This window comes from Pseudomonas sp. MF09150 (assembly GCF_059862355.1).
In genome coordinates this window covers 57,672-112,496 of the sequence record NZ_JCBCUS010000007.1, presented here as the reverse complement: position 1 = coordinate 112,496, position 54,825 = coordinate 57,672, and the positions used below count along the sequence as shown (strand labels likewise).

54 protein-coding genes and 1 pseudogene (2 of these 55 running past the window's edge) are annotated in these 54,825 nt (G+C 62.3%); 24 read left to right on the top strand and 31 right to left on the bottom strand.

Features of this window, described 5'->3' with window-relative positions:
* Window positions 1-82, bottom strand: partial view of a LysR substrate-binding domain-containing protein gene (locus AC19YX_RS24145; protein ID WP_500607316.1) — the beginning only. It extends 773 nt beyond the left edge of the window; 82 of the gene's 855 nt are visible here — the first part of the coding sequence; its start codon is at window positions 80-82; the stop codon falls past the left edge of the window.
* Between the two features lie 97 nt (window positions 83-179).
* On the opposite strand from AC19YX_RS24145, the gene AC19YX_RS24140 reads away from it, so the two are divergent.
* A complete protein-coding gene (locus AC19YX_RS24140) occupies window positions 180-401 on the top strand; it encodes a DUF1127 domain-containing protein (protein ID WP_078470935.1) in 222 nt (73 codons plus the stop codon).
* 57 nt (window positions 402-458) lie between these two features.
* The gene (locus AC19YX_RS24135) at window positions 459-1,670 is read left to right on the top strand and encodes a winged helix-turn-helix domain-containing protein (RefSeq protein ID WP_500607205.1); all 1,212 of its coding nucleotides are present in this window, start codon (window positions 459-461) and stop codon (window positions 1,668-1,670) included.
* A gap of 52 nt (window positions 1,671-1,722) precedes the next feature.
* On the opposite strand, the gene AC19YX_RS24130 is transcribed toward AC19YX_RS24135, so the two are convergent.
* Window positions 1,723-3,069 (bottom strand): class II 3-deoxy-7-phosphoheptulonate synthase, encoded by a 1,347-nt coding sequence (locus tag AC19YX_RS24130; RefSeq protein ID WP_078470662.1) that lies wholly within the window; start codon window positions 3,067-3,069, stop codon window positions 1,723-1,725.
* 160 nt (window positions 3,070-3,229) lie between these two features.
* On the opposite strand from AC19YX_RS24130, the gene AC19YX_RS24125 reads away from it, so the two are divergent.
* Window positions 3,230-3,985: a spermidine synthase gene (locus AC19YX_RS24125; protein WP_078470661.1), complete on the top strand. Its 756-nt coding sequence runs from the start codon at window positions 3,230-3,232 to the stop codon at window positions 3,983-3,985.
* Between the two features lie 74 nt (window positions 3,986-4,059).
* Here AC19YX_RS24125 and AC19YX_RS24120 read toward each other — a convergent pair whose 3' ends face one another.
* Window positions 4,060-4,851 (bottom strand): crotonase/enoyl-CoA hydratase family protein, encoded by a 792-nt coding sequence (locus tag AC19YX_RS24120; RefSeq protein WP_421548377.1) that lies wholly within the window; start codon window positions 4,849-4,851, stop codon window positions 4,060-4,062.
* 419 nt (window positions 4,852-5,270) lie between these two features.
* Here AC19YX_RS24120 and AC19YX_RS24115 point away from each other — a divergent pair, with 419 nt between their 5' ends.
* Window positions 5,271-6,944 carry a DEAD/DEAH box helicase gene (locus AC19YX_RS24115; protein WP_020299699.1) on the top strand — a complete coding sequence of 558 codons (1,674 nt, stop codon included), beginning with the start codon at window positions 5,271-5,273 and terminating at the stop codon, window positions 6,942-6,944.
* Between the two features lie 104 nt (window positions 6,945-7,048).
* On the opposite strand, the gene AC19YX_RS24110 is transcribed toward AC19YX_RS24115, so the two are convergent.
* Window positions 7,049-7,816 (bottom strand): DODA-type extradiol aromatic ring-opening family dioxygenase, encoded by a 768-nt coding sequence (locus AC19YX_RS24110; RefSeq protein ID WP_078470659.1) that lies wholly within the window; start codon window positions 7,814-7,816, stop codon window positions 7,049-7,051.
* Between the two features lie 104 nt (window positions 7,817-7,920).
* On the opposite strand from AC19YX_RS24110, the gene AC19YX_RS24105 reads away from it, so the two are divergent.
* A complete protein-coding gene (locus AC19YX_RS24105) occupies window positions 7,921-8,580 on the top strand; it encodes a thiopurine S-methyltransferase (protein ID WP_500607204.1) in 660 nt (219 codons plus the stop codon).
* A gap of 69 nt (window positions 8,581-8,649) precedes the next feature.
* Here the strand turns inward: AC19YX_RS24105 and htpX are convergent, their stop codons facing one another.
* Both htpX and AC19YX_RS24095 read right to left on the bottom strand, forming a co-directional pair.
* Window positions 8,650-9,537: a protease HtpX gene (gene htpX, locus AC19YX_RS24100; protein WP_020299702.1), complete on the bottom strand. Its 888-nt coding sequence runs from the start codon at window positions 9,535-9,537 to the stop codon at window positions 8,650-8,652.
* Window positions 9,538-9,840: 303 nt separating this feature from the next.
* Window positions 9,841-11,052 carry a pyridoxal phosphate-dependent aminotransferase gene (locus AC19YX_RS24095; RefSeq protein WP_020299703.1) on the bottom strand — a complete coding sequence of 404 codons (1,212 nt, stop codon included), beginning with the start codon at window positions 11,050-11,052 and terminating at the stop codon, window positions 9,841-9,843.
* A 224-nt stretch (window positions 11,053-11,276) separates the two neighbouring features.
* Here AC19YX_RS24095 and msrB point away from each other — a divergent pair, with 224 nt between their 5' ends.
* The 3 genes from msrB to AC19YX_RS24080 all read left to right on the top strand — a co-directional run bounded on the left by msrB (window position 11,277) and on the right by AC19YX_RS24080 (window position 12,724).
* Window positions 11,277-11,669: a peptide-methionine (R)-S-oxide reductase MsrB gene (gene msrB / locus AC19YX_RS24090; RefSeq protein WP_020299704.1), complete on the top strand. Its 393-nt coding sequence runs from the start codon at window positions 11,277-11,279 to the stop codon at window positions 11,667-11,669.
* 111 nt (window positions 11,670-11,780) lie between these two features.
* A complete protein-coding gene (locus AC19YX_RS24085) occupies window positions 11,781-12,266 on the top strand; it encodes a glutathione peroxidase (RefSeq protein WP_201131889.1) in 486 nt (161 codons plus the stop codon).
* A complete protein-coding gene (locus tag AC19YX_RS24080; RefSeq protein WP_201131888.1) occupies window positions 12,263-12,724 on the top strand; it encodes a MarR family winged helix-turn-helix transcriptional regulator in 462 nt (153 codons plus the stop codon). The genes AC19YX_RS24085 and AC19YX_RS24080 overlap by 4 nt, the downstream gene beginning before the upstream one ends.
* On the opposite strand, the gene AC19YX_RS24075 is transcribed toward AC19YX_RS24080, so the two are convergent.
* Window positions 12,708-15,029, bottom strand: a complete 2,322-nt coding sequence (locus AC19YX_RS24075) for a hybrid sensor histidine kinase/response regulator (protein ID WP_500607203.1) — start codon at window positions 15,027-15,029, stop codon at window positions 12,708-12,710. The genes AC19YX_RS24080 and AC19YX_RS24075 overlap by 17 nt on opposite strands.
* A gap of 167 nt (window positions 15,030-15,196) precedes the next feature.
* On the opposite strand from AC19YX_RS24075, the gene AC19YX_RS24070 reads away from it, so the two are divergent.
* On the top strand, window positions 15,197-16,087 hold the full coding sequence (locus AC19YX_RS24070) for a DUF815 domain-containing protein (protein WP_201131886.1): 891 nt from the start codon (window positions 15,197-15,199) through the stop codon (window positions 16,085-16,087).
* Window positions 16,084-16,566 carry a GAF domain-containing protein gene (locus AC19YX_RS24065; protein ID WP_500607202.1) on the top strand — a complete coding sequence of 161 codons (483 nt, stop codon included), beginning with the start codon at window positions 16,084-16,086 and terminating at the stop codon, window positions 16,564-16,566. Before AC19YX_RS24070 ends, AC19YX_RS24065 begins: the two co-directional genes overlap by 4 nt.
* Window positions 16,567-16,572: 6 nt before the next feature.
* Here the strand turns inward: AC19YX_RS24065 and AC19YX_RS24060 are convergent, their stop codons facing one another.
* The 7 genes and pseudogenes from AC19YX_RS24060 to AC19YX_RS24030 form a co-directional block, all read right to left on the bottom strand.
* Window positions 16,573-19,521 (bottom strand): HD domain-containing phosphohydrolase, encoded by a 2,949-nt coding sequence (locus AC19YX_RS24060; RefSeq protein WP_500607201.1) that lies wholly within the window; start codon window positions 19,519-19,521, stop codon window positions 16,573-16,575.
* A 197-nt stretch (window positions 19,522-19,718) separates the two neighbouring features.
* Window positions 19,719-20,344, bottom strand: a pseudogene (locus AC19YX_RS24055) (response regulator).
* A 305-nt stretch (window positions 20,345-20,649) separates the two neighbouring features.
* The gene (locus AC19YX_RS24050) at window positions 20,650-21,981 is read right to left on the bottom strand and encodes a deoxyguanosinetriphosphate triphosphohydrolase (RefSeq protein WP_201131883.1); all 1,332 of its coding nucleotides are present in this window, start codon (window positions 21,979-21,981) and stop codon (window positions 20,650-20,652) included.
* Between the two features lie 75 nt (window positions 21,982-22,056).
* A complete protein-coding gene (locus AC19YX_RS24045; RefSeq protein ID WP_201131882.1) occupies window positions 22,057-23,220 on the bottom strand; it encodes an EAL domain-containing protein in 1,164 nt (387 codons plus the stop codon).
* Window positions 23,221-23,349: 129 nt separating this feature from the next.
* On the bottom strand, window positions 23,350-23,691 hold the full coding sequence (locus AC19YX_RS24040) for a hypothetical protein (protein WP_078470645.1): 342 nt from the start codon (window positions 23,689-23,691) through the stop codon (window positions 23,350-23,352).
* Window positions 23,688-24,077: a phage holin family protein gene (locus AC19YX_RS24035; protein WP_020299715.1), complete on the bottom strand. Its 390-nt coding sequence runs from the start codon at window positions 24,075-24,077 to the stop codon at window positions 23,688-23,690. The genes AC19YX_RS24040 and AC19YX_RS24035 overlap by 4 nt, the downstream gene beginning before the upstream one ends.
* A 1-nt stretch (window position 24,078) precedes the next feature.
* A complete protein-coding gene (locus AC19YX_RS24030) occupies window positions 24,079-24,393 on the bottom strand; it encodes an ElaB/YgaM/YqjD family protein (protein WP_020299716.1) in 315 nt (104 codons plus the stop codon).
* Window positions 24,394-24,726: 333 nt separating this feature from the next.
* Here AC19YX_RS24030 and AC19YX_RS24025 point away from each other — a divergent pair, with 333 nt between their 5' ends.
* On the top strand, window positions 24,727-25,935 hold the full coding sequence (locus tag AC19YX_RS24025; RefSeq protein WP_201131881.1) for an ammonium transporter: 1,209 nt from the start codon (window positions 24,727-24,729) through the stop codon (window positions 25,933-25,935).
* Between the two features lie 23 nt (window positions 25,936-25,958).
* On the opposite strand, the gene AC19YX_RS24020 is transcribed toward AC19YX_RS24025, so the two are convergent.
* Entirely contained in the window at window positions 25,959-27,917 is a 1,959-nt protein-coding gene (locus AC19YX_RS24020) for a monovalent cation:proton antiporter-2 (CPA2) family protein (RefSeq protein ID WP_500607200.1), read from the bottom strand.
* 256 nt (window positions 27,918-28,173) lie between these two features.
* Here AC19YX_RS24020 and AC19YX_RS24015 point away from each other — a divergent pair, with 256 nt between their 5' ends.
* The 4 genes from AC19YX_RS24015 to AC19YX_RS24000 all read left to right on the top strand — a co-directional run bounded on the left by AC19YX_RS24015 (window position 28,174) and on the right by AC19YX_RS24000 (window position 30,306).
* Entirely contained in the window at window positions 28,174-28,410 is a 237-nt protein-coding gene (locus tag AC19YX_RS24015; RefSeq protein WP_421548369.1) for a glutaredoxin family protein, read from the top strand.
* Between the two features lie 106 nt (window positions 28,411-28,516).
* Window positions 28,517-28,957: a S24 family peptidase gene (locus AC19YX_RS24010; protein ID WP_078470642.1), complete on the top strand. Its 441-nt coding sequence runs from the start codon at window positions 28,517-28,519 to the stop codon at window positions 28,955-28,957.
* A 56-nt stretch (window positions 28,958-29,013) separates the two neighbouring features.
* A complete protein-coding gene (locus tag AC19YX_RS24005; RefSeq protein ID WP_043230518.1) occupies window positions 29,014-29,334 on the top strand; it encodes a hypothetical protein in 321 nt (106 codons plus the stop codon).
* 81 nt (window positions 29,335-29,415) lie between these two features.
* Window positions 29,416-30,306 (top strand): pseudouridine synthase, encoded by an 891-nt coding sequence (locus AC19YX_RS24000; protein WP_201131880.1) that lies wholly within the window; start codon window positions 29,416-29,418, stop codon window positions 30,304-30,306.
* An 88-nt stretch (window positions 30,307-30,394) separates the two neighbouring features.
* Here the strand turns inward: AC19YX_RS24000 and AC19YX_RS23995 are convergent, their stop codons facing one another.
* Window positions 30,395-30,616, bottom strand: coding sequence for a YgdI/YgdR family lipoprotein (locus AC19YX_RS23995; RefSeq protein WP_043230450.1), 222 nt, complete (start codon window positions 30,614-30,616; stop codon window positions 30,395-30,397).
* Between the two features lie 75 nt (window positions 30,617-30,691).
* Window positions 30,692-31,294 (bottom strand): molybdenum cofactor guanylyltransferase MobA, encoded by a 603-nt coding sequence (mobA, locus tag AC19YX_RS23990; protein WP_500607199.1) that lies wholly within the window; start codon window positions 31,292-31,294, stop codon window positions 30,692-30,694.
* Window positions 31,295-31,373: 79 nt separating this feature from the next.
* Here mobA and moaB point away from each other — a divergent pair, with 79 nt between their 5' ends.
* A complete protein-coding gene (gene moaB / locus AC19YX_RS23985) occupies window positions 31,374-31,913 on the top strand; it encodes a molybdenum cofactor biosynthesis protein B (RefSeq protein WP_020299725.1) in 540 nt (179 codons plus the stop codon).
* Complete coding sequence (locus AC19YX_RS23980) at window positions 31,897-33,123, top strand: molybdopterin molybdotransferase MoeA (protein WP_421548366.1); 1,227 nt, start codon at window positions 31,897-31,899, stop codon at window positions 33,121-33,123. Before moaB ends, AC19YX_RS23980 begins: the two co-directional genes overlap by 17 nt.
* A 60-nt stretch (window positions 33,124-33,183) precedes the next feature.
* Here the strand turns inward: AC19YX_RS23980 and AC19YX_RS23975 are convergent, their stop codons facing one another.
* Complete coding sequence (locus AC19YX_RS23975) at window positions 33,184-33,447, bottom strand: hypothetical protein (protein ID WP_078470638.1); 264 nt, start codon at window positions 33,445-33,447, stop codon at window positions 33,184-33,186.
* A 158-nt stretch (window positions 33,448-33,605) separates the two neighbouring features.
* On the bottom strand, window positions 33,606-35,063 hold the full coding sequence (locus AC19YX_RS23970) for a mannose-1-phosphate guanylyltransferase/mannose-6-phosphate isomerase (RefSeq protein WP_500607198.1): 1,458 nt from the start codon (window positions 35,061-35,063) through the stop codon (window positions 33,606-33,608).
* 256 nt (window positions 35,064-35,319) lie between these two features.
* Here AC19YX_RS23970 and yegS point away from each other — a divergent pair, with 256 nt between their 5' ends.
* A complete protein-coding gene (yegS, locus tag AC19YX_RS23965; RefSeq protein ID WP_500607197.1) occupies window positions 35,320-36,225 on the top strand; it encodes a lipid kinase YegS in 906 nt (301 codons plus the stop codon).
* Here yegS and AC19YX_RS23960 read toward each other — a convergent pair.
* From AC19YX_RS23960 to AC19YX_RS23950, 3 genes are all read right to left on the bottom strand, one after another.
* Window positions 36,222-36,881 (bottom strand): response regulator, encoded by a 660-nt coding sequence (locus AC19YX_RS23960; protein WP_078470635.1) that lies wholly within the window; start codon window positions 36,879-36,881, stop codon window positions 36,222-36,224. The two genes, yegS and AC19YX_RS23960, sit on opposite strands and share 4 nt — an antisense overlap.
* Window positions 36,878-37,771: a sensor histidine kinase gene (locus AC19YX_RS23955; RefSeq protein ID WP_078470634.1), complete on the bottom strand. Its 894-nt coding sequence runs from the start codon at window positions 37,769-37,771 to the stop codon at window positions 36,878-36,880. The genes AC19YX_RS23960 and AC19YX_RS23955 overlap by 4 nt, the downstream gene beginning before the upstream one ends.
* A gap of 506 nt (window positions 37,772-38,277) precedes the next feature.
* Window positions 38,278-38,748 (bottom strand): hypothetical protein, encoded by a 471-nt coding sequence (locus AC19YX_RS23950; protein WP_500607196.1) that lies wholly within the window; start codon window positions 38,746-38,748, stop codon window positions 38,278-38,280.
* Between the two features lie 545 nt (window positions 38,749-39,293).
* Between AC19YX_RS23950 and AC19YX_RS23945 the strand changes: the two genes are divergently transcribed.
* Both AC19YX_RS23945 and AC19YX_RS23940 read left to right on the top strand, forming a co-directional pair.
* The gene (locus AC19YX_RS23945) at window positions 39,294-40,229 is read left to right on the top strand and encodes a chemotaxis protein CheV (protein ID WP_020299733.1); all 936 of its coding nucleotides are present in this window, start codon (window positions 39,294-39,296) and stop codon (window positions 40,227-40,229) included.
* 101 nt (window positions 40,230-40,330) lie between these two features.
* Window positions 40,331-41,134, top strand: a complete 804-nt coding sequence (locus AC19YX_RS23940; protein WP_421548363.1) for an MOSC domain-containing protein — start codon at window positions 40,331-40,333, stop codon at window positions 41,132-41,134.
* 74 nt (window positions 41,135-41,208) lie between these two features.
* Here the strand turns inward: AC19YX_RS23940 and ppnP are convergent, their stop codons facing one another.
* The 8 genes from ppnP to AC19YX_RS23900 form a co-directional block, all read right to left on the bottom strand.
* Window positions 41,209-41,493, bottom strand: a complete 285-nt coding sequence (gene ppnP, locus AC19YX_RS23935) for a pyrimidine/purine nucleoside phosphorylase (RefSeq protein WP_020299735.1) — start codon at window positions 41,491-41,493, stop codon at window positions 41,209-41,211.
* 82 nt (window positions 41,494-41,575) lie between these two features.
* Entirely contained in the window at window positions 41,576-42,118 is a 543-nt protein-coding gene (locus tag AC19YX_RS23930) for a 3'-5' exonuclease (protein WP_078470631.1), read from the bottom strand.
* 70 nt (window positions 42,119-42,188) lie between these two features.
* Entirely contained in the window at window positions 42,189-44,150 is a 1,962-nt protein-coding gene (locus AC19YX_RS23925) for an acetyl/propionyl/methylcrotonyl-CoA carboxylase subunit alpha (protein WP_500607195.1), read from the bottom strand.
* A 68-nt stretch (window positions 44,151-44,218) separates the two neighbouring features.
* Complete coding sequence (locus AC19YX_RS23920; RefSeq protein ID WP_201131872.1) at window positions 44,219-45,016, bottom strand: enoyl-CoA hydratase/isomerase family protein; 798 nt, start codon at window positions 45,014-45,016, stop codon at window positions 44,219-44,221.
* Window positions 45,013-46,170, bottom strand: a complete 1,158-nt coding sequence (gene atuD, locus AC19YX_RS23915) for a citronellyl-CoA dehydrogenase (RefSeq protein WP_078470628.1) — start codon at window positions 46,168-46,170, stop codon at window positions 45,013-45,015. Before atuD ends, AC19YX_RS23920 begins: the two co-directional genes overlap by 4 nt.
* A gap of 119 nt (window positions 46,171-46,289) precedes the next feature.
* A complete protein-coding gene (gene atuC, locus AC19YX_RS23910; RefSeq protein ID WP_078470627.1) occupies window positions 46,290-47,906 on the bottom strand; it encodes a geranyl-CoA carboxylase subunit beta in 1,617 nt (538 codons plus the stop codon).
* A gap of 3 nt (window positions 47,907-47,909) precedes the next feature.
* Window positions 47,910-48,782 carry an SDR family oxidoreductase gene (locus AC19YX_RS23905; protein WP_500607194.1) on the bottom strand — a complete coding sequence of 291 codons (873 nt, stop codon included), beginning with the start codon at window positions 48,780-48,782 and terminating at the stop codon, window positions 47,910-47,912.
* Between the two features lie 15 nt (window positions 48,783-48,797).
* On the bottom strand, window positions 48,798-50,588 hold the full coding sequence (locus AC19YX_RS23900; RefSeq protein WP_500607193.1) for an acyclic terpene utilization AtuA family protein: 1,791 nt from the start codon (window positions 50,586-50,588) through the stop codon (window positions 48,798-48,800).
* Between the two features lie 186 nt (window positions 50,589-50,774).
* On the opposite strand from AC19YX_RS23900, the gene AC19YX_RS23895 reads away from it, so the two are divergent.
* From AC19YX_RS23895 to AC19YX_RS23885, 3 genes are all read left to right on the top strand, one after another.
* A complete protein-coding gene (locus AC19YX_RS23895; protein WP_020299743.1) occupies window positions 50,775-51,398 on the top strand; it encodes a TetR/AcrR family transcriptional regulator in 624 nt (207 codons plus the stop codon).
* 98 nt (window positions 51,399-51,496) lie between these two features.
* Window positions 51,497-52,291: a substrate-binding periplasmic protein gene (locus AC19YX_RS23890; protein ID WP_500607192.1), complete on the top strand. Its 795-nt coding sequence runs from the start codon at window positions 51,497-51,499 to the stop codon at window positions 52,289-52,291.
* Window positions 52,292-52,389: 98 nt separating this feature from the next.
* Window positions 52,390-53,403 (top strand): GNAT family N-acetyltransferase, encoded by a 1,014-nt coding sequence (locus tag AC19YX_RS23885; RefSeq protein WP_500607191.1) that lies wholly within the window; start codon window positions 52,390-52,392, stop codon window positions 53,401-53,403.
* A gap of 96 nt (window positions 53,404-53,499) precedes the next feature.
* Here AC19YX_RS23885 and AC19YX_RS23880 read toward each other — a convergent pair whose 3' ends face one another.
* Complete coding sequence (locus AC19YX_RS23880; RefSeq protein ID WP_020299746.1) at window positions 53,500-54,048, bottom strand: RNA polymerase factor sigma-70; 549 nt, start codon at window positions 54,046-54,048, stop codon at window positions 53,500-53,502.
* 374 nt (window positions 54,049-54,422) lie between these two features.
* Between AC19YX_RS23880 and AC19YX_RS23875 the strand changes: the two genes are divergently transcribed.
* On the top strand, window positions 54,423-54,825 hold the 5' portion of the coding sequence (locus AC19YX_RS23875; protein WP_500607190.1) for a non-ribosomal peptide synthetase. 12,620 nt of this gene lie beyond the right edge of the window; only the first 403 of its 13,023 coding nucleotides appear in the window; it begins with the start codon at window positions 54,423-54,425; its stop codon lies off the right edge, out of view.

Genomic DNA, 54,825 nt, shown 5'->3' with positions numbered 1-54,825 from the left:
CGGCCCGGGTAAAGCCGCCCTGATCGGCAATGGCGACGAAGGTACGCAGGACTTCGGTGTCGATGCTGGGGTAGTTGGACAATTCATCAATCTCCGAGATGTATTGCATAAGAAACATTCGTTGGATTGATCTTAGCTGCGCGGCGAGACTTTAGTCATCCCCACTGGAGGGCAAGATGATGAAAGGTCAAAAAGGTTATGTGCTGGCGCAGAAGTTTTCGTTTCACGGTCTTTCCTGGCGGACGGTGCTGCAAACAGTCGCCCGCTGGCATCAGCGCAACCGTGAGCGGGTCGAGTTGGCGAGCATGAGCGACGAAGCGCTCAAGGACATTGGCTTGAGCCGCGCAGACGTCGAGCGTGAAATCAGCAGGCCCTTCTGGGATGACCCGATGTCCAAATAAACGGCTACACAAGCGGCTGGCGGCTGAGGTAGTTTGCGGGCAGACAAGGAGATGCCCATGCCCGCCCAACTGTCGTTTTCCATCAAGCAGGCCCGACGCCTGGCCTTGGCTGCTCAAGGCTTTGGCGTACGGCCCTCGACCGCTGCGATCAGTTCGGCCCAGGTCAATCGGATGATCGGGCGCCTGGGCCTGCTGCAGATTGATTCGGTCAACGCCCTGGTGCGCTCGCACTACCTGCCGTTGTTCTCGCGCCTGGGCAATTACTCCCCGCAACTGCTCGATCAAGCGGCCTGGAGCCAGGGCCGCCAACGTCGGTTGTTCGAATACTGGGGGCATGAGGCCTCGCTGCTGCCGTTGGCCATGTACCCCTTGCTGCGCTGGCGGATGCAGCGCGCCAGCCAGGGGCAAGGTATCTATGGGCAATTGGCGCGTTTTGGCCAGGAGCAACAGGCGACCATTCGCCGGGTGCTGGCCTGTGTCGAGGAGCAGGGCGCGCTGGGGGCGGGCAGCCTGTCGACCCGGCAGGAGCGCGCCGGCCCCTGGTGGGACTGGAGTGCCGAGAAGCACGCGCTGGAGTGGCTGTTCGCTGCCGGCGAAGTGACGGTGGCCGGGCGTCGTGGTTTCGAGCGGCTGTACGACCTGCCGGAGCGGGTACTGCCCGCCGCCATCCTGCAGCAGCCCTTGCTCGACGAGGCAGAGGCCCAGCGCGGCTTGCTGTTGCATGCGATTGGCGCACTTGGAGTCGCCACGGAAAAAGACCTGCGTGATTACTTCCGGCTGAGCCCCGCGGACAGTCCGGTGCGCCTGGCCCAGTTGCTTGAGGCCGGTGAGGTGCAACGCTGCGAGGTCGAGGGCTGGCGGCAAGCGGCCTATTGCCTGCCCGCGCCTAAAGTGCCGCGCAAGGTCGAGGCCAGCGCCTTGCTCTCGCCCTTTGATTCACTGGTCTGGGAGCGCAGCCGGACCGAGCGCCTGTTTGATTTTCGCTACCGGCTGGAGATCTACACCCCGCAACACAAACGGATTTATGGCTACTACGTGCTGCCGTTCCTGCATGACGAGCGGATCGCCGCGCGGGTCGACCTGCGGGCTGAGCGGGCATTGGGGCGCCTGGCAGTGCATGCCGTGCATGAAGAACCGCAGGGGCTGGATGAACAGGGGATGATGGCGCTGGCAGCCAATTTACGCCAAATGGCGCAGTGGCTGGGGCTGGAGCAGGTCCAGCTCAATTGCCCAAGGGCCAGTGCCCAGCGATTGCGGGGTTTTCTCTAGGGCTGCGGGGCACGCTCGCGGGCTTATCTCGCCACGAGCGCGCCCGGCTTGCTCAGCGCTTGACCTGTTTCAAGGTCTCGGCAATCAGGAACGCCAGCTCCAGGGATTGATCGGCGTTCATCCGCGGGTCGCAGTGGGTGTGATAGCGGTCCGACAGGCCATCCTCGGTGATAGGACGCGCGCCACCGATGCATTCAGTGACGTTTTGCCCGGTCATCTCGATGTGGATGCCGCCGGCGTAGCTGCCTTCGGCTTCGTGTACTTGGAAGAACTGCTTCACCTCGTTGAGGATCTGCGCGAAGTCGCGGGTCTTGTAACCGCTGCTGGCCTTGATGGTATTGCCGTGCATCGGGTCGGAGCTCCACAGCACCTGCTTGCCTTCGCCTTCCACCGCGCGGATCAGTTGGGGCAGGTGATCGCCGACCTTGTTCGCGCCCATGCGCACGATCAGGTTGAGGCGTCCGGGATCGTTATCCGGGTTGAGGATATCGATCAGGCGAATCAACTCGTCGGTGTTCATACTTGGGCCGACCTTGACCCCGATCGGGTTGTTCACCCCGCGCAGGAATTCGACGTGGGCGCCGTCCAGCTGGCGGGTGCGGTCGCCGATCCACAGCATGTGCGCCGAGCAGTCGTAATAGTCGTTGGTCAGGCTGTCGCGCCGCACAAAGGCTTCTTCGTAGTTCAGCAGCAGGGCCTCATGGGCGGTGAAGAAGCTGGTCTCGCGCAGTTGTGGCGAGCTGTCCATACCGCAGGCGCGCATAAAGGCCAGGGTTTCATCGATCCGGTCGGCCAGGTGACTGTACTTCTCGGCCAGGGCCGAGTTGGCGATGAAGTCCAGGTTCCACTTGTGCACCTGGTGCAAGTCGGCAAAGCCGCCTTGGGCGAACGCGCGCAGCAGGTTCAGGGTCGCGGTGGACTGGTGGTAGGACTGCAGCAGGCGGTCCGGGTCCGGGACGCGGCTTTTCATGTCGAAACCGATGCCGTTGACGATATCGCCCCGGTAGGCCGGCAGGGTCACGCCGTTGATGGTTTCGTCGTTGGCCGAGCGCGGCTTGGCGAACTGACCGGCCATGCGCCCGACTTTGACCACCGGGCAGCCGGCGGCGAAGGTCATGACGATCGCCATCTGCAGCAGCACCTTGAAGGTGTCGCGGATCTTCGCGGCAGAGAACTCGGCGAAGCTCTCGGCGCAATCGCCGCCTTGCAGGAGGAATGCGCGACCCTGGGTCACCTCGGCAAACTGGCGTCGCAACTCCCGGGCTTCACCGGCAAACACCAGCGGCGGATAGCTGGCCAGGGATTGCTCGACCTGCAGCAAATGGGCTGCATCGGGGTAGTGGGGTTGTTGCTGGATCGGCAAGGCACGCCAGCTGTCGGGACTCCAGGGTTGGCTCATCACGCACTCAAGTGTTCTTCGGTGGGAGGCGCATGTTATCAGCAATTAGTGCGTGACCTGTTCCCGTCGCTTGGCCGACAATCGCGCCTTTCCCGCTCGGCGCCGAGTGGTTGGTTGATTGCAATGGCGAGCTTGAGCCCCATTGCGCCTAGGAGATGAGATGACTGAGGAGCGCGTCGAGCACCTGCTCGCCGAAGTGCACGATGAGTTCGGCATGATCCGGGTGCTGGAAGTGGCCGATTACCGCTTTCTCGAGTTTGGCGACGCCATCGAGCAGAGCTGCGTGTTCACTGCCGATCCGAGCTGGCTCGAGTACGACTACACCCGCGCCATGTTGATCGGTGCCTTGTGCCATGAGCACCCGGAAAGCGCGCTGTTTCTCGGCCTCGGCGCCGGGACCCTGACTCAGGCCTGCCTGAAGTTTCTGCCCCTGGAAGACGTCGAAGCCATCGAACTGCGTCCCGATGTGCCACGCCTGGCCATCGAATACCTGGGGCTGGACGATGATCCACGGCTGTACATTCGCGTCGGCGATGCCCTGGAACTGCTGGAGACTGCCGAACCCGCAGACCTGATCTTCGTCGACCTTTATACCGATGTCGGCCCGGGTGTCGGGCACCTGGCCTGGGGTTTCCTGGAAAACTGCCAGAAGCGCCTCAACCCGGGTGGCTGGCTGGTGATCAACCAGTGGGCCACCGATGATGGCAAGCCCCTGGGCGCGGCGCTGTTGCGTGGGCTTTATCATCGGCATTACTGGGAGTTGCCGGTGAAGGAGGGCAACGTGATTCTGATCGTGCCCGCAGACCTCGACCAGGAACTGGACAGCGGCGCCCTGTCTGCCCGCGCCGAAGCCCTGGCCCCGCGCCTGGGCTACTCATTGCAATCGCTGATCAAGGCCATCCGCCCAGCGACCTGATGGCCCGCCGTCGCAGTAGGCCGGTATGTGCGCCGGCGGGTTAGGGCCAGTGCAGCCTTGTTCCTCGGCAGCGGCTACAGACCCTTGAATACCCCTGGGCGCTTTTCGATCATTGCCCGCACGCCCTCCTTGGCGTCCTCGCTGTTCAGGAGTTTCTTCACCAGCGGCGGCAAACCCAGGGCTGCTGCGGTTTCACCTTCCAGGCGCGCCTGGCGGGCAGACATCAAGGTGGCCTGGACCCCCAGCGGCGCCTGCCGGGCAATCCGCTCGGCCAGCAGCATCGCGCGCGGCAGCAAATCCTCACTGGCCATCACCTCTTGCACCAGGCCCAGGCGCAAGGCGTCGTGGGCATCGAATTCGTCGCCGGTCAGCAACCAGCGCATGGCGTTGCCCCAGCCGGCGATCTGATGCAGACGCAGGGTGGCGCCGCCAAAAGGAAAAATCCCCCGCTGCACTTCCAGTTGGGCAAACCGGGTATTGCTGGCGCACAGGTTGATATCGGCCGCCAGCATCAATTCGATTCCGATGGTCAGGCAGTAGCCCTGCGCCGCGACAATCACCGGTTTGCTGACCCGGGGGCCGGCAAACACACCCCAGGGGTCACAACCGCCGGCCGGGGCCTGCCAGCCTTCAGCCAGTGCCGCGCCGACATTGGCCAGGTCCAGCCCGGCGGTAAAGTGCTCGCCATGGGCAAAGACCACCGCTACCCGGGCCTCGCTGCTCGCCTCGAATTCGCCATAAGCCAGGCTCAACTGGTTGAGCAGCTCGAGATCAAAGGCGTTGCGCTTGGCGACTCGGTCCAGGCCGATCAGAAACAGATGACCACGCTGTTCACGGCTGACGCGACTGCTGCTGGGCTGATTCATGGGCATATCCTAGGGGGGGGAAGGGGCGTCTCGGACCGACGGTACCAGCCTGAAAGATGAACCGTTTAAGCTCCATGGCCAGCGGGGCCGGGCCTTTGCAAAATAGACCGTTGGCGGATGATCCGCAAAGCCCATGGCGCACAGGCATACAGCGGGGTTTTCCGATAAAAAAATCTCCCTTTTTTGAGTAATTCCGGTATAGTGCGCGCCGGCCTTTAACCGGGCCACGTTTAGGTATTGCAATTCCCCGAAGTCAGCTTCGGCTGCTTGTCCGCTGCGCGGACTATCCTTGACGATTCTTTCATTCAATCGTTTTCGCAAATCCCCGCCGACAAAGCTGCCAGGGCGACTCTTGAGTCTTACACGGCATGCGCAGCTTTGGAGCATGGGTCTTTGCGGATGCACTTAGAGGCAGACCCATGACCCAGGAAACCGGCGGCTTCGCCGCTTTTAATCTTAATCCGAATATTCTTGCAGCCGTCATCGCGACTGGCTACGAGGAGCCTTCGGCTATCCAGCATCAATCGATCCCGATCATCATGGCCGGTCACGACATGATTGGTCAGGCGCAAACCGGTACGGGTAAAACCGCTGCGTTCGCCCTGCCGATCCTGCACCGCATCGATCCTGCTAAGCGCGAACCGCAAGCCCTGATCCTGGCTCCAACCCGTGAGTTGGCGCTGCAAGTTGCAACCGCTTTCGAAACCTACGCCAAGCAAATGCCGGGCGTTACCGTTGTGGCCGTTTACGGCGGCGCGCCTATGGGCCCACAACTGAAAGCAATCCGTAATGGCGCACAGATCGTTGTCGCCACTCCGGGCCGTCTGTGCGACCACCTGCGTCGTGACGAAAAAGTCCTGGCTACCGTGAACCACCTGGTTCTCGACGAAGCTGACGAAATGCTCAAACTGGGCTTCATGGACGACCTGGAAGTTATCTTCAAGGCCTTGCCAGCAACCCGTCAGACCGTACTGTTCTCGGCCACCCTGCCACAGTCGATCCGTGCCATTGCCGAACGCCACCTGCGCGATCCGCAACACGTGAAGATCCAGACCAAGACTCAGACCGTTACCGCGATCGAACAGGCTCACCTGTTGGTTCACGCTGACCAGAAGACCTCGGCTGTATTGAGCCTGCTGGAAGTGGAAGACTTCGACGCCCTGATCATGTTCGTGCGCACCAAGCAAGCGACCCTGGATCTGGCCAGTGCCCTGGAAGCCAAAGGCTACAAAGCCGCTGCGCTGAACGGTGACATTGCCCAGAACCAGCGTGAGCGCGTGATCGACTCCCTCAAGGATGGCCGTCTGGACATCGTTGTGGCGACCGACGTTGCTGCTCGCGGCCTGGACGTACCGCGCATCACCCACGTATTCAACGTGGACATGCCGTACGACCCGGAATCCTACGTGCACCGTATCGGCCGTACCGGCCGTGCCGGTCGCGAAGGTCGTGCGCTGCTGCTGGTGACTCCACGTGAGCGCCGCATGCTGCAAGTGATCGAGCGTGTAACCGGTCAGAAGGTTGCTGAAGTTCGCCTGCCGGACGCCCAAGCGGTGCTCGACGCGCGTATCAAGAAGCTGACCAACAGCCTGTCGCCGCTGGTGGCCGATGCTGAATCGACCCACGGTGATCTGCTGGATCGCCTGACCGCCGATATCGGCTGCACGCCACGTGCCCTGGCTGCTGCTCTGCTGCGCAAAGCTACCAACGGTCAGGCTCTGACCCTGGCAGCCATCGAGAAAGAGCGTCCACTGGTGCCGAACAACGCACCGCGTGGCGATCGTCCTGAGCGCACTGGCGACCGTCCAGACCGTGGTGACCGCGAGCGTCGTGCTCCGATCCCGCTGGCTGAAGGCCGTGCACGCTGCCGTACCGCGCTGGGCGCGCGTGATGGTATCGCTGCCAAGAACCTGCTGGGCGCCATCCTCAACGAAGGCGGCCTGGCTCGTGAAGCGATCGGTCGCATCCAGGTGCGTGACAGCTTCTCCCTGGTGGAGCTGCCGGAAGATGGTCTGGAGAAGTTGCTGACCAAGCTGAAGGACACTCGCGTTGCCGGTAAGCAGCTGAAGCTGCGTCGCTATCGCGAAGATTGATCCGCTCTCGGGCTGATTGATCGAACATAAAAAATCCCCGACTGGTTCGGGGATTTTTTTTGCCTGGCGTTTATCGCCTGGCGGCAGGCAGGCCAGTGAGGCGCCTAGGCAAAGCGATAGATATCCATACCCAATGCACCCAGGGTGAAGCCTTGGTGGACGATGCTGAATTCGCCGCCGGCACCACGGGCGAAATACAGCGGCAGCAGGTGTTCATCACTGGGGTGGCTGCGCACCGCATTCGGCGCCTGGCGCCGGTAATCATGCAAGGCGGCCTCATCGTTTGCTGCCAGCTTGTCGATCATCCAGTCACGAAAGGCCTTGGCCCAGGGCTCGATGCTTTCCGGCCCGGCGTGCCAGTCGAGCTCACCCAGGTTGTGGGTGATGCTGCCGGAGCCGATCAGCAACACTCCCTGCTCGCGCAGGCTGGCCAATGCATGCCCGACATGGGTCTGCAGATCAGGGCCGAGGCGGCTTGGTAGCGAGACCTGGACCACAGGAATGTCCGCTGCGGGGTACATCAGCGACAACGGTACCCATACGCCGTGGTCGAGGGGGCGCTTGCTGTCGAGCTGTGCGGGCAAGCCATCGGCCTTGAGCAGCTCTACCACCTGGGCCGCCAGGGCCGGATCACCCGGGGCCGGGTACTGCACGGCGAACAGGGCGGCGGGGAAGCCACCGAAGTCGTGCCAGGTCTCCGGATGCGGGTTGGCGCTGACCCGCAGGTCTTGGCTTTCCCAGTGCGCGGAAACCATCACGATTGCCTTGGGTTTTGGCAGTTGCGCAGCCAGTCGCGCCAATGCCGGACCGCTGGCCCCGGGCTCCAGGGCGAGCATGGGTGAACCATGAGAGATAAACAGGCTGGGGAGCATGGAGGGGATCCTGGGGGGTTAAGATAGGGCCATCTTCAATCAGATCATCAATCTAAATCTAATATAAGTTTTAGTGCTTTTTGATCGAATTTTCAGGGTGATTCATGGAGCCGGAATTTTGGCAAAAACGCTGGGAGCGCGATCAGATCGGCTTTCACCTATCAGAGGTCAATCCCTATCTCCAGCAGTTCTGGCCGCACTTGGGGCTCACCCCAGGGGCGCGGGTGCTGGTGCCGTTGTGTGGCAAAAGCCTGGACCTCAAGTGGCTCGCCGGCCTGGGGCACGAGGTGCTGGGCATCGAGTTGTCGGAAAAAGCCATCCAGGACTTCTTCAGTGAACAGCAACTGACGCCCACCGTTACTCGGCACGGGCGTTTCAAGGTCTATCAGAGGGGCGCGATCCAGCTCTGGTGCGGCGATATCTTCGCCCTGGCTGCCGAGGACGTCGCCGATTGCACGGCTTTGTATGACCGGGCGGCGTTGATCGCCTTGCCGCCAGAGATGCGCGGCCAGTACGCAGCGCTGTTGAATCGCGTACTGCCCCAGGGCGCGCGTGGCTTGCTGATCACCATGGATTACGATCAGGCGCTCATCGAAGGACCGCCCTTTGCCGTGCTCGACGAAGAGGTCAGGCACTTGCTGGGCACGCGTTGGCAGCTTGAGGTCGAAGTGGAGCGGGACATCCTGGGCGAGAGCTGGAAGTTTCTAAAGGGTGGGGTCACGCGCCTGGACGAACGGGTCTACCGGTTGCTGGACAAGGCCTGAGCCTGGTTTCATCGCGACCATGCAAAAGGGCGACTCGCGTCGCCCTTTTGGGTGTTACTGGTGTCGCTATCAGCCGCGACGACGCAGTGCTTCAATACGCTCTTCCAGCGGTGGGTGGCTCATGAACATCCGAGCCAGGCCTTGCTTGAGACCACCGTTGATGCCGAAGGCGTTCAAGGTGTCGGGCATGTGCACTGGCAAGCCTTGTTCCGAGCGCAGGCGCTGCAGGGCGCCAATCATCGCGCTGGTACCGGCCAGGCGGGCGCCGGCTTCGTCGGCACGGAACTCGCGTTTGCGCGAGAACCACATGACGATGGAGCTGGCGAGGATGCCCAGGACCAGCTCGGCGAAGATGGTCGCGATGTAATAGGCAATACCCTGGCCTTCTTCGTTCTTGAAAATCACCTTATCGACAAAGTTGCCGATGATACGGGCGAAGAACATCACGAAGGTGTTCACCACGCCCTGGATCAACGCCAGGGTGACCATGTCACCGTTGGCGACGTGCCCGATTTCATGGGCCAGCACGGCTTTAACTTCATCCGGCGAAAAACGTTCCAGCAAGCCCTGGCTGACCGCGACCAGCGCGTCGTTCTTGTTCCAGCCGGTGGCAAAGGCGTTGGCCTCGTAAGCCGGGAAAATGCCGACCTCGGGCATCTTGATCCCGGCTTCACGGGACAGTTGTTCAACGGTCTGCAGCAGCCATTGCTCGTGACGAGTGCGTGGCTGGCTGATGATTTGGGTGCTGGTGCTCATCTTCGCCATCCACTTGGAGATGAACAGCGAGAACAGCGAACCGGCGAAACCAAAGACGGCACAGAAGATCAGCAGCTGAGTAAGGTCGAGATCAACCTTGTTGGCCGCCATGATCCCGTTGAAGCCGAAAAGGCTCAGGGTAATGCTGGCAATCAGCACGACCGCCAGGTTAGTGGCCAAAAACAGCAGAATGCGCATCATGGTTGTTAAAATCTCCTCATGCTTAAGATGTAGCGTACTGCGGGGTATATAAGGTGCGGCACCGGGCTATTCAACCGGGTGACTATTTCAAACTGTGTCTTACAGACTGATCCTAGACGCGTGCATGAAATTTCTGCGGCGAATCAGATAAATCCCGAAGTGTGTTTTTTGCTACAAGCCCTTGCACCAGCGGTGTGTCGGGAGGGTGTCAGCTTATAGAAGGGAGGCGGGGCAGGGGAGCGAAGATGTGTTGCTGAATTAATCGCAGTGCGACCGGCGGACCGATCGCACTGCAACGGGTACTTACTGACGGTAAGACTTGAGGAAGCTGCCGATCCGGCCAATTGCCTGCTCCAGGTCATCCACCCGTGGCAGGGTGACGACGCGGAAGTGGTCGGGCCATGGCCAGTTGAAGGCCGTGCCTTGAACTACCAGCAGTTTCTCCGAGAGCAGCAGGTCGAGGACGAACTTCTCATCGTTATGAATCGGGCAGACTTTCGGGTCAATCCGCGGGAAGGCGTACAACGCGCCCATGGGCTTGACGCAGCTTACGCCGGGAATGTCATTGAGCAGTTCCCAGGTGCGATTGCGTTGTTCCAGCAGGCGGCCCTGGGGCAGGACCAAGTCGTTGATGCTTTGATAGCCGCCCAGTGCAGTCTGGATGGCGTGCTGGCTCGGCACGTTGGCACATAGGCGCATGTTGGCCAGCATATCGATGCCCTCGATGTAGCTCTGGGCATGGTGCTTGGGACCGGAAATGGCCACCCAGCCGGAGCGGAAGCCCGCGACCCGATACGACTTGGACAGGCCGTTGAAGGTCAGGCACAACAGGTCCGGAGCCAGGGACGCGGTGCAGATATGCACGGCGTCGTCGTACAGAATCTTGTCGTAGATCTCGTCGGAGAACACCACCAGGTTGTGCTGGCGGGCCAGTTCGAGCATGCCCAGCAGCACTTCCTTGGGGTATACGGCGCCCGTCGGGTTGTTGGGGTTGATAATTACCAGGGCTTTGGTGTTCGGAGTGATCTTGGCCTTGATGTCGGCCAGGTCCGGCCACCAGTTGGCCTGCTCGTCACACAGGTAATGCACCGGATTGCCGCCTGCCAGGCTGACCGCAGCGGTCCACAGCGGGTAGTCCGGGGCCGGGACCAGCACTTCGTCGCCATTGTTGAGCAGGGCCTGCATGGCCATCACGATCAATTCGGAAACACCGTTGCCCAGGTAGATGTCTTCGATGCCGACGCCTTCCACCTGCTTTTGCTGGTAGTACTGCATGACCGCCTTGCGCGCACTGAACAGGCCTTTGGAGTCGCTGTAGCCCTGTGCGGTCGGCAGGTTGCGGATCACGTCCTGAAGGATTTCATCCGGCGCTTCGAAACCAAAGGGTGCCGGGTTGCCGATGTTCAGCTTGAGGATGCGATGGCCTTCCTCTTCCAGACGTTTGGCGTGCTTGAGCACTGGGCCGCGAATGTCGTAGCAGACGTTGGCGAGCTTGTTCGATTTGCTGACCTGCATGGCGATGTGTTCCCGAAAATGAACGATCCAGATGGCGGATGAACTACCGTACTGGGAATCCTGCGTTTTCACACAGGCCTGTAGCCTACGCTTGCAGCGGCAAAATCCGTTTGAATGCGCTTGGCGCGGCTGCCAGACTGGCGTCTAACGAGGCGCAATCATACGTGCCGCCTGATCCGTGGAAAAGATACAGATCGGGCTTTTTCAGTTGCAGAGGAGGGATGATGGAAAAGCTGGAAAAAACCCTTGAAGAATGGCGCGCCATGCTCGATCCCGAGCAATACAACGTATGCCGGCTCAAAGGCACCGAACGACCGTTCTCGGGCAAGTACAACGGCACCAAGACCGACGGGGTCTATCACTGTATCTGCTGCAACGAGCCCTTGTTCGACTCGCGGGCCAAATTCGATTCCGGCTGCGGCTGGCCGAGCTTCTACGAACCGATCGGTGAAAGCGCCATGGTCGAGATTCGCGATGTCAGCCACGGCATGATCCGCACTGAAGTGGTGTGCGCCAAATGTGATGCGCACCTGGGGCATGTATTCCCCGATGGGCCGCCACCGACCGGCCTGCGTTATTGCATCAATTCGGTGTGCCTGGACCTGGTGCCGCGCTAAGACCTGCCGACAAGAAGCGATTTTTCGAAATCGCTTTCCATTGAATTAGGTTGTACGCAATTTAATTGAGCGCTATTTTTAGCGGCCTTTACTGTTCCTGGAGCCTGCACCATGAGTGACACCCTGTTGAACATCCCGTGCACCACCATCAAGGGCGAGCAAACAACCCTGGCCGACTTCCACGGCAAGGCCGTACTGGTGGTCAACACCGCCAGCAAGTGCGGTTTTACGCCCCAGTACAAAGGGCTGGAGGAGCTGTGGCAGACCTACAAGGATCAAGGTCTGGTGGTGCTGGGGTTCCCGTGCAATCAGTTCGGCAAGCAGGAACCGGGAAACGAGGGGGCGATTTCCGAGTTTTGCGAACTGAACTTCGGTGTCAGCTTCCCGCTTTTCAAGAAGGTCGATGTCAATGGCGCACAGGCCCATCCACTGTTCGTTCAGTTGAAAAAGCGTGCGCCGGGCTTGCTGGGCTCCCAGGGCATCAAGTGGAACTTCACCAAATTCCTGATCGGCAAGGACGGGCAGGTGGTCAAGCGTTTCGCGCCGACCACCAAGCCTCAGGACCTGACAAGCGAGATTGAAGCCCTGCTCAAATGAACGACCTGTCCGCCGATTCGCTGAGCCTCGACCGTCAGCTGTGTTTCAAACTCTACGCCGCCTCGCGGGCTGTGGTGCGTGGCTACAAGCCGATGCTCGACCAGTTGGGCCTGACTTACCCGCAGTACCTGGTGATGCTGGTGCTGTGGGAGTGGCAGGCAACGCCGCCCGAATTACCCACCGTCAAGGCGCTGGGTGAGCGCCTGGCGCTGGACTCCGGAACCCTGACGCCATTGCTCAAGCGACTGCAACAGTTGCAACTGGTGCAGCGCCAGCGCTCGGTCCTGGATGAGCGTGAGGTGCATCTAAGCCTGAGCCCTGCGGGCCTGGCCCTGCGCGAGCAAGTGCCGCCGCTCAAGGCGGCCTTGCTCTGCGACAGCGGCGTCGACCTCAATGGTTTGGACGAGTTGCGCAATGGTCTGGACCGTTTGCTGGCCCAGGTCAAAGCATTGTCGTAGTCGGCACCCAGAGGTCCAGCAGGGCGGCCAGTTCTTCGCGTCGGAACGGCTTGGCCAGGTAATCGCTCATGCCTGCCAGGCGGCAACGTTCGCGCTCTTCGGGCATGGCGTTGGCGGTCAGGGCAATGATCGGCAGGTCCGGCCAGCGGCCGCTGCGACGTATCTGCCGGCTGGCCTCGTAACCGTCCATGACCGGCATGTTGCAGTCCATCAGCACCAGATCGAAGTCCTCGTGCTCCAGCAGGTTGAGGGCTTCGGCACCGTGGGCCGCGACGCTCACGGCGCAGCCGAGTTTGCTGAGCATGCCCTTGGCCACCAGTTGGTTCACCGGGTTGTCCTCCACGAGCAGGATCCGTGCTCGACGTAAAGGCGTGTAGGTCTCCAGCTGAGCGTCGTCGATGATCACGGTGTGCCCCAGCAGTGCCCGACGCAGTGTCTGGTACAGGGCATTGCGCGCCAATGGCCGGGCCTGTTGCTGCAGCGGCGCCAGGGCCGCAGCCTCCTCACTGGGGAGAAAACTGCCATAGGCGGTGACCAGCAGGATCGGCGCAGAGAGGGTCGGGCGCAGGCCGAACAGGCATTCCGGGCAGTCGGTGATCAACAGATCGGGCTCGAGCCCGAGCAGCGAATCGCTCAGGTTGCAGCGTCGATAATTCAGGCCCCAGGCCGGCAGGAGTTTGCCCAGCAGTTCAGCGAGGCCGCTGCCAGGCTCGGTAATCGCCAGGATAGTGCCAAACAACGGCGCCGGAGCCACGGCCGGGGAATGGCAGGGTAACGGCAGGTCGGCGCAGAACTGGCTGCCAAAACCCACCTCGGAGCTGATGCTCAGCCGTCCCTGCATGGCCTCGCACAGGTTGTGGGTCAGGGCCAGCCCAAGGCCGGTGCCGCCGTACTGGCGCGTGATGCCGGCGCCAGCCTGGGTATAGGGTTGAAAAATCCGCAGTTGAGCTTCCGGTGCGATGCCGATGCCGGTGTCGCAGACTTCGATCCGCACCCCGTCATCGTGGGTGCACAGGCGCACATCCACCCGGCCGAATCGGGTGAATTTCAGCGCGTTCGACAGCAGGTTGCTGACGATCTGCCGCACCCGAGTCGGGTCACCCAGCACCAGGGCCGGGAAATCGGGTTCGATCAGGCAGGTCAATTCGACGCTGGACGCGGTGTTCTGCGACAGCAGATTGGCGGTGTCTTCGACCAGCACGCCGAGGTCGAACGGGATGCGTTCCAGTTCCAGTTGCCCGGCGTCGAACTTTGACATGTCGAGAATATCGTTGAGCAACTCCACCAGCACCTTGCCGGAATCGTGGGCGATCGACAGTTGCTGGCGTTGTTCGGCGTTCAGCTGGCTGTCCAGGGATAAGGCGATCATGCCCAGCAAACCATTGAGCGGGGTGCGGATTTCGTGGCTCATGTTGGCCAGGAAGGCGGCCCGCGCCTGAGCCATATCCAGAGCGGTGCTGCGGGCGGTTTCCAGTTCTTCGTTGGATTGGCTCAGGCGCTGGTTGATCGCCTTGAGCTCAGTGGTGCGTGCGGAGACGATGTTTTCCAGTTGGCCAAGATAGTCGGTCAGGCGGTTTTCTGCGTTGCGCCGTTGCTGGATCTCGGTGGACATGTTTTCAAACTGCTGGTTGGCGACCTTGACCAGCACCCCGATTTCATCGTTTTCGTGGCCCGGCGGGAAATCCAGCTTGGGCTGGTCGGCGCTGCGCGGGTCGCGGCCACTGAGTTCGCGGATCACCCTGACCAGCGGCTTGGTCAGCATCACGTAAAACAGGCCAAGGAGAATCCCGGTCAGGATCAGGCTGCGGGCGAAGCCGTTGATCAGGGTCACTTCGGCCCGGCGCAGGAAGCGGCTGCCGAAGGCGAAGGTATCGACCTCCAGGTGCAAGGTGCCCAAGGATTCTTCGGGTAGATGGCTGAGAAAGAGCCGGTCTTCGAACTGGCGATTGGCGCCGAACAGGAAGTCGCTGATGGCCCGGTAGCGGCTTTTCAGCGGTGGACGCTCGACATTGGCCAGCAGGGTGTTGTTGTTATCGATCAGTTGCGCGCCAATGATGGCCGGTGAGCGTAGCAAACCCAGGGTCAGTTCCTGGGCCAGTTCGGCGTCGATGTTGTAGGCGATACGCGAGGCCGGGTTATGGCTGATTTCCAGGAGCGAGCGTATTTCCTGATTGATGGAGGCGTCTTCACTGGCATAATCGATGCCGATTTGCAGCAGACTGAGCGCCGTCCCGAGGATGAAGCCGACCAGCACTGTAAGCCTGGCTTGTTTGTAAGACAGGCGGTGGGTGAATTTAATATCCATGGGATGCTGAGCCACTTTCCGTTTCCCTTCGCTGGGCAAGCATAGCTGATCGTCAGTTATTGCCGGCAGGGGCCTGGCGCTGATCCTGCTTGGGTAGACCACGGGCATCGCACTCCTGTTTCGTCTGGATGCCCGACCATTATTGTGAACCTGTCTGAGGAGAAGTCGTGGATTCTCGATTGAATGCTTTTCTTGAACGCGCCGATGCGGTCCTGGCTCGGCTTGAGCCGTTGCTGCCGGCCCCGCGACAAGTCATCGACTGGACGCACTGCCTGGCCGCGCGCTGGCAACGGGAGGGACGCAATGGCTTCCTGTTGCCCCTGGAGGTCAGCCTCGACATGCGCTTGTCCGATCTGATCGGCGTCGACCGGCAACGTGAGCAATTGGCACGCAATACCCAGCAGTTTCTCGATGGCATGCCGGCCAACCACGCTTTGCTCTGGGGCTCGCGCGGTACCGGCAAGTCGTCGTTGGTGCGCGCCTTGCTGGCTGAACACGCCAAGGGCGGTTTGCGCCTGATCGAAATCGAGCGCGATCACCTCGCGGACCTGCCGCGAGTGGTGGAGCAGTTGGTCAAGCTGCCCCAGCGTTTCGTGCTGTTCTGCGATGACCTGTCGTTCGAGGCCGGTGAAGGCGATTACCGGGTGCTCAAGAGCGTACTCGACGGCTCGCTGGAACAGGCGCCGGACAACGTGCTGCTCTACGCGACCTCCAACCGGCGGCACCTGGTGCCCGAGAAAGAGAGCGACAACGAGAACTGGAAGCGCGTCGATGGCGAACTTCACCCTAGTGAAGCGGTGGAAGACAAGATCGCCCTGTCGGATCGCTTTGGCCTGTGGCTGTCGTTCTACCCTTTCACCCAGGAACACTTCCTCAATGTGGTGGAGCACTGGATCGGCGAGCTGGCGAGCAAGGCAAACCTCAGCTGGCAGCGGGATGAGGAACTGGAGATTCTCGCGGTGCGCTGGGCCACGGGCCGCGGCAACCGCAATGGCCGTTGTGCCTACCAATTCGCCCGCTACTGGGTTGGCCTGAAGTTGCTGGAGCAAAAGGCATGATCGATTTGCAAAGCGCCGGTAAGGGCCTGGAAGGCTATGGGTTGTTGTGCGCCCAGCTGGAATCCCTGCTGGCCGATGAGCGGGATTTCATTGCCAATGCCGCGCAGTTTTCGGCGTTTCTGTTCAACCAGCTCGACGATTTGAACTGGGCCGGCTTCTACCTCAACCGTGATGAAGAACTGGTGCTCGGCCCGTTCCAGGGCCAGATCGCCTGTGTGCGGATTGCCTTCGGTCGTGGTGTATGTGGCGCGGCTGCGGCCTCGCGGCAAACCCAGCGGGTCGAAGATGTACACGCGTTCCCGGGGCACATTGCCTGCGACAGCGCGTCCAACAGCGAGTTGGTCGTGCCGCTGGTCAAGGACGGACGGCTGATCGGCGTGCTGGATCTGGACAGCCCGAAACTGGCCCGCTTCAGCGTCGACGATCAAACCGGCATTGAAGCCCTGGCGGCGATTTTCCTGCGCCTGAGCGACTGCTGATCCGCTTCACTCCATCAGCCCGGCCTTGCGCAGCAGGCCTTGCGGGTCGACCGCATCGATCTGCTGCGGCTCCAGAAAGCGTTCGGCGTAATGCCGATAGACCTCTGCCTCGATAAACAGGCCGAACAGTTCGGGATCGATATGGGCGTCACGGCACATCATGGCCATGATGCCCAGGGCTTCACTCAGGGTCTTGCCCTTCTTGTAGGGGCGATCCGCGGCTGTCAGCGCTTCGAAGATATCGGCGATTGCCATCATCCGTGCCGGCAGGCTCATCTGTTCGCGCTTCAACTGTTTGGGGTAGCCGGTGCCGTCCATTTTCTCATGATGGCCGCCAGCGATTTCCGCGACGTTGTGCAAATGGTGGGGGAAGGGCAGGTGGTTGAGCATCAGGATGGTTTGCACCATGTGGTGGTTGATCACATAGCGCTCCTCACGGGTCAGCGTGCCGCGGGTGATGCTCAGGTTGTAGAGCTCGCCACGGTTGTATTTGTGCGGCGGTGCGTCGAGCTTGAAGCCCCAGGGGTTGTCTGCGGCGATCAGTTCGCTTTCATCGCGTTCCAACAGATGCTCGGGTTTGTCGGCGAGGAGCCGTTCACGGACCGGCAGCGTTGGAAGCGGCCCGCGCTCCTGGCGTTTTTTCTCCTCCCAGGAGACCCCCAGGCGATCATCCAGGGTTCGGCTCCAGGTGCGTTCGGCAATCTCTCGCAGGCGCTGCAAGTCGGCCTCGGCCATGGCTTCGCCGCCCACGTTGCAGTGGGCGACAAAGGCGAAGTCGGCGTCCAGCTGGGCCAGCTCGGCATCCCGGGTGCTGGCCAGTGAGGATTCATCGCCTTCCCGGGCCAGGCCTTGCCAGTAGTTGATCCAGGCATCGCGCTTGAGGACTTCGAAGCGTGTGCGGATTTCGTGGATACGGTCGTTCAGGGTTTCCAGCTTGGTGGCCTTGTCGACCACGTATTCCGGGGTCGTGACCTTGCCGCAGTCGTGCAGCCAGGCAGCGATATGCAGGGCCTCCCATTCATCTTCATTGGGCTGGTAGGCGGCGAAGGCCGGTTGCTGGCTGGCGGCAGCGGCTTCGGCCAGCATCAGGGTCAGTGCCGGCACCCGTTGGCAGTGACCGCCGGTATAGGGGCTCTTGGCATCGATGGCCCCGGCCAGCAGTTGGATAAATGAGTCGAGCAACTGCTTTTGTTTGTTTTGCAGGCGCTGGCTGTCGATGCACAGCGCGGCAGCACCTGATATGGCCTGGATGAAGGCGATGCGATCAGGACGCAGTTTTTCCAGGTCGGCTTCCTGGCCGCTGTCCACCAGCAGCAGGACGAGCACGCCGACGGTTTCGTTGTGTCGATTGCGCAGGCGCAGGCCAATCAGGTGGGCGCTGGGGCAGGCCAGGGCCAACATCACACTTTGCAGATTCCCGGCCTGTTCGAAACCCAGGGTAGTGACCAGGCTGTCGCGGTTCGCCAGTTGCTGCAGCCAGGTCGGGCCCTGGGGGTTGTCGAGGACCAGGGTGGGCAGGTTGAACGCCGCCGGGTCTTGCTGTTGGCCGTCGATGGTCAGCCCGTGGGGCTCCAGGCGCGTGCCTTCGCTTTCGCAGAGGAAGATCAGCCCCGCCTGGGCCTGGCCGATTTTCACGGTTTCAAACAACACGCGTTGTAACAGCGGGTCGAACCGCGTCTCGGCGGACAGGCTGGCAGTGATCTCGAAGAAACTCGCCAGGGTGTCCTTCATCCGCGCCATGGAGACACTCAACTGATCGACCTCAAGCACCGGCGAACGCCGGGTGACCGGGTAGTGGAAGTCGAAGCTGCGAATGGCGTCGGCCTCCTGCACCAGGGCCCGCAACGGCCGGACCAGCACTCGCGAAATCAGCCAGCCCAGGGGCAGGCACAGCAACAGCGTGGCCAAGGTGATCAGTGCACCCTGCCAGCGCATGCGATAGGCATCCACCAGCAGTTCATCCTCCGGCACCAGCAGCGCCAGTTGCAGGCCGCCGGGACCCCCTTCCGCGATATGTCGGCTGGCGACGATCCAGGTGCGGTCTCCCACCTGCAGGCGATTGGCCTGGGCTGCGCCGTGCAGCAACGCATCAAGGGCCGGGCTCAGATCGTTGGCCTTGATCAGTCGCGCGGTCTGGGCCTCGATGATCAGCCGGGTACTGTCCGGGTAGGCCACCGCATTGCCGTTGGCGTCGATCAGGGCGATTTCGGTACTGGGGGTGACGCGGTGCTTGGCCAGGGTGGCGGACAGTTGCTCTAGGGTCAGGTCGGCGCCTATCACTGCGCTGTCGCCGCTGCGCCGGGCCAGGGTGGTGCCGACGTTGCGCGTGGAAAAGAACACATAGGGGGCGGTGGTGATCTGTTCGTCATCGCGAGGAGCATTGGCAAACCAGGCGCGCGTGCGCGGGTCATAGCGTTCGTTGCTATTGCTGCGTTGATCGAGCAGGCCCAGGGTGCTGTCGTAGAACAGGGTTTGCGAGCGCACCTGCTCGCCGCCGGGGTCGCGCTCGATGCTCCAGACTTCGTAGGCGGCCGCCTCCGGAGCCTTGCGTGCGGCCTTGAGCGCGGCGCTGCGCAGCGGCCGGACCATGAAAAAGTCGCCGTTGGCATAACCCACATAGAGTGAGGCCAGTTCCCCATGGTCGATGAGCGATTGGCTGAACGGCTTGAGCAGCGCCAGGCGTCGATTCAGGTCGGGTGCCTGGATGGCCGGGTTGTCGGCCTGCAGGCTGAGCAGGTAACGAATCGGCTGGTAGGTGTGTTTCAGGTCCTGCTGCACATCCTGCTCGATGCGCTGGAACAGATGTTCGCTGCTGGACAGGATGATCCGAGTGGTTTGCTGGTAGTTGAAAAAGCCCAGCACGATACCGGTCAACAACAGCAAAAAGGTAAACATCACGCTGATATGCACGTGGAGAGGAAAGCGGCGTTGTTCGGACCGTGGCGTGCTCGGCATTGCAGTGCTCTCCAGGGCGCACGGGGGGGCGCTGCTTAGGGGGTAAGCATAGTTAAGGCAGATCCATTTTGCCTCGCGACGCAAGCGGGAGGCTGCCGCCCAGCACCCTGGACATCAAGGCAGAGTCTTGAAAATACCGAATAGTGGCGTTTTGATATTTATCTGGCAAGCGCCGTTTTTTCCTGGTGTGTGGGCCGTCAGACCAGTGCATTGCGTTTCGCCATATCGATCAATTTGGCCATGGACTGGATATCCAGTTTTTGCATGATTCTTTTCTTGTAGGTACTGACGGTCTTGTTGCTCAGAAACATGCCGGTGGCTATTTCCTTGTTGGTACGGCCCAGGGCGAACAGCTGCAAGACGATCAGTTCGCGGTCATTGAGTGAGCGGAACAAGGCCAGTTCCAGGGGCGAGCTGTGCTCGGCGGGCGTGGTGGACAGGGTTTGGCTGGGAAAGTAGTGGTAGCCCCCCAGGATTGCCTTGATCGCGCCGAGCAGTTCATTGAGCTCCTGCTCCTTGCTCAGGTAGCCGCTGGCTCCGCCCCGCATGCAGCGGTTGGCGAACAGCGCCGGCGGCTGGGCGGTCAGGACCAGGGTCCGCAGGGAGGGGCTCAGGGCGTTGAAGCGGTAGAGCAACTCCAGGCCGTCGATCTTGGGCAGGCAGATGTCGAGGATGACCAGGTCCGGCATGCACTCGCGGACCAACTGCAGGGCATCGACGCCGTTGTCGGTTTCGCCGACGATCTGGTGCCCCTCGTGTTCCATCAGGATACGGATTGCCAGACGCATGATGGATGGTTGTCGATGATGAAAATCGAACTCATGTTAAACCTGCTCGGAGCAATTAAAGGCCCCGAACATTAGCCCAGCTCAACGCTGGAATTACGTGATCCAGGGCCTCAAACGCAAACTAGGAAGGTTCCTACGCTCAATGGAGGTGGGGATTACAACGGGCTGGCGGTTGGGTGAAGTACATCCGTTTGCAAATGTTAATGAGCGACCATCAGCGCTGCGCACCGCGGTCGGTGAACAGGCCTGGAAGCCGTCCAAAGGTGTGCCTGAGAGTGTCAGGTCGGGCATCAGGGGAATGCCGCCCTTCCACGATGGGGAAGGGCGGGGCAGGACCCGGTTAGTGCGGGCTTGAGCGGCCGGTCATTTCCCGGGCCATTTCACTGGCGTAGCTGTCAGTCATGCCTGCGATAAAGTCGATCATGCGCAGGAACGACGCGTGCAGCGGCCAGTTCGGGTCCGGGGCGTTGTTGCCCAGAAGGTCGAGGATGCGCCGGTTCTTGAACGACGGGGTGCGCCCGCCATGTTGCTCCAGCGCTGCGCCGCAGAAGGAGTTGAGGAGGATTTCCAGGGTGGTGTAGGCGCCGATTTCATGCAGGGTCTTGCGCTTGTCCTGGAAGATTTTCTTGCGGGCGATGTCCTTGGCGTTCAGCACGCAACGCTTGGCCGGGCCGTGCATGTGCTCCACCAGGTCACCGTGCAGGGTGCCGGCCAGCAGCGCATCCTGTTGCTCGACGAACGCGCGGGCGGCGGCATTGGTCAGGTGCTCGATGGCCTTGCCCCGCAGGATCGCCAGCTTGCGCCGGCGTGAATCCTGAGGGCCGAGCTGGCGATAGGTCTCGGGCAGGTCGTCACCCACCAGCCCCAGCAGCAGTGATTCAACCTCGGCATACTCCAGCAGCTCCATCTCCAGGCCATCTTCGAGATCGATCAGGGCGTAGCAGATGTCATCCGCGGCCTCCATCAGGTACACCAGCGGATGGCGGGCCCAGCGCTGTTCTTCGAGTTGCGGCAGGCCGAGTTTGTGGGCGATCTGCTCCAGCAGCGGCAACTCGCTCTGGTAGCAGCCGAACTTGTGCTTCTTGTAGCCCAGGGAGTCGGCGTGGCGTGCGGTCCAGGGGTATTTCAGGTACGTGCCGAGGGTGGCGTAGGTCAGGCGCGTGCCGCCGTCGAACTGGTGGTATTCGAGCTGGGTCAGTACCCGGAACCCCTGGGCATTGCCTTCGAAGTTGAGGAAGTCGTTGCGCTCGGCCTCGCTCATCGCATCCAGCCAGCCACGTCCGGCAGCCTGCTGGAACCAGTGGCGGATGGCATCTTCACCGGAATGGCCGAAGGGCGGGTTGCCGATGTCGTGGGCCAGGCAGGCCGATTGCACCACCATCCCCAGGTCGCTGGGTTCGCACCAGTCGGGCAGGGCGCTGCGGATCGTCTCGCCGACCCGCATGCCCAGGGAGCGGCCGACGCAACTGACTTCCAGGGAGTGGGTCAGGCGCGTGTGGATGTGATCGTTGCTGGTAACCGGGTGCACCTGGGTCTTGCGTCCCAGGCGGCGGAAGGCGCCGGAGAAGATGATGCGATCGTGGTCTTTGTGAAAGGGGCTGCGGCCGAGTTCTTCTGGGCTGTGCAGCGGTTTTCCGAGGCGTTCGCGGTTGAGCAGGGTCTGCCAATCCAAGGCTGGGTCTCTCCGTCAAGTGACTGATGGGCTAGCTTCCCGGTTCGCGTCACGACCTGCAAGTGCTGCTAATCACTAAAGCCCGGCGGCATCGATATCGATCAACAGCAGACGTTGGCCATTATCGAAAAACTGCCCGGCAGTCAGGCAATACTGGTTGCTGGTGGCATCGCGGTAGGTGTTGGACAGGGTCAGGCGGCGCTCGTCCCAGCCTTCGGCCAGCAGGTGATAGAAGTACGGTCGCCACGACCAGTTGTGCCCAACATAGCTGTGGTTGGCTTCCCAGCCGTTGTTGCGCCACTCCAGGTTGGGGGTCAGTTGCGTGCCATGGCGGTCGCATTGATAGAAGCGCAGCAACCAGGGGAATGCCTGCAACTGTGGCAGCTGGCTGATCGGCGCCTGAGCTTGGGCCCAGGCTTGCAGAATCGCCATCAGCTCGGCGAGTTGCTGGCGCATCACCATCAATCGATTACGCTCGCCGAGCTTGTGCTGCACGTAGCGTTCGCGCAGTCGGGCGAACGGCGCGACAAAGGCGTCGCTGGCGAAAAAATGTTCCTCGGCGCGGGCAAACAGAAACCCTTGCACATAGCGCGAACCGCACTCCAGGGCGAAACTCAGCTCGGCCTCGGTCTCCACTCCTTCGGCGATGATCCAGCAGCCGGTCTTCTCGGCCATCTGTGCCAGGGCCTTGACCACGTCACTGCTCGGGCCGCCTCGGGCCGCCGCCTGGAACAGGCGCATGTCGAGCTTGAGGATATCCGGCTGCAGGGCCAGCACCCGATCGAGCTGGGAATAGCCGGCGCCGAAGTCGTCGATGGCGATACGCGCCCCGGCCTCGCGATAACGCGCCACCACTTCGGCCAGGCGCTGACTGTTGCCGCCCAGTTCGGTGATCTCGAACACGATGCGCTGTGGGTCGACCCCGTGTTGCTGCAACTGCTTGAGGCTCGGCAGGGCTTGGCCGCTGCGCAGGCGGCTGATCCAGCGCGGCGAGATATTCAGGCTCAGGAACCACTCTTCGGGCGCTTCGTGCAGGCGGCTCAGGGCGTTGTCGCGAATCAGGCGATCAAGGCGGCGCAGGGCGGTCGAGGGGGTTCTGGAGTCGGCGAACAGAGGACCGACCGAAGCCAGTTGGCCATCAGCCTGGCGCAGGCGCCCCAGGGCTTCGACACCCGCGATACGCCCGGTGGCGGTATCGATGAATGGCTGAAAGCAGGCGAGCGGTTGCCCGTCGATCACATGGCCTCCTTAAGTGTGTCTTGTTGGATTTGAAGCCGGCGACTGTCGGTTGGACAGGCAGGAAACGGCCCCTTTGATAAAGGGGCCGATCGAGGATGCTTAGCAAGAATGCAGCCAGATTCAGACTGACTAGTTTTTACGCGAGGAGCCTTGCATGGCCAGTTTGATCAGCGGCACCAGGGTGGTGCCCAGGCGGACTATCCGGGTCAGGCTGCTGACGCCGCCGCCCTTGGCCCCCTTGCCGGTGAAAAACCCCAGCAGGGTCACCGCAGCCACGCCCCATAACGGCGCGTGCTTGATACCAAAACCGGCTTGCCAGCTTTGACCCAGCCCGCGCATGCGCTGCAAGGGCTGGAGCAGTTGCTGGGATTCGTGGCGGATTTCCTGGCGATGCATTTCCATGCGCAAGCGAATCAGCGCCTTGCGCATTTCCCGGCGGGAGCTGTTTTGCGGAATCTCGGGCAGGTTCATGGCAGCAGGCGCTCCCGGTCGTTGGCGAGTTCTTCGAGGGTGCCGTGGAAGGGCGAGGACTCATCGAAGATCGCGGCTCTCAGGCGCATGGCGCAAAACAGCGCGGCCAGGCTGTAGAACACGCACAGTCCGATGATGCCGGCCAGGCGGTAGGTGTCCCAGAGCAAAATCAGCACCAGCGCCGACAGCCCCACCAGCAACAGCAAGGCGAACACCAGGGCCAGTCCGGCAAACAGCAACAGGCTTACGGTGCGAGATTTCTGCTCTTGCAGCTCGATGCCGAACAGCTCGACGTGGCTGTGCAACAAACCCAGGAAAGCAGCGCCCAGGCGCCGCGATGAGGAGCTTGCGCCCGCTGCGGGCGAGTCGGAGTCACCGATAGCCATATCAGCGCCGTGTCGCCAGCAAGCCAATCAAAAAGCCCACGCCTGCCGCAATGCCGACCGACTGCCAGGGGTTGGACTGGACATAGTCTTCAGTGGCAGTGACCGCCGCCTTGCCGCGTTCGCGCAGGGAGTCTTCAGTCAGTTGCAGGGTTTCGCGGGCGCGCAACAGGCTGTCGTGGATCTGCCCGCGCAACTCGTCGGCCTGGTCGCCGGCCAGGGTCGCGGTGTGTTCCAGCAGACGTTCCGTGTCACTGACCAGTGCCTGAAAATCCGCCATCAGTATTTCTTGAGCAGTCTTTGCCGTTTTGCTGGCCATGGTTATCTCCGTAGTGGCTTGTGAGTGTTTCGAGTATGAGCCTTGGCTGAAGGTTCAGTGCAAATCTCTGGTACAGCTTTTGCTTTGTCGTGGTGCGCAATCTCGGGCGATTGCGCTGAAAACGCGCACCCGCACCCGCAAGGCGCGTCAAACCTTAGCCTAAAAAACCAAAAATCGAACCTTTGATCCCCGAGCACGATTTGCCTCGACACCGGCTCTGCGCCAAAACGGTTCGCCAATGACCCCGCCAAGGGGTGGTTGGTGCCAACTTGGTGCAAGTAGCCTGGTCCACAGCATCAGGGGTCTATTGCTGATATCAGGTCTGCCAACCCCATGGAAAATTTGCAAAGCGCTGTGGACAGTCTGGTCCATGCTTCCAACTCGCTGTTTATCCTGATTGGCGCGGTCATGGTCCTGGCCATGCACGCCGGCTTTGCGTTCCTTGAAGTCGGCACCGTGCGCCAGAAGAATCAGGTCAATGCCCTGTCGAAGATCCTCAGTGACTTCGCGATCTCGACCCTGGCCTATTTCTTTATAGGCTATTGGATCTCCTACGGCGTCAGCTTCCTGCAGCCGGCGGCGGTGCTCAGTGCCGATCACGGCTACGGGCTGGTGAAGTTCTTCTTTCTGCTGACGTTTGCCGCGGCGATCCCGGCGATTATTTCCGGTGGCATCGCCGAGCGGGCGCGCTTTGTGCCGCAACTGTGTGCGACGGCGCTGATCGTGGCGTTCATCTATCCGTTTTTCGAAGGCATGGTCTGGAATGGCAATTTCGGCCTGCAAGCCTGGTTGCAAGCGCGCTTTGGCGCCGGCTTCCACGACTTTGCCGGCTCGGTGGTGGTGCACGCCATGGGCGGCTGGCTGGCGCTGGCGGCGGTGCTGTTGCTGGGCCCGCGCAATGGCCGCTATCGCGACGGCAAGCTGGTGGCGTTTGCGCCTTCGAGCATTCCGTTCCTGGCCCTGGGATCGTGGATTCTGATTGTCGGCTGGTTCGGCTTTAACGTGATGAGCGCCCAGACCCTGCAAGGCGTGAGTGGCCTGGTGGCGGTCAACTCGCTGATGGCGATGGTCGGCGGCACCGTGGCGGCGTTGATTGTCGGGCGCAATGACCCGGGCTTTTTGCACAACGGCCCATTGGCCGGGCTGGTGGCGATCTGTGCCGGATCCGACCTGATGCACCCGGTGGGGGCGCTGGTCACCGGGGCCATTGCCGGCGCCTTGTTTGTCTGGTGCTTTATCGCCGCGCAGAGCCGATGGAAGATCGACGATGTGCTGGGCGTCTGGCCATTGCACGGTTTGTGTGGCGTGTGGGGCGGCATCGCCTGCGGGATCTTCGGCCAGAGCGCCCTGGGTGGCCTGGGCGGGGTCAGCCTGGCCAGCCAGTTGATCGGCACCACCCTCGGGGTGATGGTGGCGCTGCTCGGCGGCTTTGCCGTGTACGGCACGATCAAGGCTTGCCACGGCCTGCGCCTGAGCCAGGAAGAGGAGTATTACGGCGCCGACCTGTCGCTGCACAAGATCGGCGCGGTCAGTCAGGACTGACCGCGGTCGTTCCACGGCGCGAGCTAAAGGCCGCTGAGCAGGCGTGCTTCGCAGGCTTCGATCGCTCCCAGGGGGCCGCACAGCACCAAGGTATCGCCGGGCTGCAGACGGGTCGCGGTGTCGGCCGAGAGTTCCTTGCTGTCGCGTTGGATGCACTGCACCTGGGCCCCCAGTTGTTCCAGGCCCAGGGCGCTCAAGGGCAGGTAGCAGGCGTGAGCGTCGGGCCCCAGGTTGACCGCATGCTTGAGCACCCGGGGCTGGCCATTGTTGTCCATGAGGTTGCTTTGCGCCCCGTGGTAGAAACCGTGAAGCAACTGGTAGCGGTCGCGGCGAACATCGTCGACCTTGGCCTGCACCTGCTGTTCGGGCACGCCGAGCATGATCAGGGCATGGGAGGCGAGCATCAGGCTCGACTCCAGCAGTTCGGGCACCACTTCGCTGGCGCCGGCGGCCTTGAGTTCGGCCAGTTGGCTGTCATCTCGGGTGCGCACCAGGATCGGCACCTGGCGATTCAGGCGTCGGGCTTCCTTGAGCACCAGCAGGGCGATATCGGTTTTATCCACCGCAATCACCACCAGCCGGGCGCGCTCCAGGCCGACGGCGGTGAGCAGGTCGCCGCGTCGTGAGTCGCCGTAATGCACGCAGCTTTCACCCGCCGCCGCTTCCTGGACCCGCACCGGGTCGTCATCCAGGGCAATGAAGTGCTGCTGCTCGCGGCGCAGAAAGCGCCCGATCGACTGGCCCACGCGGCCATAACCACAAATCACCACGTGTCCTTGCAGCTCGGCGGTGAGGGCGCTGATTTCTTCGAGCCGGGCTTCCTGGTTTGGCTTGCGGTGCAAGCGTGCGGCAATCGCCGGCGCCGCCCGCAACAGCAGGGGCGTGAGCAACATCGAGCAGAACGTCGCGGCCAGCAGCAGGCCGCTGATCTCGGCGGGCATCAACTGGCCTTGTTGCATCTGCGCCATCAGGGCAAAGCAGAACTCGCCGCCCTGGGCCAGGGCCAGGCCGCTGCGCCAGGCGGTTTCGCCATCGCTGCCCCGCAGCTTGAGCAGGATCGCCACCACCGTCCCTTTGATCAGCAGCAACGCCAGGGTCAGGCCGAGAATCAGCAGCCCGTGGCTGGCGAACAATTGCAGGTCAATCAACATACCGATACTGACGAAAAACAGGCCCAGCAGGATGTCGCGAAACGGCCGGATGTCGGCCTCGATCTGGTGCCGGTAGTGGCTTTCACCCAGCAACATCCCGGCCAGAAACGCGCCCAGGGCCGGGGACAGGCCAAGCAGGTGGGTCAGCCAGGCGGTCAGCAGCACGATCACCAGCGCCAGCAGCACAAACAGCTCGGCGGAATGGGAAGCAGCAACCTCGTGAAACAGCCGCGGCAGCAACCAGCGGCTGGCCAGCAGCAGGCCGACAAACAGCACCACGGTCTTGCCCAGGGTGCTCGGCAAGGCCCAGTACCAGGCCTGCTCGCTGTGGCCGGCGAACACCGGCACCAGGGTCAGCAGCAACACCGCAACCACGTCCTGAAACAGCAGCACGCCGATGGCGTTCTGGCCGTGGCTGCTGAAGATTTCCCCCAGGCTGGTCAGTTCCTTGCTGACAATTGCCGTCGATGACAGGGCCAGGCCGGTACCGAGCATCAGTGCCGCGCCCAGGGGCATGCCGAAGATCGCCAGCAGGCTGCCCAGCAATACGCCGCAGCACAGCACCTGCAAGCTCCCCAGGCCGAACACCACGTGGCGCAGGGCGAGCATTTTCGAGAGGGAGAATTCCAGCCCCAGGGAAAACAGCAGAAACACCACCCCCAATTCGGCCAGGTCCGGCAGGTCTTCGCTGTCATTCACCCAATCGAATGCCGTAGGCCCCACCAGCAGGCCGACGCACAGGTAGCCCAGTACCGGCGGCAGGCGCAGGCGCCGGAACAGGGCTATCACCACCAGCGACGAGGCGAGAATGATCAACAGATTGGCAAACACAGGTATCTCCGGACAGGGGGCGCACGTGGGGGTACAGCCTAGAGGCAAAAAAGCCGCGAGGGTCGCGCAATCGCCCTGGGCGTGAGCTGATATAGGTCATGTTTTGCCCGGAATGTCCGAATGCGTGGTCCGGCAGCCGGATTCGAGGGGCCGTCGAGGCGTGGGTTTCGGCTGTAATGCGCCCCGAGCCTGGGTCGACGAGCATTGGCGACAGGCTTAGAATAACGCCCCTGTTCCTTTTTTTGGTCTGTGCGTCATGCCTCCTGAATGCCAGTTGTTCGGCACCCTTGGTTGCCACCTGTGTGAGCTTGCCGAAACAGAATTGATGCCGCTGGTCGAGCATGGATTGCTGGTCGAACTGGTGGACATCGCCGACAGCGAGGCCTTGTTCGAGGCTTATGGCTTGCGCATTCCGGTACTGCGCCGGGTAGACACCGGTGCCGAACTGGACTGGCCCTTCGAAGCCGAACAGGTCGTGGCCTTCCTGCGCTGAGGGCAACGCGCCCTGGCCCCCCGCCTGTCGCACGCCTGCTAATCCGTTGGCAACAACCCGATAATTCGTTTACTGTATGTGCGTACAGTATTTGGGGTGCCCTGCCATGTCCTTGACCATTCTTGCCCGTGCCGAGCGCTTGCAGCACTTGCTGCCCGAGCCCGGGGAGTCGCGAGCTGATTCCAGCGTTGTCGCGGATGAACAGGCGCTGCTGAACGGGTTTTCCCTGGACCGTACCGTAGGCCTGGGCGCCCCGCAGATCCGCGCAGTGCTGGTCGATGACGACAGCTTGCTCGGGTTTGGCATTTACCCCGGTGACCGCTTGATTGTCGATCGCTCGGCGACCCCGGTCGCGGAACACTATGTCGTGGTCCATCTCGATGGAGAAAGTCGCTTCAGCCTGCGCCTGCTGGCGCCCGATCCCAGGGGCGGCCTGCTGCTCAAGGCTGCGCGCCCGTCGATACCGTCGGTAGCGGTGAATGATCAGGAGTCGCTGCAGATCTGGGGTGTGGTGCTGTGGGTGGTCAGCTATGTGGGCCGTGGATGATCTTGCCATGCAGAGGGTGCAGGCAGGGGACGAATGAAGAAGGGAAGGGATAGATGATGGTCAATGTCGAACAACTGAAAAGCAGTGTGAATCGCATGTCGGCCGATGTGGTGCATGAGGCGGTGCTCGAATTGCGCCTGGATGGCCTGGTCACCGAAGGCAAGACACCGTTCAACAAGTTGCATTTCAATACCTGCTTCGCCGAAATCGAAGCCTTGTTTCAGCGGGCCGGTTACCACCGCCAGTTGGATGTGGTGGGCTACCAGGGCCTGCTTTATGCGCTCTACGATCCAGGGCGTTGGGAGGCGGTGGATGTGCTGCGCTGGCTCAAGGAGTTCACCGATGCAGCGGCGCAAGCCAAGGTCGGGCACGCTTGATTCGCTTGCGCAAACTCTCCTAGGCGCCTCGCAGCCCTTGCCGGATAATGCGCCTTTGCATTAACGGCTCGAGCTTTTCGTATGTCTTCCACACCTTTCAATGCCGCGCAGCACCAGGCCAGCACCTTGTACCTGCCTCCAGGTTCCTGGTCGACAGTGCTCGATTGCCTCTGTGATCACTTCAGCACCATCAGCCGCGAGCAGTGGCTCGACCGCATTGCTCGCGGACGGGTGCTTGACGGGCAGGGGCAGCCTGTCGGCATTGACCTGGTGTACCGCGAAGGCTTGCGAATTCATTATTTTCGCGAAGTGCCGGACGAAAAGGTGATACCGGTGCAGGAGTCGATTCTGTTTGCCGACGAGCATCTGGTCGTGGCTGATAAACCGCATTTTCTGCCGGTCACGCCGGCAGGCGAGTATGTCGAGCAGACGCTACTGCGACGATTGATTCGGCGTCTGGACAACCCCCACCTGGTGCCCTTGCATCGTATCGATCGGCACACAGCAGGGCTGGTGCTGTTCTCCGCCAATCCCCATAGCCGTTCGGCCTATCAATCGTTGTTTCCCACGCGGCAGATTGAAAAACGCTACGAGGCCATTGCCCGGGCGTTGCCGCAACATGACTTTCCCCTGGTGCACAAGAGTCGGCTGGTAGAGGGCGAGCCGTTCTTCCGCATGCAGGAAGGCGCCGGCGTCAGTAATACCGAAACGGCGGTGGAGGTGCGTGAAAAAAACGGTGAGCTCTGGCGCTACGGTCTGTACCCGGTGACGGGCAAGAAGCACCAGCTGCGGGTGCACATGAGTGCCTTGGGGGCGGGGATCTGCAATGACCCGTTCTATCCACAGGTGCTCAAGGACGCGCAGGACGACTATGCCCGGCCGCTCAAGTTACTGGCCCAGGGCCTGCGCTTTCTCGACCCGTTGACGGGGCAGGAGCGCGAGTTCGAAAGTCGCATCCGCCTGGACTGGTAAAGGGGCATGGGGCTGGATTTCAGTGCCCTGCATAGAATAAAGCCCGCGCAAGGCGGGCTTTATGTCAGTCGGGCGCAAGCTGGTGGGCTTACAGCTCTTTGACAGTACGAACCTGATCTTTATTGATGCGGGTTTGCTTGCCGTCCAGTTGTTCGAATTCGTAGAAGCCCGAATCCTTGTCGAACTTAGGTGAGTCGACGGCCTGGATTTCGCGACCGTCATTCAAGGTGATCACTGTAGGCGAGGCGCAACCGGCAAGAGTGGCGATACCCAGTGCGAGCATGAGCGTGGCGAGAGTCCGTTGAGTCATTGCATGTCTCCGAAATTGAATACTTTGAGTACTGATGTTCAGACGTATACAGCGTCAGCAAGTTCCTTACTAGCGTCATTCTGCCACTCTGTTGTGCTGGTGTAACAGCTCAGGCGTGTTCAGGTTAGCCAGCCGTGCATCATTTTCCGGGCATTGCAATGCCACGCACCCCAGGTCCCGCATGACTTTGCCGGGGCTGCGCTGACCTTCCAGCCAGGCCCGTTCCACGTCCGGTAGCAGTGATGTCGGGATGACACACAACAGGGGCTCCCAGTGCTCGCCCTGGCGCAGCATCAGCGGTTTGCCTGGGTGGGCACTGGCGGTTTGCAGCATCTGCAACAGCAGTTCGGTATCGACCTGCGGCACATCGCAGGGCAGCACCAGCAACCGCTCATGGCGCGCAGCCTTGAGCCCGGCGCGAATCCCCGCCAGCGGCCCGGGAAAGTCCTGGCTGTCGTCGTGCACCAACTGATCGGCATAGCTGGCGTACAGCTCCAGGTTGCGGTTGCAGGAGATGATCAGGTCGTCGCTCAAGCCACGGGTCAGGCGTTGCAAGTGGGCGATCAGCGGCTCCCCGCGCCATTCGATCAAGCCTTTGTCCTGGCCACCCATGCGTTGCCCTCGTCCGCCAGCCAGGAGCAGGATCGAACAGGGCGGTGTGGGCAGGCGCAAGGTCATGGCAGGTCTCCGTAGCGGCAGTCAAAGAGAGCGCTGTGATATAACACCGGGCTGTTTCTCCTACAACTGGATCGAGCCTATGAAAGCCAAGGCTGATGTGCCTTTCGCAGCGCTGAACATTGCCGTGCTGACGGTCAGTGATACCCGCACCCTGGAGACCGATACCTCCGGTCAAGTCTTCGTCGATCGCCTGAGCGCAGCGGGGCATAACCTCGCCGCACGGGTTCTGCTTAAAGACGACCTCTACAAGATTCGCGCGCAGGTGGCGACCTGGATTGCCGATGACGTGGTGCAGGTGGTGCTGATCACCGGCGGTACGGGCTTTACCGGTCGCGACAGCACGCCGGAAGCGGTCAGTTGCCTGCTGGACAAGCAGGTCGATGGTTTCGGGGAGCTGTTCCGGCAGATCTCGGTGGCCGATATCGGCACTTCCACTGTGCAGTCCCGGGCCCTGGCCGGGCTGGCCAACGGTACGCTGGTCTGCTGCCTGCCGGGATCGACCAATGCCGTGCGCACCGGCTGGGACGGGATCCTCGCCGAGCAGTTGGACTCGCGCCACCGGCCGTGCAACTTCGTTCCCCATTTGAAGCAGGCCGCACCCTGTGAATCCCGTGGGTAAGCCTGGCAAGACCGGCACCTTGCTGCCGGTGGAAGAAGCCCTGGCACAGTTGCTGGCGATGGCGGAAGCGGCGCCGATTCTTGAGCGTGAACGCTTGCCCCTGGCCCAGACCCAGGGGCGAGTGTTGGCCGATGACCTGGTTTCCACCCTGGACCTGCCGCCATGGCCCAACAGTGCGATGGACGGCTATGCCTTGCGTCTTGCGGATTGGCACGGCGAGCCGCTGCCGGTCAGCCAGCGGATCTTCGCCGGGCAAGCGCCCGAGCCGCTGAAGGCGGGCACCTGTGCGCGCATTTTCACTGGTGCGCCGGTGCCGGCAGGGGCCGATTGTGTAGAAATGCAGGAAAACGCCCAGGTCCAGGCGGATGAGCGAGTGCTGTTCAGCGAGCCGATGAGCCCCTGGCAGAACATTCGCCCCCAGGGCCAGGAAACCACCGTAGGCGAGACAGTGCTGGTGGCCGGCACACGCCTGGGGCCTATCGAGCAAGGGCTGGCCGCTTCCCTGGGTTGCGCCGAGCTTGAGGTGGTGCGCCCTGTGCGCGTGGCGGTGTTGTCTACCGGTGACGAGTTGGTTGAGCCGGGCCAGGCCTTGGGACCGGGGCAGATCTATAACAGTAATCGGGTCCTGCTCTGCAGTTGGCTGCAACGCCTGGGGTGTGAGGTGGTAGACGCCGGGATTCTTCCCGATGACCTGCCGACCACGCGCCAGCGCCTGGCCGAGCTGTCCGATGTCGACCTGATTTTATCCACCGGCGGAGTCTCGGTGGGCGAAGCGGATTTCCTCGGCATCGCCTTGCGCGAGGAAGGTGAACTGGCGTTGTGGAAGTTGGCGATAAAGCCTGGCAAACCGCTGACCTTCGGACATTTTCGCGGGGTGCCGGTCATTGGTCTGCCGGGTAACCCGGCGTCGACCCTGGTGACCTTTGCCTTGCTGGCCCGGCCTTATCTGTTGCGCCGGCAGGGTGTACGCGACGTACTGCCATTGCAGTTTCAGGTACCTGCGGGTTTTGTCTGGGCCAAGCCCGGTAACCGGCGTGAGTACCTGCGTGGGCGGATGGAGCAAGGTCGGGCGGTGATTTACCGCAACCAGAGCTCCGGTGTGTTGCGCAGCGCTGCCTGGGCCGAAGGGCTGGTCGAGGTGCTCGAGGGGCGCACACTGGTCGAAGGGGATTGGGTCAACTTCATTCCCTTGAGTGAAGTGCTCGGTTGAAGTGGCAGCAGACATGCCCGACCGGATCATGGTCGGGCGTGTGTCGGCAAGGCCTGGCGGCTAGCGCAGCAGGAGCAATAGCAGCAAGCCGAAGCGGCTGTTGATGCCCCAGCTCAGCAGCCCCGTCAGCAGGGCCACGGCCAGGCCGGCCCAGGCGAGCCTTTTCAGCAGGCGCAGGCATTTTCCCTCGCCGGCCTTGAGTTCGACGGTCGATTGCACGACCCCGCCAGCCACCTGCACAGGCTTGGGTGCCAACCACAGGTTATGGCCGGGTCGGCGATTGAGGCCGGAGTTCGAACCCTCGAAAAGTTGCTTGTCGTTCATGATATTCACGTCCCTGTAACAGGCGCCGTTCGCCTGACCTGAACCTTCTTCGATTGCCGGGATGGGGTCAATTCAGGCAATTCCCAATCTGTTGTAAGAAAAGTAAAGAGAGTCCGTACGAAAGTTGGAGCCTCGCTCAGAGAATCCGGCTGACCGGATCAGGCCGGCCCTTTTTCTCCAGGGGTGCGTCCATAGGCATCGGTGAAACGCACGATGTCATCCTCCCCCAGGTACTCGCCGCTTTGCACTTCGATCATCACCAGTTCGTCAGCCTCCGGGTTGACCAGGCGGTGCGGGCGGCCCGGTTTGATAAAGGTCGATTCGTTGGTTTTCAGCACGAACGCCTGGTCGCCATTGGTGACCTGGGCCGTGCCGCTGACCACTATCCAGTGCTCGCTACGGTGATGGTGCAGTTGCAGCGAGAGTGAGGCGCGGGGCTGCACCACGATGCGCTTGATCTTGAACCCCGGGCCTTCTTCCAGAACCGTGTAGGTGCCCCAGGGACGGCTGACGGTGCGGTGCAGGCGATAGGCATCATGGCCTTGGCGCTTCAGGGCCTGGGCGATGACCCCGACGTCCTGGCTGCGTGCCCCATCGGCGATCAGCAGGGCATCCGGGGTGTCGATAATGATCAGGTTGTCCAGGCCAATCGCACCTACCAGGCGGCGCGGGGCGTCGATGTAGCAGTTGCTGACGTCCAGCAACACGCTTTCCCCCTGGCATTGGTTACCGTGGGCGTCGACCGGGCGCAGTTCGCGCACCGCCTGCCATGAGCCTATATCGCTCCAGCCCAGTTGGCAGGGCACCACCGCCACCTTGTGCGAGCGCTCCATGAGGGCGTAGTCGATGGAAATATCCGGTACGCAGGCGAAGCTGTCCGCGTCGAGTTCCAGGTGCAGTTCGCCAGGGCCCTGGCGGCTGTGGCTTCGCTCCAGGCACTCTTGCACGCTGGTCAGCACCTCGGGCGCATGCTCGCGCAATTGCTCCAGCAGGGTGTCGACGCGCATGCAGAACATGCCGCCATTCCACAGGTGGCGACCGCTGTCGACATAGGCCTGGGCGGTCATTGCGTCGGGTTTTTCGACAAATCGCGCGACCTGAAAGCTCGCATCGTCCAATGCCGCGCCTTTTTCGATGTAACCGAAGCCGGTTTCCGCGCGCTGAGGAACCAGGCCGAAGGTCACCAGCCAGCCCTGTTCGGCAAGTGTCCGAGCGTGGCCTACCGCGGTGGCGAAGGCGTCCAGCTCGGTGATCAGGTGATCGGCCGGCAGCACCAGCAACTGGGCGTCCTCGCCGTAGTGGCGGCGCACGTGCAGGGCGGCGGCGGCGATTGCTGGCGCGGTGTTGCGGCCGAAAGGCTCGAGGATGAAGTCCAGCTCCAGCTTGCGGCGGTTCAGGGGGCGGTAGTCATCAAGGGTGTTAAACAGCACTTCCCGCCGGGTTACCGTCAGCAGCCGGCCGACGTCATCCAACCCGCTCGCGCGAGCGAAGGTTTTTTGCAGCAGGCTTTCGCCATCGGGCAGACGCATGAAGGGTTTGGGCAGGGCCTCCCGAGAGACAGGCCACAACCGGGTCCCGGCGCCGCCAGCGATGATGCAAGGAATGAGAGTGCTCACTCAGAAGGCCTCGGTGTCAGGTGCGCGGCCAGGGCTGCGCCGAGTAAAAGCGAAATGGTTTGTGACGGCATGCGCGCACGAAACCTGGGCTGTCGACCTACGCTGGGTAATGGCGAACCGCCCTGGTACGAGTGAGTGCGCTGTTTTTCCACAGGAATCGACGAAGGTGATGAATTAAATGGCCAACCACGGGTTTTTTTCCTCGTCCGGTGGTCAACATCCAGCAGCAACCTTCGACTGACAGGAGTGACGACGGATGAGCGAGCGCAAAGCGCTGTTGATTTTACACGGTAAGCAAGCCCTCAACGAACAAGTACGCAACGCCGTCGAACGCAAGCGTGAGCAGGGCTGGGAGCTGGCCGTACGTCTGACCTGGGAGGCGGGCGATGCCCAGCGCCTGGTGAGTGAAGCCCTGGCCGCAGGTTATCCACAGCTGATTGCCGGCGGCGGCGATGGCACTTTGCGCGATATCGCCGAGGCCATGGCCGGGCATACCGGCGAGGCCAGCCTGGTCCTGTTGCCTTTGGGCACGGCCAATGACTTCGCGCGCGCGGCCGGTGTTCCTCTGGAGCCGGAAGCCGCGCTGGACCTGCTTGATGTCGCGCCCCAGGCGATCGATCTGGGGGAAGTCGGCGGCCAGGTGTTCCTGAACATGGCCACCGGCGGGTTTGGCAGCCAGGTGACCGCCAATACGTCCGAAGATTTGAAGAAAGTCTTGGGCGGTGCGGCCTATCTGTTTACCGGTCTCACCCGTTTCAGCGAGCTGCATGCGGCCTACGGCGAGTTGCAGGGGCCGGATTTCCACTGGCGCGGCGAGTTGCTGGCGCTGGGGATCGGCAACGGTCGCCAGGCGGGTGGGGGGCATATGCTGTGCCCGAATGCGCTGGCCGACGACGGTCTGCTGGATATCAGCATCCTGCCGGCGCCGCAGGAGTTGGTCGGGACCTTGAAGGACCTGTTGGCCGGGGGCTTTGGCCTGGACAACATGTTTGTCCGGGCGCGCTTGCCGTGGGTCGAGATCAAGGTCAGCGAAGGCCTGGACATCAACCTCGACGGCGAGCCGCTGAAGGGCGACAGCCTGCGCTTCTGCGCCCGGCCTGGGGCGCTACGCGTGCATTTGCCGGTGGGCTCACCCTTGCTCGGCCAGCGCCCGGCGCACTAGTCGTCGAGGCTGATGATCTGTTCGCGCACGGCAAACAGCACCAGGCCTGCGACGTCGTAGATCTGCAGGCGCTTCATGATCTGCGAGCGGTGGGTTTCCACGGTCTTGATGCTCAGACCCAGGCCCTGGGCGATTTCCCGGGTCGACTTGCCGCGCACGATCAGGCGCAGGATTTCCAGCTGGCGCGCGGTCAGGTTGTGGGTATCGGCCTGTTCCGGCTGCTGCTTCTGGACTCGGGTGAGGGCCTGGTTGATTACTGTGTGGGCGATGGCCGGGCTCAGGTAGCGCTCGTTGTTGCGCAGGGCTTCGAGGGCGTGTTCGAGTTCGGTGGCGGTGGTGTCCTTGAGCAGGTAGCCATGGGCGCCGGATTCCAGCGCTTGCATGATCAGGGCCGGATCGGTGTGCATCGACAGGATCAGCACCTTGCTCAGCGGACGTACCGCCTTGAGCCGCTGCAAGGCTTCGAGGCCACCGGTGTCTTTCATGGAAATATCCAGCAGCACGATATCCGGCAGCAGCTGTTCAACCAGCTCCAGCAGTTGGCCGCCGTCGCTGGCCTCGCCGACCACTGCGTAACCGGGTATGTCCATGACCAGGGCTCGCACGCCGGCCCGGATAAGCGAGTGGTCATCCACCAGAAGTAAATTACAGGTCAATGTAAAACCTTATTCTTGCTGGCCCGTTCGAGTGCCCGGGGAGCCCAGGGGAAGAGTGCTTCAATCTGTGTTCCCTGCTCGGACTGGCTGGTGATTTTCAAGGTGCCGCCCAGTTGTGCGATGCGCTCGGACATGCCGGCCATGCCCCGTTGCCCCTGGGCGCCCGGGTTGGCCGCCGGGGCAAAACCCCGGCCATCGTCGCTGATCAGCAATGACAACCCCTGCGGCAGGCGCTGCAGGCGCACCAGCAGGTTTTGCGCCTGGGCATGACGCAGGATATTGGTGACGGCTTCCTGGGTAACCCGAAAGGCTGCCACGGCCATTTCCTCGGGGATCCCGGTCAAGTGCTGCTGGCATTCCAGGCTCCAGTGCATCGGGGTGTTTTCCAGGGTCTTGAGCAGGTGCGCGCGCAGGCTGGCTTCCAGCCCCAGGCTGTTGAGTTGTCGGGGGTTGAGAATAGCCGAGACGTCGCGCACCTTGGCCAGGGTCTCATCCAGCGTGGCGCCCAGGGCTGCGCAGTGACTGTGCAGGTCTTCGGGCAGGCGCCGCTTGAGCCATTCGTTTTGCAGCTTGGCTGCGGTCAGCAGTTGCCCGATATCGTCATGCAGTTCGCGGCTGAGGCGATGGCGTTCGTTTTCCTGGACTTCCAACAGGCGGTCGGCCAACTCCTGGGGCTGGAACTCGATCGACTTGCGGGTATAGCCGTACTGGATCCAGGTACAGGCCAGCGCCGCCATATTCAACACCAGCAGGGCCGTCGGCAGAGTACTGGCCAGGCAGTAAATAACCAGGTTGGCGACGGCTGCGCATGAGCACAGCAACAGGCTCAGCCACAGCAGGTTTTTATGAGGACGCGACCAGGTGATAAAGGACTTGAGGCTGGCGTGCATAGCATATGAAGCCAATAAATGTTCAGTACGGGGAGCCCGGTCACAACGTGTGACGGGACCCGGTTTGAAAAGCGGTGCTGTTTGAAAGGGCAAGGTTAAAAATCAGCACGCTCCATAAGTCGCGAGCCAGCCTTTTGCAGGTTCTGAATGAAGGCAATTTGCCATTATTTAATGCATCTAATGGATCGCATAATACCACTTCGAATACCGTTGGTCGCGTTTCCAAATAGACGACTTATATGTCTGGGAGGTCAGGTTTATTGGGTTTGGGACGGGTGTTCCATTTGTGTCTTATGCTTGTAATCAGTAAAGATCTATTTGATTTTATTAGGGTTTTATTGGGTGTTAGAGCGCCAAACTTGCAGTCCCGATAATGGGCCTTAGTTGGCGGTGCTAATACTTGAGTATGTCGCTGAGAGATATGAAGTATTCAATGGCGACATCGCGCTCAAAACGCTCAGCGGTCTGTTCGGGCAGGCCCGAAGTCGAAATGACTGGCAGCGTTTTCAGTTGTTTCGCTTGGAGATAGAGAGCGTTTGGTAGGGCGTGCCTGAGGAAATTCGCCGGGGAGGGTGCTGATCAAGCTGCGTGGCAAGGGCATCGAGCAGCAGGCTTTGTTCGCTGTCATCCATGTTCAGTTGGCCGCTGGTGGGGTCGACCAGTTCCAGTTGCCAGGCCATCAGTGTCAGGCAGTCCTTGAGTGCGAGCAGGACCTGTTGCCCCAGGTCCATCGAGTTTCGGGAGGGGTCCAGTACCTCATGGACGCACCGGGCAAAATCACTGAGAGGCTCTACATCTCTGGCGTGGGTGATGTTCGCAAGCGTGAGCAGGGAGTCGCGCAGGCACTGGATGGCTTCTTCATCGTTGCTGATCAGGTGCAGGTGATTCAGGCAATCTTCGGACTTGGCCAGCAGCTTCTCGGCTTCGGCAAGGAATTCCGACAGCGGCTGATACCCCTTATAGCCTTCCTTCAGCATGCGGATCTCCACGACGGGGTGCCAGGTAATGGAAGGGTTAGGCCGGCCAGGGATTTGAGGATGCCTATGAGGCCGAACGTGCTGCGCGCCGGTGCGACTGATGGGGCGGCGAGGGTAGGCAGGGAGTGGCCGAATCTGCAAAGGCAGGCACCGTCAGCGCCGCTGACAAGCAAGAGCTCGCGCGCTGGAAGATCAAGGACGGTGGGGCTTGAGAGGGTTCCAAGCTGTGTTCCTGCGGTCGCACACAAAAGCCTGACTCCATTCATGCAATGAGAATGGCGTCACATTAATGGCTATTGGATACTGCGAATATCAGGTTGGTCCTGATTGTTCCTAGGGGATTCCCCTAGACGCAGGAACTTTGCCGGCGCTTTGTAGTCGGCGCCAGTAATGTCGTGTTCGTGTGAGATGACGACCGCAGTAAACCATGATGTTAATGTGACATCAATGGTTTTACGTGGCATTTTGTAAGGGGGTCAAGGTCCGGCTTTATCAGCCGATAACTCCCTTTAGTGAATTCATCAGAACACGCCCAGGAGTCATTAATGGCCGGCATTCTCGACACGGTAGATCAACGTACGCAGCTGGTGGGTGAGAATCGCCTGGAAATCCTCATGTTCCGCCTGGCCGGGCGGCAGCTGTTCGCGATCAACGTTTTCAAGGTGCAGGAAGTTCTGCAACTGCCTAAGCTGACCCTGATGCCCCAGCGCCATCCGTTTGTATGCGGTGTGGTCAACCTGCGGGGCCAGACCTTGCCGGTCATCGACCTGTCCCAGGCCATTGGCATGCGCCCGCTGATCCCGGGGCCAAACAGCACCATCATCGTGACTGAATACAATCGCTCGGTGCAGGCCTTCCTGGTCGGCGGCGTCGATCGCATCGTCAACATGAACTGGGAAGCCATCCTGCCGCCACCGACCAGTGCTGGCCGCCAGCATTACCTGACCGCCATCAGCAAGGTCGACGATCAACTGGTGGAAATCATCGACGTCGAGAAAGTCCTGGCGGAGATCGTCCCCTACAACGCCAAGGTTTCCCGCGACAAGCTCGACGATCCGGTGCTGGAGCGCGCCCGTGGTCGCGAAGTGCTGCTGGTGGATGACTCCAACGTAGCGCTGTCGCAACTGCGCGATACCCTGGGCCAGCTCGGGGTCAAGATGCACATCGCCAGTGACGGCCTCAAGGCCCTGAATATGCTCAAGGCCTGGGCCGATACCGGCGTGGTCATGACCGACAAGTTGCTGATGATCTTCACCGATGCGGAAATGCCGGAGATGGACGGTTATCGCCTGACCACCGAGATTCGCAACGACCCGCGCCTGCGTGGCCTGTATGTAGTGCTGCACACGTCACTGTCCGGGAGCTTCAACGACTCGATGGTGAAGAAGGTCGGCTGCGACAACTTCCTCTCCAAGTTCCAGCCGGACAAATTGGTCGACGTGGTGCGCCAGCGCCTGATGCTCGACGAAGTCCCGGCCTGACCTGGCGGCTGCGGGCAGGCGCAAGGCCTGCCCGTGTCGGGTTTTCTTGCATCATCCGGTGGCTCGTATAAGGTGGCGTTTTTGCCCCCCAGGAAGCAGCCATGCGTCTCAGTGCGCTTTATCGATACCCCCTCAAGTCCGGCCAGGGCGAGTCCCTGCAACAGATCACCCTGGACAAACTGGGCCTGGATGGGGATCGACGCTGGATGCTGGTGGATGAAGCCAGCGGCCGCTTCCTGACGCAGCGCGCGGTGGCGCAGATGAGCCAACTCTCGGCGCTGTATAACGAACGCGGCGGCCTGACCCTGAGTGCCCCCGGGCATAGCGCGATTGATGTCGCCTTGCCCGGCGCCGATGCCGAGCTGCGGGGGGTGACCATCTGGCGCGATACCCTGCGTGTGCCGGATGCCGGCGCGGCTGCTGCGGCCTGGGTCAGCGACTTTGTCGGCAAGCCGACGCGCCTGGTGCAGGTGCCGCTGGAGCGGGCCCGTGCCACCGAGGCCGGTTACGGCAAGGACGACGATCAGGTGGCCTTTGCCGATGGTTTTCCGTTGCTGCTGATTGGCCAGGCGTCCCTTGAAGATTTGTCGCAGCGTGTGGGGCGCCCCCTGGAGATGCTGCGTTTTCGACCCAACCTGGTGATCGAGGGCAGCAGCGCCTATGCCGAGGACGGCTGGAAGCGGGTGCGAATCGGCGATATCGAGTTTCGGCTGGTCAAGCCATGCGCGCGCTGCATTCTCACCACCATCGACCCGCAGACCGGCAAGCGCAGCGCCGACCGCGAGCCCCTGGCCACCCTGCAGCAGTACCGGGCCCAGGAAGACGGTGCAATGTTCGGGCAAAACCTGGTGAACGACAGCAACGGTCGGCTTGAAGTCGGGATGCCGGTCACCGTGCTCGAATAACCCCTGATCCTGAAATGCAAAATGCCCGTATCGCAGGATACGGGCATTTTTTTGTGCAGTGTCCGGTGTTCGGATCAGCCGCGGTACTCGCACAGGTAGGCGGTATCGACCGCGACCTTGAGCTGGAACTTGCTGTTGGCCGGAACATTGAACTGGCTGCCGGCGGCGAAGGTTTCCCAGCCGTTGCTGTCAGGCAGCTTGACGGTCAGGGCGCCGGAGACCACGTGCATGATTTCCCGTTGCGCGGTGCCGAACTCATATTCGCCCGGAGCCATGACGCCGATGGTGGCCGGACCTTCGGCCGTGCCGAAGGCAATCGACTTGACGGTGCCGTCGAAGTACTCGTTGACTTTAAACATGGGCGATTCCTCTAGAAAAAGGGTCAAAAAGGTCGGCCAGTATGCACAAGGGCATTAGGGGCGTCACCTGTTGCCCGCAGGCTCAGGCCGGAAGAATCAGTGGCAGCAGGCGCGCGGTATTGCGCGCGTCCTCCAGGGCCCGGTGTTGCTGGCCGCTGAACTGCATTCCCGCCAGTTGCAGCGCGCTGTTGAGGCCCATGGGCCGTTCCAGGCGCCGGGCCTTGGCGAAGCGCTGCTTGAGGTTCATGTGGGGCACCTGGCTCAGGTGGCTTTGCAAGTGCAGTTGCTGCCATTCCTGCAGCAGTTGCTGACGATCGTAATCGCCCCAGCTGGCCCAGCCGTGCAAGCGCTCGTGGTGCGGGCTGAGCCAGCGCTCGAACTGCGGCCAGACCTCGCTCAAGGGCGTCGCCGCGTCGATATGGGCCTGGGTGATGTGGGTCAGTTCACGGCAGAAGGGCGTGAGCATCGGCCGCCGCGAGGGCCGGACGAAGCGTTGAAAGTGATCCAGTTCGCGGCCTTCCCGGTTCACCAGGGTGGCGCCGATCTCGATGATTTCCATCTCGCTCACCGGCCAGCCGCCTTCATCGGTGGTGGCTTCCAGATCTATTACCAGCCAGTGGGGCATCGCAAATTCCAGCCTTGAACATCCAGATGAGGCATGAGCGTAGCCAAAGCCGGCGTATCCGCCTAGCGGCTTATTCCACCTCCAGCAGAATCTGGCGGTTTTTCACCTGGTCGCCCAGGCTCACCTGAACCCGTTTGATCACCCCGTCGATGCCGGCCTTGAGCGGGTGTTCCATCTTCATCGCTTCCAGCACCAGCAGCAGTTGGCCCTTGCTCACCGGCATGCCCTCGCTGACCAGCACATCGACAATCGCCCCGTCCATGGGCGCCTTGAGGGTGCCCGTCTCGGCGCTGGCCTGGCCGGCCACCGGCGCGTGGGTCAGGTCCTGCACGTGCAGGCTGCCGGGGCCGGTGCCCAGCCAGAGGTGCTCGCCCTGCAAGTGGTAGGCATGGCGCCGCTGCACGCCGTTGACCTCGACCCGGGCCCAGCGCCCGTCCTGCTCCAGCAGTTTGAGCTGAAGGGTCTGCTCTGCCAGGTGCACCTGCACCGTGCCCGCCGGCAACGGGCTGACCGCGATCGACCAGCTTTGCAGCTCATGTCCCAGGCGGTAGTGCAGGGCCGGGTTAGGGGTGTTGCGCCAGCCCGCCAGGCCTGTGGGATGGGCGCCGCTGGCCTGTTGGTAAAACAGCGCGGCGGCGATGGCCAGGTGTTCGGGGCTGGGGGGCAGAGCTTGCAGGCTCGGGTCATCGGCGCAGTGCTCGGCAATAAAGGCGGTGCTGAACTGGCCGCTGACAAATCCCGGATGGGCCAACAGATTGGCCAGCAGCCGCTGGTTGCTGGCCAGCCCCAGCAGCACCGAATCCTCCACGGCCCGCAGCAGCTTGCGCCGGGCGTCTTCACGGGTGGCGCCATGGGCGATGAGCTTGCCCAGCAGCGGATCGTAGAAGGGGCTGACCGATTGGCCCTCAAGCAGGCCATGGTCGATGCGCACCCCTGGGCCCGAGGCGGGCTCCCAGCGCTGTACCCGGCCGGTCTGGGGCAGAAACTGCTGCGCCGGATCCTCGGCATACAACCGTACTTCGATGGCATGGCCCGTGAGCTGCACCTGCTCCTGGCGCAAGGGCAGGGGCAGGCCGGCGGCGACCTGCAACTGCCAGGCCACCAAATCGAGGCCGGTGATCAGCTCGGTGACCGGGTGTTCGACCTGCAAGCGGGTGTTCATCTCTAGAAAATAGAACTGCCCGCGCGCATCCAGCAGAAACTCGACGGTGCCGGCACCGACGTAATTGACCGCACGCCCGGCCTGCAAGGCGGCCTCGCCCATGGTCTGGCGCAGTTCGGCAGTCATCACCGGGCACGGCGCTTCCTCGATGACTTTCTGATGCCGGCGCTGGATCGAACAATCGCGCTCGCCGAGGTAGATCAGGTTGCCGTGCTGGTCGCCGAACACCTGGATCTCGACGTGCCGCGGTTCGATCAACGCCTGTTCCAGAATCAACTCATCGCTGCCAAAGGCATGCAGTGCCTCCGAGCGGGCGGTGCGCAGTTGCTCCTGCAACTGTCCGGGCTGTTGCACCAGGCGCATGCCGCGCCCGCCGCCACCGGCGCTGGCCTTGATCATCAGCGGGTAGCCGATGCGTTCGGCCTCGGCCTGCAAGCGGGCATCGTCCTGCTCGGCGCTCTGGTAGCCGGCAATGCACGGCACACCCGCCGCCAGCATCGCCAGTTTGGACAGGCGCTTGCTGCCCATCAGCTCGATGGCTGCGGCGCTGGGGCCGATAAAGGTCAGGCCGGCCGCCTCGCAGGCGCTGGCGAACGCGGCGTTTTCCGAAAGAAAGCCGTAGCCGGGGTGAATCGCATCGGCGCCGCTGCGGCGGGCAGCGTCCAGGATCGCGGCACTGTTGAGGTAGGACTGTTGCACCGGCGCCGCGCCGATATTTACCGCTTCATCGGCCATACGCACATGCAGGGCGTCGGCATCGGCATCGCTGAACACCGCCACGGTGCGATAGCCCAGGGCCTGAGCCGTGCGCTGGATACGGCAGGCGATTTCACCACGGTTGGCGACAAGGATTTTGCTGAAGGCACGCATGGGGGGCTCCCTGAGGTGGTAGTTCTGGCGAAGCCGGCTTCAGCATCAGTGGCTGGCCGGCCACTGGCTCAACGGGCCCAGGCCGGTTTGCGTTTTTGGACAAAAGCCAGGGTGCCTTCGACCCCTTCGGCGCTGACCAGCGCCTGGCTGAACTGCTCGGCGGCGCGATCCAGCAGCGAGGGCAGGGCTTCTTCGGCACTGGCCAGAAGCAGGGCCTTGGTCGCGGCATTGGCCTCTGGGGCGCAGCACAGGACGTGGGCCAGCACCTCGTCCAGGCGTTCCGCCAGGGCCTGGGGGTCATGCTCGACAAAGTGCACCAGCCCCAGGCGTTCGGCTTCGTTGCCGTCGAAACGCGCAGCGGTCAGGGCCAGGCGGCGGGCCTGGGTAAGGCCGATACGTCGGACCACAAAGGGGGCGATCTGCGCCGGCAGCAGGCCGAGGCTGGTTTCGGGCATGCCGAACTGCGCCTGGTGGTCGGCAATCGCGATGTCGCTGACACAGGCCAGGCCGAAACCGCCACCGAGGACCGCACCTTGCAGGACCACGATCAGGACCTGGGGCACCTGTTGCGCCTCTTCGAGCAAGGTGCCAAAGGCGCGATTCAGCTCGCGGTAGGCGCTCGGGCCCTGGGCGCGGGCGGCGGCCATGTCCTTGAGGTCGCCACCGGCGCAGAAGTGCCCGCCGGCGCCGCCCAGTACCAGGGCGCGCACGCTGCGATCGTCCCCCACGGCAGCCAGGACCGCGCGCAGTTCGGCGACCATCTGCAGGCTCATGGCATTGCGGCTGTCCGGGCGATTGAGGGTGATGTGCAGCACGCCGTTGTGGGGTTCGAGCAGCAGGGTCTGGCATTCGGGCAGGCGGCTCATTTCTTTTTCCCCGGGAGGATGCCCATCAGTTTGCAGATGATGCCCAGCATGATTTCGTCGGCGCCGCCGCCAATCGACACCAGGCGCACATCGCGATAGGCCCGGGCCACGGGGTTATCCCACATGAAACCCATGCCGCCCCAATATTGCAGGCAACTGTCGCTGACTTCGCGTCCCAGGCGCCCGGCCTTGAGCTTGGCCATGGACGCCAGGCGGGTCACGTCCTGGCCCCGCACGTACTGCTCGGTGGCTTGGTAGACCAGGGCTCGCAGGCATTCGATCTCGGTTTGCAGTTCGGCCAGGCGGAAGTGGATCACCTGGTTGTCGATCAGCGCGTTGCCGAAGGTCTTGCGCTCCTTGCAGTACTCGATGGTGCTGTCGACGCAGTACTCCAGGCCCTTGAGCATATTGGCCGCGCCGAACAGCCGCTCCTCCTGGAATTGCAGCATCTGCATCATGAAACCCGCGCCCTCGTGGCCGATGCGGTAGCGCTGGGGCACCCGCACATTGTCGAAAAACACCTGGGCGGTTTCCGAGCTGCGCATGCCGAGCTTGTCCAGGTGCGAGCTGAGGCTGATGCCCGGGGTGTTCATCGGCACCATGATCAGCGACTTGTTGATATGGGGCTTGTCGTCCGAGGTGTTGGCCAGCAGGCAGATAAAGTCGGCGCAGGGCGAGTTGGTGATCCACATCTTGCTGCCGTTGATCACGTAGTCGTCGCCATCCTTGCGGGCCGTGGTCTTCAGGCCCGCCACGTCGGAGCCGGCGCCGACTTCGGAGACGCCGATGCAGCCCACCTGTTCGCCGCTGATGGCGGGGCGCAGGAATTGTTCACGTAACTCATCGGAGCCGAACCGCGCCAGGGCCGGGGTGCACATATCGGTCTGGACCCCGATGGACATCGGGATGCCGCCGCAATGGATGGTGCCGAATTCTTCGGCGGCGACGATCGAATAGCTGTAGTCCAGGCCCATGCCGCCGAATTTCTCCGGCTTGGAAATGCCCAGCAACCCCAGCTCGCCGGCCTGGCGAAACAGCTCGTGGATCGGAAAGCGCCCGGCTTTCTCCCATTCCTCGACATGGGGGTTGATCTCGCGCTCGACAAAACTGCGCACGGTGCGCCGCAGCGCTTCATGTTCCTGGGTGAAGATCATTTTTATTGTTCTCCTGAGGTTGAGTCACACCGCGTCAATCCTGATTGCCCGAACTCCCGACCTGTAGCCGCTGCCGAAGGCTCGGGCCGCGTTCGGCAGCGGCTACAGGGCATTTCGTTTCAAAACCGTGCTACGCCGAAGCTGTTGGGTTGCAACTGGCGAACCTCGGCCTCGTGGCAGATATCCAGCAGGTAACCCAGCAGCGTACGGGTGTCCCGGGGGTCGATCAGCCCGTCGTCCCACAGGTTGGCGCTGCCATACAAGGCGCTGGACTGGCTGTCGAGCTTTTGCGCGGTGGCCTGTTCCAGCATGTCGAGCATCTTCGGGTCGGCGACCTGGCCTTGCTTGGCGTGCTTGGCCTCGGTGACGATGCGCAGCACCTTGCCAGCCTGGGCGCCGCCCATCACCGCCGTGCGGCTGTTGGGCCAGGCGAAGATAAAGCGCGGGTCCAGGCCGCGCCCGCACATGGCGTAGTTGCCGGCGCCGTAGGAACCGCCGACGACGATGGTCAGCTTGGCGACCCGGGCATTGGCCACCGCCTGGATCATCTTCGCCCCATGCTTGATCACCCCTTGCTGTTCCGACTCGGTGCCCACCATGAACCCGGTGGTGTTGTGGAAAAACAGCAGCGGAGTGCGGCTTTGATCGCACAGCTGGATAAACTGCGCGGCCTTGCTCGCACCTTTGGGCGTGATCGGCCCGTTGTTGCCGATAAAGCCGCAGGCCCGGCCCTGAATCTGCAAATGGCCGCAAATGGTCTGCTGGTCGAACTCGGCCTTGAACTCCAGGAAGTTCGAGGCATCGGCCAGGCGCGCGATGATTTCCCGCACGTCGTAGGGTTTTTTCGGGTCGTCGGGGATCAACCCCAGCAACTCGTCGATCGGGTACAGCGGTTCGGCGTAGGGGCGCGGGGCAGCCACTGGCAACTGGTCGTTCCACGGCAGCAGGCCGACGATTTCGCGGGCGATGCGCAGGCCATCGGCGTCGTTCTCTGCCAGGTACTCGGCGGTCCCGGCGACCTGAGCGTGCATTTGCGCACCGCCCAGTTCTTCATCGGTGGCCACTTCACCGGTGGCGGCCTTGAGCAGCGGTGGCCCGGCCAGAAACAGCTTGGCCTTGCCGCGCACCACCACCACGTAATCCGACAGCCCCGGTTGATAGGCGCCGCCGGCAGTGGCTGAACCATGGACCACGGTGATCTGCGGCAAGCCCATGGCCGACAGGCGCGCCTGATTGGCGAAACTGCGTGCGCCTTCGACGAAAATCTCCGCCGCGTAGTTGAGGTTGGCCCCACCGCTCTCGGCGAGGGTCACCACCGGCAATTTGTTTTCCAGGGCGATCTGCTGCAGGCGCAGGGATTTTTTCAGGCCGCTGGGGGAGATGGTGCCGCCCTTGATCGCACTGTTGTTGGCCACCACCAGCATGCGCACCCCGCACACGTAGCCGATCCCGGCGATCAGGCCGCCACCGGCCTGGCTGCCGTCCTTGTCGTCATGCAGCTTGTAGCCGGCCAGGCTCGCCAGCTCCAGGAACGGCGCTCCCGGGTCCAGCAGCAAATTGAGGCGTTCACGGGGCAGCAATTGTCCTCGCTGGGCGAACTTCTCCTTGGCTTGGGCGGCCTTGTCCAGCAGGTTCTGCTCCAACTGGCGGATCTGCGCGATGGCGGCCAGCATCGCCTCGCGGTTCTGCGCAAATGACGGGCTGTGCGGGTCGAGCTGGGAGTGGATCACCGGCATGGCTTACTCCTCGTCCTTGAGTACGTCCGGCAGGTACGCACGGTGGAAACCGTTGTACGCCGGAGCACCGCGTTGCGCCTTGTGCAGCGGCCAGGCGCGGCTGCCAAGGCTGGCGGCGCCGTCGATGCGCAGGGTGCTGCCGCTGATAAAGGCCGCCGCCGGGCTCAGCAGAAACACAATCGCCGCGCTGACTTCCGACTCGCTGCCGATGCGTTTGAGGGGCACGTGTTCGCGCAAGGTCGGGATCACCGCCTTGAAGGCGCCTTCATAGGTGTCCATGCCGCTGGAGGCGATCCAGCCCGGCGCCACGGCGTTGACCCGCACCCCGGCGTAACCCCATTCGAAGGCGGCGGTCTTGGTCAGGTTGTCCATCCCCGAGCGCGCCGCGCCGGAATGGCCCATGCCCGGCATGCCGCCCCACATGTCGGCGAGCATGTTGACGATGCTCCCGCCGTGCTTGCTCATGGACTGGTTGAAGACTTCCCGGGCCATCAGGAAACCGCCTACCAGGTTGGTGCGCATCACGGTTTCAAAACCTTTCTGATTGATCGACGCCAGCGGCGAGGGGTACTGCCCGCCGGCGTTATTGACCAGGCCATGAATCGGCCCGTGGTCGGCGATCAGCTCGGCCACCAGCGCTTTCACTGCCTCTTCATCGCGAATATCGCAGGCTTGCCAACTGGCCTTGCCACCGTCCTCGGCGATCTCCCCGGCCACCGCTTGCAGCTTCTCGGCCTTGCGCCCCACCAGCAGCACATGGGCGCCCAGCGCCGCCAGTTCATGGGCGGTGCAGCGGCCGATACCGCTGCCGCCGCCGGTGACCAGCACGGTCTGGCCGCTGAACAGCCCAGGTTTGAATATCGAGTCGTAAGCCACGGCGGCTCCTTTGCGTCAATTGACGGCGTCAGCGATGCCCTGGGGCACCGGGATCTGGATTTCCAGCAACTGCTGGGCGAAGGCCTTGCCTTGCGGGTCGATCCGCAGGCTGGCCACGCCACCGCCGCCGAGGGCGTTTTCCAGCAGGAAGTTGAGGCTGTGGCTGCCCGGCAAGTACCAGCGTTCGACCCGGCCATGCAGCGGATCGAGCACGTGGCTCATCCAGTCCACCAGCACTTCCGGGGTCAGGGCTTCGGCAATCCACGGCAGGTACTCGGCGCTGCGAGCCATGACCCCGATATTGCTGTGGTTGCCTTTGTCGCCGGAACGCGCCACTGCCAGTTTGATCAAGGCCACGCTGGCGTCGGCGCGCCCTTCGGGCTTGGGCACCGGGTGCGGGGCGGGCAGGGCCGCCGGGTCGAGGGCGTCGACGGCGGGCAGGGCGCAGGGATGCTGCCGCCCGGCGAAGTCGATGCTTAACGGGCAGGCCTGTTTATCGATCAGGAAGGAGAACAGGCGGATCAGCGGATACACCGTCGGCCGGCCGCCGACGATCCCGGTCAGGCCCGGCGCCATGCCGGTGGCGGCCTGGGCGATCTCCCGGGAAAACAGGACCAGGGCCTGCTTGCTCGGATGGCGCACCGCCAGTTTGATCACCACTTCACGGCTGTCCTGGCGCTGGCCATGGGGACCATAGGTGGCTTCGCTGCCCAGCAGTTCGATGTTCACTTCGCTGTAGGGCGCCCAGCCGCGCTGGCTGAACATCTCGCTGGTCTTGTCGATGATCGCCTGGCTGACCCTGCGTGCCTTGGCGACGGCGTCGATGCCGGCCATCAGGCAACTGGCGGTGCAGCGAAACCCGTCGAGGTAGGTGGCGCTGACCTTGTACTGGGCCGTGGGCGGCAGGCCCTTGGCGCCGTGCACGCTAACCGCCTGCTTGCCCTGTGGCCGCAGCCGGACCTGGCTGAAGTCGCAGACTACATCCGGCAGCAGGTAGGCACGCGGGTCGCCGATCTCGTAGAGCAACTGTTCGCCGACGCTCAGGGGGCTGATCAGGCCGCCGCTGTGTTCGACCTTGCTCACCACGAACTGGCCGTCGGCCGCGACTTCGACGATAGGGAAACCGATGTGTTCGTAGTCCGGTACCTCGCGCCAGTCGGTGAAGTTGCCGCCGGTGCATTGCGCTCCGCACTCGATGATGTGCCCGGCCAGGGCGGCCTGGGCCAGTTTGTCGTAGTCCTGCCACGACCAGTCGAACTCATGCACCAGCGCCGCACTGACCACCGCGCTGTCGACCACCCGCCCGGTAATCACGATGTCGGCGCCCAGGCGCAGTGCTTCGACAATCCCCGGGGCGCCCAGGTAGGCATTGGTCGAGACGCACGTTGCCGGCAGGGGCGCACCGCTGAACATCTCGTGGAGGCCGGCATCGCGCAGTTGCTTGAATTGAGGTTGCAGGTCGTCGCCCAGCAGCACGGCGATCTTCAGCTCGACCCCGGCTTTGTCGCAGGCGGCTTGCAGAGCAGCGGCGCAGGCCTGGGGGTTGACCCCGCCAGCGTTGCTGATGACCCGGATCCGCTGCTGGGCAATGGTCGCCAGCAGCGGGCTGAGGACGTCGACAAAGTCGGTGGCGAAGCCGGCCGTCGGATCCTTCATGCGGGCACCGGCCATGATCGACAGGGTGATTTCGGCCAGGTAGTCGAACACCAGGTAATCCAGGTGTCCGCCCTCCACCAGTTGCGCGGCGGCACTTGAGGTGTCGCCCCAGAAGGCGCTGGCGCAGCCGATGCGTACGGTCTTGGTCATGGCAGGGCTCTCGGGTAAAAGAACTGCGAGGAGACTACCAAGCAAGCGCTTGGTTTGTAAATGCGCAAGGTATCTTCGACCCGAGCGCTTGCTTGGTCGCCCCCGGAGGCTTAAATTGCGCGCGCAACCCGCCTGTTTTCAGGGGCGGCAGCGTATTTCTGATTGGCTGAATGTAGGAGAGAACCCGTGGACGAGCAAAAAGCCTTGCAGGCCATACGCGAGCTGGTCGCCAACGGGCAACTGACCGACCCCGACAGCGCCCGGGGCAAGCTGCTGCAAACCGCCGCCCATCTGTTTCGCAATAAAGGCTATGAGCGCACCACGGTGCGTGACCTGGCCAGCGCCGTGGGCATTCAATCGGGCAGCATTTTTCACCACTTCAAAAGCAAGGACGACATCCTGCGCGCGGTGATGGAAGAAACCATCCACTACAACACCGCGTTAATGCGGGTCGAACTGGCCGCGGCCGGCAGCGTGCGCGAGCGGGTGCTGGCGCTGATTCGCTGTGAATTGCAGTCGATCATGGGCGGCAGCGGCGAAGCCATGGCGGTACTGGTGTACGAGTGGCGCTCGCTGTCCGCCGAGGGCCAGGCGCAAGTGCTGGCGCTGCGCGATATCTATGAGCAGATCTGGTTGCAGGTGCTGGGCGAGGCCCGGGAAGCGGGGTATATCAAGGGCGATGTGTTTATCACCCGGCGCTTTCTGACCGGTGCCTTGTCCTGGACCACTACCTGGTTTCGCGCCGATGGCAGCATGACCCTGGAGCAACTGGCCGAGGAAGCGTTGACCCTGGTGCTCAAGGACCGGTAGCCCAAGCCATCATTGTTTGTTGCAAAAGTTGTCGAAGTGCTTGAAACCGCCTAGCTTACTTGCATTCCCCCCGATCTTTTTTGAGGTGTGTTGCCTTGATGTCCTTGTCCATGCGTACGGCCACGCACATCGCGTTATTGGCGTTGGTTGCGCTATGGATGGGGCCGGTAACCGCGGCGCAGTTGGTACGGGTCGCGGCGGCGCATTTTCCGCCGTACACCGTACGCCCCGAACAGGGCGCCGACACCGGGCTCCTGCCGCAATTGGTGGAAGCCTTGAACCAACTGCAAAGCGACTACCAGTTCGTTCTGGTTCCCACGTCCATCCCCCGGCGCTTTCGTGATTTCGAGCAGGGCCGCGTGGACATGGCGATTTTTGAAAACCCCGCCTGGGGCTGGCAGGACATCGCCCACACCAGCGTCGACATGGGCCTTGAGGACGCAGAGATTTTCGTCGCCCAGCGCACGCCGCAGCGGGGCCAGGAATACTTCAACGACCTTTCCGGCAAGCGCCTGGCGCTGTTCAGCGGCTACCACTATGCCTTTGCCCACTTCAACGCCGACCCCAAGTACCTGGCGCAAACCTTCAACGCCACGCTGACGTACTCCCACGACAGCAATTTGCTGATGGTGCTGCGCGGACGTTCCGACATTGCCCTGGTGACCCGTTCCTACCTCAGCGACTTCCTGCTGCATAACGCCGATGACGCCCCGCAACTACTGGTGTCCGAGCGCATCGATCAGGTGTATCACCACTACGCGCTGATCCGTTCCAAAGCGCCGATCAGCGGCGAAGCCTTCGGCCAGTTGCTCCAGGGCCTGCGCGACAACGGGCAGATGCTGAAGATCTTCGACCCCTACCGCATCGTGGTGAGTCCGGTGGCCCGTCGCTGATTGCGCCAGATGGCCGACGCCTGGCGTTGAAGGCTAAATTTTTGCTCTCCGATCACGTCACTTGCTTGAACTGTCGACGATTATCGTGAGCCCGACCCATGTCCAACCTGAACGATCTGAGCGCCCTGGCGTTGCCCCAGGGGCAGCGCCTTGCCGCCGATGAAACCGCCACCTGCCTGAGCCTGATACTGGAAGGGCAGTTGCTGATCCAGCTGCGCCTCGACCGTGAGGAACAGACCCAGGTCCACCTGCTGCAACTGCACCAGCGGCCGTTGGGCCAGGCGATCTGGGCCGCCTGCTACTGGTTGTTCGCCCGCGACCCGAGCTGCCAGAGCCTAACCTGGTACCTGCCCGAGCGTCCTGATGAGGCGTTGCGCAGCGGGCTGCTGATAGCCGGCGAGCACGCCGAGCAGTACCTGTGCCAGCGCACCCTGTTCTGGCAGTTGCCGCAGCCCTGGCTGGGCGACTCGCTGACGGGCAGTTATCCACAGCAGATGATCATCAGCGACGGCAAGCGTCACCCTCGACGTCCGGTCAAGCCCCGGGGTGAAGTCTATCGACGCTTCGATGCGCGGTTGGGGGCCTGGGTGTCGTTGCGCACCCTGGAGATCGAGAGCGACCTGGCGCGCTTCAACCGCTGGCAGAACAACCCGCGGGTCCTGAGTTTCTGGCAGGAAGGCGGCAGCCTCGAGCAGCACCGCGAATACCTCGACAAGCTCCAGGCCGACCCCCACACCCTGACCCTGATCGGCTGTTTCGACGACCAGCCGTTCGCCTACTTCGAAGCCTACTGGGCCAAGGAAGACCGGATTGCACCGTTCTATGACGCCGACAATTACGATCGCGGCATTCACATGCTGGTGGGAGAAGAGGATCAGCGCGGCCCGCACAAGGTGGCGAGCTGGTTATCGGCGTTGGTGCATTACCTGTTCCTCGACGACCCGCGCACCCAGACGGTGGTTGCCGAGCCGCGCGCCGATAACGCGAAGATGATCGGCTACATGCACAACCAGTGTTTTCACTGCGAGAAGGAGTTCGATTTTCCCCACAAGCGCGCGGCCTTGATGATGTTGGGGCGTGAACGCTTTTTCGATCATTGCTCCCTGCTGTAATCCCGGGAGCGGGCTTGCCGGCGAGGGCGGTGCAGTTTTCTGCTCCGGGCCCTGGTCGGCTGCAAGCGAGTTGCTGACCTCAGGAAGAGGCGGGGCTCAACGGCGGGCGTAGGTATCGGCGCGGTTGCCCGAGACCTTGCGGCAGTGCACCAGGGCATCGCGAATCATGAAGTTGACCAGGGTCGGCGAGACGCCGAGCTCCTTGGCGATGTCCTTTTGCGGCACACCGTGCAGGCGGTACATCTCGAACGCATAGCGGGTGCGACTCGGCAGCTCGGTCAAGGCGTCGGCGATGTGTTCCAGGGTCGAAAAATTGATGTGCGAGGTTTCCGGGGACGCGCCATGAATGACCACATTCAAACCTTCCTCTTCAGTGCCTGAGTACTTCTGCTCCAGCGCCTGCTTGCGGTAATGGTCGATCGCCAGGTTGCGCACGATCTGGAACAGATAGCTGAGCTGGGCCTTGAACGATGAAGTGATCTGCGGTGCCGACTGCAATCGGAAGAACGCATCCTGCACCACGTCTTCGGCGCGCGAGCGGCAGCCCGTGATGCGCGCGGCAATCTTGACCAGAATCAGGCGGTTATCGACAAACGCCTGGAGAAGCGGTGAATCACACTTGCTTGTGGATACTTGTTCCGTCATGGAAATCACCTTGTTGCAGGGAGGTAAGTGGGACGACAGAAGATTGGGACTCGTCCTACACATCGAGCGACAAATTAGGTCTAATGATAATGATTGTCAATTGAGAAAGAGAATTAATGCTCTTGGTGGGTGCAGATTGAGAACTGCTGCACGTCTGACCCCGGCGCCGAGCCTTGAGAGCGCAGGATGGCGACTAATTATTTCAAGACGTCATCCGTTCTCATTGGAGAAAGGTCACGGGCCAAGAGCCTTGTCATGCAGCGCTTAAAACCTTCCGTATATCGGCATAACCCTTTGTTTATAAATGGGTTGTGAGGCGCTCGGCAGCTCCCGGATCGACACCAATTGCAAGCATAATCCTGGCAGGAAACCCCATGACGGACGCGTTCGAACTCCCCAGCACCCTGGCCCACGCCCTTCAACGCCGGGCGGCTCAGACGCCCGATCAAGTGGCCTTGCGCTTTCTTGCCGAAGACCAGGATCAGAACGTGGTCCTCACTTACCGCGACCTCGATCTGCGCGCGCGGACCCTGGCTGCGGCCCTGCAAGCCAACGCCGAGCTGGGCGACCGGGCGGTGCTGCTGTTCCCCAGCGGGCCGGATTATGTCGCGGCGTTTTTTGCCTGCCTGTATGCCGGGGTGATCGCGGTCCCGGCTTATCCACCGGAGTCGAGCCGGCACCATCACCAGGAGCGGCTGATCTCGATCATCGCCGACGCCGAGCCCAGGCTGCTGCTGACCAGTGCCGGCCTGCGTGAATCCCTGCTGCAGATGGAAG

Excerpts from the sequence above, each read along its gene's own strand:
- AC19YX_RS24140 (WP_078470935.1), top strand. The coding sequence starts at position 180 with ATGAAAGGTCAAAAAGGTTATGTGCTGGCGCAGAAGTTTTCGTTTCAC.
- AC19YX_RS24135 (WP_500607205.1), top strand. The coding sequence starts at position 459 with ATGCCCGCCCAACTGTCGTTTTCCATCAAGCAGGCCCGACGCCTGGCC.
- AC19YX_RS24130 (WP_078470662.1), bottom strand. The coding sequence starts at position 3,069 with ATGAGCCAACCCTGGAGTCCCGACAGCTGGCGTGCCTTGCCGATCCAG.
- AC19YX_RS24125 (WP_078470661.1), top strand. The coding sequence starts at position 3,230 with ATGACTGAGGAGCGCGTCGAGCACCTGCTCGCCGAAGTGCACGATGAG.
- AC19YX_RS24120 (WP_421548377.1), bottom strand. The coding sequence starts at position 4,851 with ATGAATCAGCCCAGCAGCAGTCGCGTCAGCCGTGAACAGCGTGGTCAT.
- AC19YX_RS24115 (WP_020299699.1), top strand. The coding sequence starts at position 5,271 with ATGACCCAGGAAACCGGCGGCTTCGCCGCTTTTAATCTTAATCCGAAT.
- AC19YX_RS24110 (WP_078470659.1), bottom strand. The coding sequence starts at position 7,816 with ATGCTCCCCAGCCTGTTTATCTCTCATGGTTCACCCATGCTCGCCCTG.
- AC19YX_RS24105 (WP_500607204.1), top strand. The coding sequence starts at position 7,921 with ATGGAGCCGGAATTTTGGCAAAAACGCTGGGAGCGCGATCAGATCGGC.
- htpX (WP_020299702.1), bottom strand. The coding sequence starts at position 9,537 with ATGATGCGCATTCTGCTGTTTTTGGCCACTAACCTGGCGGTCGTGCTG.
- AC19YX_RS24095 (WP_020299703.1), bottom strand. The coding sequence starts at position 11,052 with ATGCAGGTCAGCAAATCGAACAAGCTCGCCAACGTCTGCTACGACATT.
- msrB (WP_020299704.1), top strand. The coding sequence starts at position 11,277 with ATGGAAAAGCTGGAAAAAACCCTTGAAGAATGGCGCGCCATGCTCGAT.
- AC19YX_RS24085 (WP_201131889.1), top strand. The coding sequence starts at position 11,781 with ATGAGTGACACCCTGTTGAACATCCCGTGCACCACCATCAAGGGCGAG.
- AC19YX_RS24080 (WP_201131888.1), top strand. The coding sequence starts at position 12,263 with ATGAACGACCTGTCCGCCGATTCGCTGAGCCTCGACCGTCAGCTGTGT.
- AC19YX_RS24075 (WP_500607203.1), bottom strand. The coding sequence starts at position 15,029 with ATGGATATTAAATTCACCCACCGCCTGTCTTACAAACAAGCCAGGCTT.
- AC19YX_RS24065 (WP_500607202.1), top strand. The coding sequence starts at position 16,084 with ATGATCGATTTGCAAAGCGCCGGTAAGGGCCTGGAAGGCTATGGGTTG.
- AC19YX_RS24060 (WP_500607201.1), bottom strand. The coding sequence starts at position 19,521 with ATGCCGAGCACGCCACGGTCCGAACAACGCCGCTTTCCTCTCCACGTG.
- AC19YX_RS24040 (WP_078470645.1), bottom strand. The coding sequence starts at position 23,691 with ATGAACCTGCCCGAGATTCCGCAAAACAGCTCCCGCCGGGAAATGCGC.
- AC19YX_RS24035 (WP_020299715.1), bottom strand. The coding sequence starts at position 24,077 with ATGGCTATCGGTGACTCCGACTCGCCCGCAGCGGGCGCAAGCTCCTCA.
- AC19YX_RS24030 (WP_020299716.1), bottom strand. The coding sequence starts at position 24,393 with ATGGCCAGCAAAACGGCAAAGACTGCTCAAGAAATACTGATGGCGGAT.
- AC19YX_RS24025 (WP_201131881.1), top strand. The coding sequence starts at position 24,727 with ATGGAAAATTTGCAAAGCGCTGTGGACAGTCTGGTCCATGCTTCCAAC.
- AC19YX_RS24015 (WP_421548369.1), top strand. The coding sequence starts at position 28,174 with ATGCCTCCTGAATGCCAGTTGTTCGGCACCCTTGGTTGCCACCTGTGT.
- AC19YX_RS24010 (WP_078470642.1), top strand. The coding sequence starts at position 28,517 with ATGTCCTTGACCATTCTTGCCCGTGCCGAGCGCTTGCAGCACTTGCTG.
- AC19YX_RS24005 (WP_043230518.1), top strand. The coding sequence starts at position 29,014 with ATGGTCAATGTCGAACAACTGAAAAGCAGTGTGAATCGCATGTCGGCC.
- AC19YX_RS24000 (WP_201131880.1), top strand. The coding sequence starts at position 29,416 with ATGTCTTCCACACCTTTCAATGCCGCGCAGCACCAGGCCAGCACCTTG.
- AC19YX_RS23995 (WP_043230450.1), bottom strand. The coding sequence starts at position 30,616 with ATGACTCAACGGACTCTCGCCACGCTCATGCTCGCACTGGGTATCGCC.
- mobA (WP_500607199.1), bottom strand. The coding sequence starts at position 31,294 with ATGACCTTGCGCCTGCCCACACCGCCCTGTTCGATCCTGCTCCTGGCT.
- moaB (WP_020299725.1), top strand. The coding sequence starts at position 31,374 with ATGAAAGCCAAGGCTGATGTGCCTTTCGCAGCGCTGAACATTGCCGTG.
- AC19YX_RS23975 (WP_078470638.1), bottom strand. The coding sequence starts at position 33,447 with ATGAACGACAAGCAACTTTTCGAGGGTTCGAACTCCGGCCTCAATCGC.
- yegS (WP_500607197.1), top strand. The coding sequence starts at position 35,320 with ATGAGCGAGCGCAAAGCGCTGTTGATTTTACACGGTAAGCAAGCCCTC.
- AC19YX_RS23955 (WP_078470634.1), bottom strand. The coding sequence starts at position 37,771 with ATGCACGCCAGCCTCAAGTCCTTTATCACCTGGTCGCGTCCTCATAAA.
- AC19YX_RS23950 (WP_500607196.1), bottom strand. The coding sequence starts at position 38,748 with ATGCTGAAGGAAGGCTATAAGGGGTATCAGCCGCTGTCGGAATTCCTT.
- AC19YX_RS23945 (WP_020299733.1), top strand. The coding sequence starts at position 39,294 with ATGGCCGGCATTCTCGACACGGTAGATCAACGTACGCAGCTGGTGGGT.
- AC19YX_RS23940 (WP_421548363.1), top strand. The coding sequence starts at position 40,331 with ATGCGTCTCAGTGCGCTTTATCGATACCCCCTCAAGTCCGGCCAGGGC.
- ppnP (WP_020299735.1), bottom strand. The coding sequence starts at position 41,493 with ATGTTTAAAGTCAACGAGTACTTCGACGGCACCGTCAAGTCGATTGCC.
- AC19YX_RS23930 (WP_078470631.1), bottom strand. The coding sequence starts at position 42,118 with ATGCCCCACTGGCTGGTAATAGATCTGGAAGCCACCACCGATGAAGGC.
- AC19YX_RS23925 (WP_500607195.1), bottom strand. The coding sequence starts at position 44,150 with ATGCGTGCCTTCAGCAAAATCCTTGTCGCCAACCGTGGTGAAATCGCC.
- AC19YX_RS23920 (WP_201131872.1), bottom strand. The coding sequence starts at position 45,016 with ATGAGCCGCCTGCCCGAATGCCAGACCCTGCTGCTCGAACCCCACAAC.
- atuD (WP_078470628.1), bottom strand. The coding sequence starts at position 46,170 with ATGATCTTCACCCAGGAACATGAAGCGCTGCGGCGCACCGTGCGCAGT.
- atuC (WP_078470627.1), bottom strand. The coding sequence starts at position 47,906 with ATGCCGGTGATCCACTCCCAGCTCGACCCGCACAGCCCGTCATTTGCG.
- AC19YX_RS23900 (WP_500607193.1), bottom strand. The coding sequence starts at position 50,588 with ATGACCAAGACCGTACGCATCGGCTGCGCCAGCGCCTTCTGGGGCGAC.
- AC19YX_RS23890 (WP_500607192.1), top strand. The coding sequence starts at position 51,497 with ATGTCCTTGTCCATGCGTACGGCCACGCACATCGCGTTATTGGCGTTG.
- AC19YX_RS23885 (WP_500607191.1), top strand. The coding sequence starts at position 52,390 with ATGTCCAACCTGAACGATCTGAGCGCCCTGGCGTTGCCCCAGGGGCAG.
- AC19YX_RS23880 (WP_020299746.1), bottom strand. The coding sequence starts at position 54,048 with ATGACGGAACAAGTATCCACAAGCAAGTGTGATTCACCGCTTCTCCAG.